Annotated in this window: 49 protein-coding genes, 1 tRNA gene, 1 other RNA gene and 2 pseudogenes (1 of these 53 running past the window's edge); 39 read left to right on the top strand and 14 right to left on the bottom strand. The window is 63.5% G+C overall.

Annotated features, from left to right (window positions below):
* The 3 genes from ACLL97_RS08260 to ACLL97_RS08270 form a co-directional block, all read left to right on the top strand.
* A partial coding sequence (locus ACLL97_RS08260) for a serine/threonine protein kinase (protein WP_411280001.1) occupies nucleotides 1-688 on the top strand: 688 nt, incomplete at its 5' end.
* Nucleotides 689-693: 5 nt separating this feature from the next.
* Entirely contained in the window at nucleotides 694-1,242 is a 549-nt protein-coding gene (pyrE, locus tag ACLL97_RS08265) for an orotate phosphoribosyltransferase (RefSeq protein WP_411280051.1), read from the top strand.
* Between the two features lie 45 nt (nucleotides 1,243-1,287).
* Nucleotides 1,288-3,048, top strand: coding sequence for a methyl-accepting chemotaxis protein (locus tag ACLL97_RS08270; RefSeq protein WP_411280002.1), 1,761 nt, complete (start codon nucleotides 1,288-1,290; stop codon nucleotides 3,046-3,048).
* Here ACLL97_RS08270 and ACLL97_RS08275 read toward each other — a convergent pair.
* Nucleotides 2,951-3,886 carry a helix-turn-helix domain-containing protein gene (locus tag ACLL97_RS08275; protein WP_411280003.1) on the bottom strand — a complete coding sequence of 312 codons (936 nt, stop codon included), beginning with the start codon at nucleotides 3,884-3,886 and terminating at the stop codon, nucleotides 2,951-2,953. The two genes, ACLL97_RS08270 and ACLL97_RS08275, sit on opposite strands and share 98 nt — an antisense overlap.
* A gap of 268 nt (nucleotides 3,887-4,154) precedes the next feature.
* Here ACLL97_RS08275 and rnpB point away from each other — a divergent pair.
* Nucleotides 4,155-4,607: RNase P RNA component class A (gene rnpB / locus ACLL97_RS08280), an RNA gene on the top strand.
* 64 nt (nucleotides 4,608-4,671) lie between these two features.
* Nucleotides 4,672-5,580: a hypothetical protein gene (locus ACLL97_RS08285; protein ID WP_411280004.1), complete on the top strand. Its 909-nt coding sequence runs from the start codon at nucleotides 4,672-4,674 to the stop codon at nucleotides 5,578-5,580.
* Between the two features lie 12 nt (nucleotides 5,581-5,592).
* Here the strand turns inward: ACLL97_RS08285 and dnaN are convergent, their stop codons facing one another.
* A complete protein-coding gene (gene dnaN / locus ACLL97_RS08290; RefSeq protein ID WP_411280005.1) occupies nucleotides 5,593-6,705 on the bottom strand; it encodes a DNA polymerase III subunit beta in 1,113 nt (370 codons plus the stop codon).
* Between the two features lie 229 nt (nucleotides 6,706-6,934).
* On the bottom strand, nucleotides 6,935-8,353 hold the full coding sequence (gene dnaA / locus ACLL97_RS08295; protein ID WP_411280006.1) for a chromosomal replication initiator protein DnaA: 1,419 nt from the start codon (nucleotides 8,351-8,353) through the stop codon (nucleotides 6,935-6,937).
* Nucleotides 8,354-8,695: 342 nt separating this feature from the next.
* Here dnaA and rpmH point away from each other — a divergent pair, with 342 nt between their 5' ends.
* From rpmH to mnmE, 5 genes and pseudogenes are all read left to right on the top strand, one after another.
* Nucleotides 8,696-8,860, top strand: a complete 165-nt coding sequence (gene rpmH, locus ACLL97_RS08300; protein WP_171226297.1) for a 50S ribosomal protein L34 — start codon at nucleotides 8,696-8,698, stop codon at nucleotides 8,858-8,860.
* 22 nt (nucleotides 8,861-8,882) lie between these two features.
* Nucleotides 8,883-9,200: pseudogene (rnpA, locus tag ACLL97_RS08305) on the top strand (ribonuclease P protein component); the annotation flags it as partial.
* A gap of 16 nt (nucleotides 9,201-9,216) precedes the next feature.
* A pseudogene (gene yidD, locus ACLL97_RS08310) lies at nucleotides 9,217-9,426 on the top strand (membrane protein insertion efficiency factor YidD); the annotation flags it as partial.
* 22 nt (nucleotides 9,427-9,448) lie between these two features.
* Nucleotides 9,449-11,164, top strand: coding sequence for a membrane protein insertase YidC (gene yidC / locus ACLL97_RS08315; RefSeq protein WP_411280007.1), 1,716 nt, complete (start codon nucleotides 9,449-9,451; stop codon nucleotides 11,162-11,164).
* A 4-nt stretch (nucleotides 11,165-11,168) separates the two neighbouring features.
* Nucleotides 11,169-12,542, top strand: a complete 1,374-nt coding sequence (gene mnmE / locus ACLL97_RS08320) for a tRNA uridine-5-carboxymethylaminomethyl(34) synthesis GTPase MnmE (RefSeq protein ID WP_411280008.1) — start codon at nucleotides 11,169-11,171, stop codon at nucleotides 12,540-12,542.
* Between the two features lie 124 nt (nucleotides 12,543-12,666).
* Here the strand turns inward: mnmE and ACLL97_RS08325 are convergent, their stop codons facing one another.
* Nucleotides 12,667-13,623, bottom strand: a complete 957-nt coding sequence (locus ACLL97_RS08325) for a hypothetical protein (protein WP_411280009.1) — start codon at nucleotides 13,621-13,623, stop codon at nucleotides 12,667-12,669.
* A gap of 183 nt (nucleotides 13,624-13,806) precedes the next feature.
* Here ACLL97_RS08325 and ACLL97_RS08330 point away from each other — a divergent pair, with 183 nt between their 5' ends.
* Complete coding sequence (locus ACLL97_RS08330) at nucleotides 13,807-14,460, top strand: DUF2225 domain-containing protein (RefSeq protein WP_411280010.1); 654 nt, start codon at nucleotides 13,807-13,809, stop codon at nucleotides 14,458-14,460.
* A 75-nt stretch (nucleotides 14,461-14,535) separates the two neighbouring features.
* Here the strand turns inward: ACLL97_RS08330 and upp are convergent, their stop codons facing one another.
* The gene (gene upp, locus ACLL97_RS08335) at nucleotides 14,536-15,186 is read right to left on the bottom strand and encodes a uracil phosphoribosyltransferase (RefSeq protein WP_411280011.1); all 651 of its coding nucleotides are present in this window, start codon (nucleotides 15,184-15,186) and stop codon (nucleotides 14,536-14,538) included.
* Between the two features lie 53 nt (nucleotides 15,187-15,239).
* On the opposite strand from upp, the gene ACLL97_RS08340 reads away from it, so the two are divergent.
* The 6 genes from ACLL97_RS08340 to ACLL97_RS08365 all read left to right on the top strand — a co-directional run bounded on the left by ACLL97_RS08340 (nucleotide 15,240) and on the right by ACLL97_RS08365 (nucleotide 24,157).
* Nucleotides 15,240-16,682 carry a phosphatidylglycerol lysyltransferase domain-containing protein gene (locus ACLL97_RS08340; protein WP_411280012.1) on the top strand — a complete coding sequence of 481 codons (1,443 nt, stop codon included), beginning with the start codon at nucleotides 15,240-15,242 and terminating at the stop codon, nucleotides 16,680-16,682.
* Nucleotides 16,683-16,744: 62 nt separating this feature from the next.
* Entirely contained in the window at nucleotides 16,745-17,338 is a 594-nt protein-coding gene (locus ACLL97_RS08345) for a TIGR00730 family Rossman fold protein (protein WP_411280013.1), read from the top strand.
* Nucleotides 17,339-17,494: 156 nt separating this feature from the next.
* Complete coding sequence (locus ACLL97_RS08350) at nucleotides 17,495-20,371, top strand: ATP-binding protein (RefSeq protein ID WP_411280014.1); 2,877 nt, start codon at nucleotides 17,495-17,497, stop codon at nucleotides 20,369-20,371.
* Nucleotides 20,368-21,090: a response regulator gene (locus ACLL97_RS08355; RefSeq protein ID WP_411280015.1), complete on the top strand. Its 723-nt coding sequence runs from the start codon at nucleotides 20,368-20,370 to the stop codon at nucleotides 21,088-21,090. Before ACLL97_RS08350 ends, ACLL97_RS08355 begins: the two co-directional genes overlap by 4 nt.
* 407 nt (nucleotides 21,091-21,497) lie before the next feature.
* Nucleotides 21,498-23,030, top strand: a complete 1,533-nt coding sequence (locus tag ACLL97_RS08360; RefSeq protein ID WP_411280016.1) for a sigma 54-interacting transcriptional regulator — start codon at nucleotides 21,498-21,500, stop codon at nucleotides 23,028-23,030.
* A 758-nt stretch (nucleotides 23,031-23,788) separates the two neighbouring features.
* Complete coding sequence (locus ACLL97_RS08365) at nucleotides 23,789-24,157, top strand: ArsR/SmtB family transcription factor (RefSeq protein WP_411280017.1); 369 nt, start codon at nucleotides 23,789-23,791, stop codon at nucleotides 24,155-24,157.
* 89 nt (nucleotides 24,158-24,246) lie between these two features.
* On the opposite strand, the gene ACLL97_RS08370 is transcribed toward ACLL97_RS08365, so the two are convergent.
* Nucleotides 24,247-24,765 (bottom strand): hypothetical protein, encoded by a 519-nt coding sequence (locus ACLL97_RS08370; RefSeq protein WP_411280018.1) that lies wholly within the window; start codon nucleotides 24,763-24,765, stop codon nucleotides 24,247-24,249.
* Between the two features lie 325 nt (nucleotides 24,766-25,090).
* Between ACLL97_RS08370 and ACLL97_RS08375 the strand changes: the two genes are divergently transcribed.
* The gene (locus ACLL97_RS08375) at nucleotides 25,091-26,551 is read left to right on the top strand and encodes an MBL fold metallo-hydrolase RNA specificity domain-containing protein (RefSeq protein ID WP_411280019.1); all 1,461 of its coding nucleotides are present in this window, start codon (nucleotides 25,091-25,093) and stop codon (nucleotides 26,549-26,551) included.
* 63 nt (nucleotides 26,552-26,614) lie between these two features.
* Nucleotides 26,615-27,310: a YdcF family protein gene (locus ACLL97_RS08380; RefSeq protein ID WP_411280020.1), complete on the top strand. Its 696-nt coding sequence runs from the start codon at nucleotides 26,615-26,617 to the stop codon at nucleotides 27,308-27,310.
* Between the two features lie 26 nt (nucleotides 27,311-27,336).
* Here the strand turns inward: ACLL97_RS08380 and ACLL97_RS08385 are convergent, their stop codons facing one another.
* Together ACLL97_RS08385 and ACLL97_RS08390 are read right to left on the bottom strand one after the other, a co-directional pair.
* Nucleotides 27,337-28,632 (bottom strand): leishmanolysin-related zinc metalloendopeptidase, encoded by a 1,296-nt coding sequence (locus ACLL97_RS08385; RefSeq protein ID WP_411280021.1) that lies wholly within the window; start codon nucleotides 28,630-28,632, stop codon nucleotides 27,337-27,339.
* 135 nt (nucleotides 28,633-28,767) lie between these two features.
* Complete coding sequence (locus ACLL97_RS08390) at nucleotides 28,768-30,624, bottom strand: leishmanolysin-related zinc metalloendopeptidase (RefSeq protein WP_411280022.1); 1,857 nt, start codon at nucleotides 30,622-30,624, stop codon at nucleotides 28,768-28,770.
* Nucleotides 30,625-30,719: 95 nt separating this feature from the next.
* Here ACLL97_RS08390 and ACLL97_RS08395 point away from each other — a divergent pair, with 95 nt between their 5' ends.
* From ACLL97_RS08395 to ACLL97_RS08445, 11 genes are all read left to right on the top strand, one after another.
* The gene (locus ACLL97_RS08395) at nucleotides 30,720-32,030 is read left to right on the top strand and encodes a M16 family metallopeptidase (RefSeq protein WP_411280023.1); all 1,311 of its coding nucleotides are present in this window, start codon (nucleotides 30,720-30,722) and stop codon (nucleotides 32,028-32,030) included.
* Nucleotides 32,027-33,481 (top strand): M16 family metallopeptidase, encoded by a 1,455-nt coding sequence (locus ACLL97_RS08400; protein ID WP_411280024.1) that lies wholly within the window; start codon nucleotides 32,027-32,029, stop codon nucleotides 33,479-33,481. Before ACLL97_RS08395 ends, ACLL97_RS08400 begins: the two co-directional genes overlap by 4 nt.
* Nucleotides 33,482-33,487: 6 nt before the next feature.
* Entirely contained in the window at nucleotides 33,488-34,114 is a 627-nt protein-coding gene (locus ACLL97_RS08405; RefSeq protein ID WP_411280025.1) for an SET domain-containing protein, read from the top strand.
* Nucleotides 34,114-34,671, top strand: coding sequence for an NUDIX hydrolase (locus ACLL97_RS08410; RefSeq protein WP_411280026.1), 558 nt, complete (start codon nucleotides 34,114-34,116; stop codon nucleotides 34,669-34,671). Before ACLL97_RS08405 ends, ACLL97_RS08410 begins: the two co-directional genes overlap by 1 nt.
* A gap of 264 nt (nucleotides 34,672-34,935) precedes the next feature.
* Nucleotides 34,936-35,580 (top strand): sigma-70 family RNA polymerase sigma factor, encoded by a 645-nt coding sequence (locus ACLL97_RS08415; protein WP_411280027.1) that lies wholly within the window; start codon nucleotides 34,936-34,938, stop codon nucleotides 35,578-35,580.
* Between the two features lie 218 nt (nucleotides 35,581-35,798).
* Entirely contained in the window at nucleotides 35,799-36,404 is a 606-nt protein-coding gene (locus ACLL97_RS08420) for an anti-sigma factor family protein (RefSeq protein ID WP_411280028.1), read from the top strand.
* Between the two features lie 55 nt (nucleotides 36,405-36,459).
* Nucleotides 36,460-37,566 (top strand): DNA polymerase III subunit delta, encoded by a 1,107-nt coding sequence (gene holA / locus ACLL97_RS08425; RefSeq protein WP_411280029.1) that lies wholly within the window; start codon nucleotides 36,460-36,462, stop codon nucleotides 37,564-37,566.
* Nucleotides 37,566-38,450, top strand: a complete 885-nt coding sequence (locus ACLL97_RS08430; protein ID WP_411280030.1) for an SPOR domain-containing protein — start codon at nucleotides 37,566-37,568, stop codon at nucleotides 38,448-38,450. Before holA ends, ACLL97_RS08430 begins: the two co-directional genes overlap by 1 nt.
* The gene (mutS, locus tag ACLL97_RS08435; RefSeq protein ID WP_411280031.1) at nucleotides 38,447-41,167 is read left to right on the top strand and encodes a DNA mismatch repair protein MutS; all 2,721 of its coding nucleotides are present in this window, start codon (nucleotides 38,447-38,449) and stop codon (nucleotides 41,165-41,167) included. Before ACLL97_RS08430 ends, mutS begins: the two co-directional genes overlap by 4 nt.
* A 77-nt stretch (nucleotides 41,168-41,244) precedes the next feature.
* Nucleotides 41,245-41,745 carry a G/U mismatch-specific DNA glycosylase gene (mug, locus tag ACLL97_RS08440; protein WP_411280052.1) on the top strand — a complete coding sequence of 167 codons (501 nt, stop codon included), beginning with the start codon at nucleotides 41,245-41,247 and terminating at the stop codon, nucleotides 41,743-41,745.
* Between the two features lie 75 nt (nucleotides 41,746-41,820).
* Nucleotides 41,821-42,684 (top strand): glutaminyl-peptide cyclotransferase, encoded by an 864-nt coding sequence (locus tag ACLL97_RS08445; protein WP_411280032.1) that lies wholly within the window; start codon nucleotides 41,821-41,823, stop codon nucleotides 42,682-42,684.
* 155 nt (nucleotides 42,685-42,839) lie between these two features.
* Here the strand turns inward: ACLL97_RS08445 and ACLL97_RS08450 are convergent, their stop codons facing one another.
* Complete coding sequence (locus tag ACLL97_RS08450; protein WP_411280033.1) at nucleotides 42,840-45,254, bottom strand: Ig domain-containing protein; 2,415 nt, start codon at nucleotides 45,252-45,254, stop codon at nucleotides 42,840-42,842.
* 91 nt (nucleotides 45,255-45,345) lie between these two features.
* Between ACLL97_RS08450 and ACLL97_RS08455 the strand changes: the two genes are divergently transcribed.
* On the top strand, nucleotides 45,346-45,753 hold the full coding sequence (locus ACLL97_RS08455; RefSeq protein WP_411280034.1) for an energy transducer TonB: 408 nt from the start codon (nucleotides 45,346-45,348) through the stop codon (nucleotides 45,751-45,753).
* Between the two features lie 38 nt (nucleotides 45,754-45,791).
* The gene (locus ACLL97_RS08460; protein WP_411280035.1) at nucleotides 45,792-47,222 is read left to right on the top strand and encodes a pyridoxal-phosphate dependent enzyme; all 1,431 of its coding nucleotides are present in this window, start codon (nucleotides 45,792-45,794) and stop codon (nucleotides 47,220-47,222) included.
* Nucleotides 47,223-47,244: 22 nt separating this feature from the next.
* Here the strand turns inward: ACLL97_RS08460 and ACLL97_RS08465 are convergent, their stop codons facing one another.
* The gene (locus ACLL97_RS08465) at nucleotides 47,245-47,658 is read right to left on the bottom strand and encodes a hypothetical protein (protein WP_411280036.1); all 414 of its coding nucleotides are present in this window, start codon (nucleotides 47,656-47,658) and stop codon (nucleotides 47,245-47,247) included.
* A 150-nt stretch (nucleotides 47,659-47,808) separates the two neighbouring features.
* On the opposite strand from ACLL97_RS08465, the gene ACLL97_RS08470 reads away from it, so the two are divergent.
* From ACLL97_RS08470 to ACLL97_RS08495, 6 genes are all read left to right on the top strand, one after another.
* Complete coding sequence (locus ACLL97_RS08470; RefSeq protein WP_411280037.1) at nucleotides 47,809-48,129, top strand: hypothetical protein; 321 nt, start codon at nucleotides 47,809-47,811, stop codon at nucleotides 48,127-48,129.
* A 46-nt stretch (nucleotides 48,130-48,175) separates the two neighbouring features.
* The gene (locus tag ACLL97_RS08475; protein WP_411280038.1) at nucleotides 48,176-49,204 is read left to right on the top strand and encodes a D-alanine--D-alanine ligase; all 1,029 of its coding nucleotides are present in this window, start codon (nucleotides 48,176-48,178) and stop codon (nucleotides 49,202-49,204) included.
* Nucleotides 49,205-49,249: 45 nt separating this feature from the next.
* Nucleotides 49,250-50,182, top strand: coding sequence for a rhomboid family intramembrane serine protease (locus ACLL97_RS08480; RefSeq protein ID WP_411280039.1), 933 nt, complete (start codon nucleotides 49,250-49,252; stop codon nucleotides 50,180-50,182).
* A 30-nt stretch (nucleotides 50,183-50,212) separates the two neighbouring features.
* Nucleotides 50,213-50,608 carry a preQ(1) synthase gene (queF, locus tag ACLL97_RS08485; RefSeq protein WP_411280040.1) on the top strand — a complete coding sequence of 132 codons (396 nt, stop codon included), beginning with the start codon at nucleotides 50,213-50,215 and terminating at the stop codon, nucleotides 50,606-50,608.
* Nucleotides 50,609-50,657: 49 nt separating this feature from the next.
* Nucleotides 50,658-51,314, top strand: coding sequence for a hypothetical protein (locus ACLL97_RS08490; protein WP_411280041.1), 657 nt, complete (start codon nucleotides 50,658-50,660; stop codon nucleotides 51,312-51,314).
* Nucleotides 51,315-51,516: 202 nt separating this feature from the next.
* Nucleotides 51,517-51,589: transfer RNA gene (locus ACLL97_RS08495), tRNA-Phe, on the top strand.
* 214 nt (nucleotides 51,590-51,803) lie between these two features.
* Here the strand turns inward: ACLL97_RS08495 and ACLL97_RS08500 are convergent.
* Together ACLL97_RS08500 and ACLL97_RS08505 are read right to left on the bottom strand one after the other, a co-directional pair.
* Entirely contained in the window at nucleotides 51,804-52,652 is an 849-nt protein-coding gene (locus ACLL97_RS08500; RefSeq protein WP_411280042.1) for a hypothetical protein, read from the bottom strand.
* 94 nt (nucleotides 52,653-52,746) lie between these two features.
* Nucleotides 52,747-53,748, bottom strand: a complete 1,002-nt coding sequence (locus ACLL97_RS08505) for a YncE family protein (RefSeq protein ID WP_411280043.1) — start codon at nucleotides 53,746-53,748, stop codon at nucleotides 52,747-52,749.
* A gap of 216 nt (nucleotides 53,749-53,964) precedes the next feature.
* Here ACLL97_RS08505 and ACLL97_RS08510 point away from each other — a divergent pair, with 216 nt between their 5' ends.
* The gene (locus tag ACLL97_RS08510) at nucleotides 53,965-54,615 is read left to right on the top strand and encodes a hypothetical protein (RefSeq protein ID WP_411280044.1); all 651 of its coding nucleotides are present in this window, start codon (nucleotides 53,965-53,967) and stop codon (nucleotides 54,613-54,615) included.
* Nucleotides 54,616-54,818: 203 nt separating this feature from the next.
* Here ACLL97_RS08510 and ACLL97_RS08515 read toward each other — a convergent pair whose 3' ends face one another.
* Nucleotides 54,819-56,045: a RagB/SusD family nutrient uptake outer membrane protein gene (locus ACLL97_RS08515; protein WP_411280045.1), complete on the bottom strand. Its 1,227-nt coding sequence runs from the start codon at nucleotides 56,043-56,045 to the stop codon at nucleotides 54,819-54,821.
* A protein-coding gene (locus ACLL97_RS08520) for a TonB-dependent receptor domain-containing protein (RefSeq protein WP_411280046.1) crosses the window boundary here: on the bottom strand, nucleotides 56,045-57,671 show its 3' portion. 1,346 nt of this gene lie beyond the right edge of the window; 1,627 of the gene's 2,973 nt are visible here — the last part of the coding sequence; its start codon lies off the right edge, out of view; its stop codon occupies nucleotides 56,045-56,047. Before ACLL97_RS08520 ends, ACLL97_RS08515 begins: the two co-directional genes overlap by 1 nt.

The raw sequence follows: 57,671 nt of genomic DNA on the forward strand, positions 1-57,671 counted from the left end.
TAAGTACGCGGAAACGTCGGGGCCGCTTTCGTCGAAAGACGTCGCTCAGATCCTCTCACAGATCTGCAGCGCCGTGCAGGCGGCGCACGACGTGGGGATCGTGCACCGTGACCTGAAGCCGGAAAACGTCATGTACGATCCGGCCACTCATCACGTAAAGCTGCTCGACTTCGGCATTGCCGCCGATACCGATGCCGCTCCCGACCAGCGGCTCACGCGCGCCGGTTTCTTCGTGGGCACCCTCATGTATGTGGCGCCGGAAGCACTGTCCGGCGAACTCGTCGGACCAGCCGCCGACCAGTACTCGCTCGCCACGATCGCCTATTTCCTGCTTACTGGTACCCTGCCCTACACCGGCAAGTCGCCTCGCGAGCTCTTTTCCCAGCTGCTCACCCAGCCGCCGGTCACGCTCAACAAAGCGAAGCCGAATCTAGCCTTCCCGGTTGCCGTCGAGAACGTCGTCATGAAGGCGCTCTCCAAGCAGCCCGGTGATCGGTATCCTGCCGTCAAGGACTTCTCGGAGGCCTTCGCGGCCGCCGCGCAGACCACCACGATGGCCAGCGCCAGTAGCGCGTCAAGTGCCAGCAGCGCGACCAGCAAGTCCGTCGGGACGATCCCGGCTGAGGCCGATAGTGAGGATAAGGGCGGTCTCTTCGGAAAAATGAAGGGGTTATTTCGTCGCGGCTGATCGCCCTGCTCGCCGAACGTTCGGCCAAGCAAGGCGATTTCGTGCTGGCCTCAGGGCGCCGATCCACGCTGTATGTTGACTGCCGATTGACCACCATGAGCCCCGAGGGGCAGCTGCTCATCGGGCGGACCGCGCTCGCCGCCCTCCGTGACAGTGGTTGGCCCGTTGATGCGGTTGGTGGCCTCACCTTGGGCGCCGATCCTATCTCCTACGCCATCGCGCACGCGTCGGCCCTCGAAGCGGAAGCCGGCACCGGTAGCATGGTTCGGTCATTTACGGTGCGCAAGGAAGCCAAGCAGCACGGCACCGGCAAGTTGATCGAAGGTCCGTTTCAAACCGGCGATAAGGTGGTGGTGGTGGAAGACGTGATCACGACCGGCGGCTCAGCCCTCAAAGCCGTCGAGGCCGTTCGCGCCGCCGGTGGCCAGATCCTCGGCGTTCTGGCGCTGGTCGACCGCGAGGAAGGTGGTCGTGAGGCCCTCGAGGCCGCGGGGCTCAAGGTGATCAGCCTGGTGACGGCCACCGACTTGCTGCCACTGATCCCGCCGGCCTAAGCCGGACCTGATACCGCGCTCGCGCTTGGCGCGTCTGATAGACGTATGCACACACCAAGCGCCGCCACCCAGCATCAGGCGCTCTTCGATGAAGAGCGCGCCAAAGACTTCGCCACCTTCCGGATCGCCGCCAAACGCCGGTTCTGGAGCACGATCTTCATCGCGGGTGTCCTCATCGCGGGCCTCCGACTCGGCCTCGCTGATGTGTCGCTGCCGGCGGTGCTCACCATGTTCTGCACCGCGATTACCGCCAATTGGGCGCTCGCCGCCATCGGTGCGTCCACTCGGTGGTATCGGCGATGGTTCAGGTATGTCTTCGCGGTGTTCGATACCGCGCTGATCAGTGGCATGATCTATCTGTTCGGATCGCCCGTGCTGGTGCTGACCTACATCTTGGCCATCGTTCCGTACTCGTTTGACCGCGGTCCGGCTCTCGGCTATCTCACGACACTATCCTCGGCCGCGGGATTTTTGCTCGCGAGTTACGCCTACGCACAGGCGCGCCCCGCCGACGCTGCCCCGTGGCCGCAGGTGCTCCTGGCCGCCGTGATGCTCGTAGTCGTGGCGCAGCAGGTCATTCAGATGCCGTCCAAGCTGATTACTCGCATCCGTCGTACACGCGAACGCATGGCGCAGGTGGAACGCGGCGAACTGCAGGCCCGCGCGGACGCCCGTCATGCCGACGAGCTCGGGTTTCTCGAGATGAGCTTCAATCGCATGCTCGATGAACTCACGCTGCTGATCGACACGGTGCAACGTGAGGCCGACGAACTGGCGGCGGTTGCCACCCAGGTGCATGGCGCGGCCAGTGTGATGCAGCGCCGCGCCGGCGACGTGGCGTCGGGTGCGTCGGCACTCAGCGATGAGTTGGTGCATCAACGCGAACGCGCCCGCGACGGCGTGCTGGCGAGTCAGGAGGCGCGGCGGACCGCCGATACCACGCAGCAAACGGCGGCGGAAACAGCCACCGCCGCGCACGAGGTTGACCGCGCGGCCGCGGCAAGCCGAGAGGCGATTGAACGTGCCGCGCAGGCGCTACTGCGTGTGGGCACGGAGGTGAATATCACAGCTGAACAGGTGCGACTGCTGGCCCCGGCGTCGGAGCAGGTTGGCGACTTCGTCGCCACCGTATCTCGCATCGCGCGGCAAACCAACTTGCTGGCGCTCAATGCCGCGATCGAAGCCTCGCGCGCCGGCGATGAGGGACTGGGCTTCGCGGTCGTGGCCGACGAGATCCGCACACTGGCGGTGGAGAGTGCGCAGGCGGCAAAGCGAATCGCCGCCACGGTACAACGGGTGCGCGACGACATCGGGGCCGCCGTGCTCTCGATGGACACCACGGCCGATGAAGTGGCCGGAGCCGGACAGATTGCGCGTGACGCCACCGAGGCGCTGTCGGCGTTGGTGAGCGGCATCGGACGCATAGCGAATCAGAACGACGACGTCGCGTCGCTGGCGCACGCGCAAGCGCTGCTGTCCGCCGGCGTTGCAGACGCGTTCAGCGCCCTGGACCTGTCGGCCGAACGCGCGTCGGTGGGCGCTCGCACAGCCGCCGATGCGTCCATCGCACAGCATGCCAGCATCGAGGAATTATCACGCAGCGCGGCGCAACTGTCGCGGACGGCGGCCCGCATGCGCGCCGTCGCGTTGCGTCACACCAGTGAGTTCGCCACCACGACACACACCGCGGAGTATGCCGCGCTGGCCGCTACGCCGACGCACCCATCAGGGCTGCTGAGACCAGGGGTACCGACGCCCGCGGGGACGGCAGCGCCAGCGTCGATCGGGAAATCCATTGCGGCGTGACCTCGACCGGTACGAAGGCGATGAGTTGCTGCTGAAAAGGCAAGATCAACCGCTGCCGCATGTGCTCGAGCATCGTCTCGCCACTGTACGCCTTCCGAAACTCGGCCGCTCCGCAGTGCAGTGAGTGCATGACATGCCGCGAGAAGCTCTGCGGTGACGAGTACTCGAGCAGAAAGGCGACCTGGGTAAGACTGTAGCCGGGGTTTTCGAGCAAACGCGCGGCGCGTACCAATCGCGCTGTGGCGAGATACTTCTTGGGTGCTGGAATGCCGGCGCGAAAGAAGCGACTCATGAACGTTGTCGGTACCACGCCCAACCGACGCGCCAGCTGACGCACCGTCGTGAGGGAGCGTGGCGCCAGAAACAGCTCGTCCAGGAAACGTAAACAATCTTCGTTGGCGCCGACCAGATCGGCGCGAACACGCCGAATCGCGATCGCCTCGATGGTGGTTGCCGCTTCGCGATTCACGAATTGCCGCAAGTCACGCCATCCGGCGGGATCGCGCGCATCGACCAGCGTCTGCACGCCCTGCTGACCCAACGCCAGCAGTGATTGCGTCGTGCGTGCCTCGTTGCCGGTCAGCAACGCGACCGCGGGTACGCGGGGAAACTCGCGCACCATGCGCGCCACCTGATTCGCGTGGTGCTGTTGGTAGCGTGAGACCGACACGAGTATCGCCGACACCGGCTTGGTGCGTAGATCGCGCATCATGTCCTCGAAGCTTTCGCGATGCACGGTGGTATAGCTCCCCTGCCCCAACGCATCCACGCGCTGTCGCTCGGCCGGCGTGAGAAACGTCACGATGGCGCGAGGCGGTACCGAGTCGTTGACGGACACAGCCGGGTGGATCGGGTAGACGGTAGCATGAGCCACCGAGGATGCCAACGACGAAGTCGACGGGGATGTCATACGCACCTCACTCACCGGAGTGTTCGTGGACGGGGCCTGGACTGCACGGGAAGTCGGCCGATCACGACGACAGGCTACGTGTACGTCGTCAGCGTTCCGTCACAGTGTGGCAGTGTCAGGTATTCATCGGCCGTGGAATAGAATCACCGTACGGGCGTCGCGGTGGGCCGGTTATATTTCAAGAACTCATGGATTGGTCGCCGGCCGGATGGTCGCGATGTGTGGGCGCAAGCTCACGCACCGAGGAAAGTCCGGGCTCCACAGGGTAGACTGCCAGGTAACGCCTGGGCGCACGCGGCGTGAGCTTCGTGCGACGGACAGTGCAACAGAAAGCAAACCGCCGTTCCGTCGGGCTCCCAATACGGGAAGCCGTCGGTACGGTAAGGGTGAAAGGGTGGGGTAAGAGCCCACCGCGCCTTCGGCAACGAAGGTGGCTCGGTAAACCCCAGTCGGAGCAAGGCCAAATAAGCGGCGAGAGATGACCCGTCTCGCAAGGACGTCGCAAGACGTCGAGTCGCGGGTAGGCTGCTGGAGCGTGTGGGTGACTGCACGCCGAGAGGAATGACCGTCCGGTGTCGGGGTGCGTTCGCGCTGGTGCGCGTTGGTATGTCGGCACTGACAGAACCCGGCTTATAGGCCGGCGACTTTCCGTGAGATCTCGGGATCCCAGTGGAGTGGCACGTGGTATCGATGGCATGACGCGTTTTCGTGCAATGACTCAGAGCGCCGCGTGGCGTCTGGTTGGCCCGTATCTGTTGCTGGCGTGCGCGCCGGCTGCGCCGACGCCATCACCGGCGCCTGCCCCCGCGGTCGCGTGGCCCGCTTCGTCGCCGCCAATTGCCGCGTTCCGTGTCCTGTTGCCGCGGGTGCAACCGCGAAGCAATTGGACGATCTCAGCCGTCACGTGGCTCAACGTCACCGGTGCTGCGATGCCCGCTGGGGTGTCGGACGAACAGCGCATCGACACGCGCGCGTTGGTGTCGATGTCCTTCGATCGAACCGCCGCCGGCGCCCTGCGCGGGTCCGGGCAGGTCGATTCGTTCACGGTGCGCAGCAGCATTGTAGAAAGCGCGAAGCCGCAGGCCGCGACGGCCGCCGCCGCGCAAGCCACACCGTCGCTGCTGCTGATCGATGCGCTCATCGACAGCACGAACTTGCGTGTGGTCACGCGACCGCCGCTGGCTAACGAATGCGATCGTCCAGAAGTGAGTGCAATGCAGCTGGCACGTGAGCTGTTGGTGCGAATCCCCGATGGCATCGAGGAAGGTGATCAGTGGCGCGACAGCACCGTGACGCTGGTGTGTCGCAATGGAGTGCCGCTCACCGTCTACACAACTACGCACTCGACGCTCGACAAACTGTCTCGCGAGACGCTCGTGGTGAAGCGCGAGAGCAGCACCAGGCTGGAAGGAAAAGGCGGCACGGCGTTCCGGGCGTTCGAATTGGTTGGATCCGGCTCAGGGTCGCAGCGAATTGAAATCGCAGCTGCCACTGGTATTCTGGAGCGATTGCAGGGGACCAGCACGCTCACCATGCAGGTGGTGGAACGCATTCCGCCCGGACCTCCGCGATCACAGCAAGTGCTGCAACGGGTGGAGCTCCGGGCGGAACGACGCCGGTGAGCGCAGTGCGGCTCAATCCATCAGGCGTAGCGGCATGACGAGGCAGAGATATTTGGCCGGATCATCCCAACCTTCGGGTTCGATGGTGGCAGCGCGTTCGGGTGCTTTGAACGTGAGACGCACCTGCTCGGTGGGCATGTAGCGTAGGATCTCCAACAGATACGTGGCGTTGAAACCGATATCGAGCTGGTCCCCGTTGTAATTCACCGGCAGCTCGTCGGACGCTTCGCCCAAGTCCGGCGTGGTGACGCTGAACTTCAGCATACCGGTATTGAAGGACATCTTGATGCGATGAGTCTGATCGGACGCGATCACGCTCATGCGCTTGAGCGCACTGGTGAGCGCGGCCTTGTCGCACAGACAGAAGCGATCGTTGTCCTTCGGAATGACCTGTTCGTAGTTCGGATACGGGCCTTCGACCAGTCGCGTAAACACCGAGGTGAACGGCGAGCGGAATCCGAGATGGTTTTCGCCGCGCGCGATCTCCAGTTCCTCTTCGGCCGGAAAGAGGCGCTTGATCTGCTCGAGCGCCTTGGGGGGCACGATCAGATCACCGGGCGGGGCGGTGCTCGATTCGACCGGAAGTTCCATTTTGGACAGGCGGTGACCATTGGTTGCCACCATCCGCATGCGATCTTCACGAAGCTCCCAGAGCACGCCATTGAGAATTGGTCGTGACTCTTCGGTGCTCACGGCGAACGCGACATGTGAAATGAGCTTTTGCAGCTCTCCCGACTTGACACGCCACGATTCGTTGAAGCGCACGGTGGGGAACGTTGGAAACTCATCACGCGGAAGCCCGAGCAGCTTGAACTTGGATCGTCCGCATTCGATGGTGACGCGTTGTTCGCCGCTGGCCGAAATCTTGACCGGAGATGGCGGCAGTTCGCGCGCGATCTCACTCAGCTTCTTGGCGGGAATCGTGATCGCCCCTGGCGTTTCGACATCGGCACTGACTTCAGTGCTGACAGCGATGTCGAGGTCGGTCGCGGAGAAACGAATTCCGCGCTCGGTGGTTTCGACGAGCAGGTTCGACAGGACCGGCAAGGTGGTCTTGGCCGGTACGGCGGCGGTTACCGCCGCGAGTCCTTCTTGGAGTTTCTCGCGCGAGATCGTGAAGCGCATGCCCGTTGTGTGGAAGGACTGCTGTTAAAAAGAGTCTTAGAGATAAAACTGGTAGTAGCAGCAGGGCGTGTGGGCTTGTCTATAAACGCCGCAAGCTACATGTGTCAAAGCACTTCCGCCATGCCGCCTGATGTGCATTCCATGTCGAGTAGTGTTTTTTCTCCGCATTACTGCACATCGGGGCCCGCGGAACGGGTGAAAGATGTGGAGCGATGTGGACGACTGGGGATCAAGTCCCGAGTTGTCCAGTGGATCGGAGAGTTTCCAACATGCCCCGAACCTTGAGCACACGGTCGGCAAAACCGGGTTCTCCGCCCATGTCTTCGGCCACCCGATCGAGCGAATGGATCACCGTGGAGTGATCGCGTCCTCCAAAGGCGTTGCCGATTTCGACCAGCTGGAGTGCCAGAAGCTCTCGACAGAGATACATCGCAACCTGGCGCGGGGTCGTGAGTTGCTTGGTGCGGGTCTTCGAGCGCAGGCCGTCCGGGGTGACGCCCCACTCGCGGGAGACCACCTGCTGGATGGTGGCCACGGTAATCGTGGTGGGCGGGATCTCGGGGAAATCCGAGGCCGTGGCGCCTTTGAGCTTGTCGCGAAGCGCCTCGCGCGCGAGGTCGATGGAGATCTCGCGGTGCTTGAGCGACGCGTAGGCGAGGAGCTTGATGATCGAGCCTTCCAGCTCACGGACCGACGACTTCACATGCTGGGCGATGAACTCGATGACCTCGTCGGGGATCGTGAGCTCGAGATGATCGAGGCTCGCCTTCTTGCGGAGGATCGCGATCCGGTGTTCGAGATCGGGCGCGTCGACATTGGCGACCATGCCCCACTCGAAGCGGGAGACGAGACGGGATTCGAGCCCCGGAATTTCCTTGGGGGGTCGGTCTGACGTGAGGACGATTTGTCGACCGGCTTCATAGATGGCGTTGAACGTGTGGAAGAATTCCTCTTGGGTGGACTCCTTCCCCTTCAAAAACTGGACGTCGTCGACCAGCAGTAGGTCGATCTCGCGAAAGCGGCGACGGAAGTCACCCATCTGTCCGGTCTGAATCGCGTTGACGAATTCATTGGTAAACTGCTCGGTCCCGACAAACGCAAGTCGCAGCGTAGGAGTCCGTTTCAGCAGCTCATGGGCGATACCCTGCATGAGGTGCGTCTTGCCCAGCCCGGTCTCCCCGTAAATGAAGAGCGGATTATAGACCTTGCCGGGAGCTTGCGCGGCGGCTTGGGCGGCGGCGGCAGCAACGTCGTTGGACTTACCAATGACAAACTGATCGAAGGTGTAACGCGGGTTAAGTGGCGCTGATAAGCGCTGTTGATGTGCTGTTAGTGGCGCTACAACAGGGGACGGCGGCGGCTGCACGAACATGTCCATCTGCACGCGGCCCAAGCGTTCTTCTGCCACCTTGAAGCGAACCTTCATGGGGTGGCCGAGGGCCACCGCGGCGAAGCTGGTCAGCAGGTCGGCGTGTTTGGACTCGTTCCAGTCGGCAGAAAACTGATCGGGGGCGCCGATCAGGAGGGTGTCGCCTTCAACGCCTAGGGCGTCGGTGGGCTCGAGCCACGTGCGATACGTCTGCTCCGGGAGGACCTGTCGTGCGCGTTGGCGCAGGCGATCCCAGGTTTCGGCAGGCGTAAGGGACATGACGGGAGGTGGGGGTTCGGGCGGCCCCGGCCTTTGGTGAGAATCGAGCGGGGGCGGCGAAGGTTACGCTCGCGTGTGGATAAGTCAATCGCGTCAGCGACGTGACACCAGCATCGCATTCGTGAGCGCAAGCAAGTTCTCACCTCGATTAGGAAGGGGAAGGCAAATCGTTGTCGCGGGCTTACTTGGCGGACTTGACCTCAAGCTAGCCCCACGAGTACTTTCTGAGGCTAGGTCAGGATTCTTCCACGTCGTCGCTGTCATGCAGCGGGCGTGGTGTGGGGTGCTGAGACATTCAAGTCGAACCGCCGCGATTCATACCGCGTTACATCGAGTATTCATATGGGCAAGCCTACATATCGTCCGCGCAACACCAAGCGAGTCCGCAAGCACGGTTTCCGTGCGCGTATGGAGACGAAGTGGGGCCGCGAGGTTCTCGCCCGTCGTCGCCGTAAGGGGCGCAAGGTGTTGACCGTGCAGATTCCGTCGAAGTACGCCGGCGCCTGAGTCCCGGTCGTTCCCGCGCGCGCAGCGACTGACGCGCGGGTCCGATCTCGAGCGGGTTCGACACGAAGGGAAGCGAGTGCGCACCGCCTCAATGGATGTGCGTGCTTTGGCTTCCCTTCACGCGTTTCCCCGCGTTGGCTTCGTGGTGCCCAAGTACAAGCATTCTGGTGTCGAACGGAATCGGCTCAAGCGCCGGCTCCGCGAACTCATCCGGGTCGAAGTACTCCCCGAACTCGCACCCATGGACCTCGTGTTGCGGGTATTGCCGGTGGCGTACGCCAGAAACTTCGAGACGTTGCGCGCCGAAGTGTTGCAGGCCGTGCGTCGCATCGCTCGGTGATCCCAACTTTCCTGCCGTGATCGCGAAGCTCTTCATTCTGGTGGTGCGCGGGTACCAGCTTACGTTGTCGCCCATCTTCGGGGGCGCCTGCCGTTATTATCCTTCGTGTTCTGCGTACGCGATCGAGGCGCTGGAGCGTCACGGTGCGATGCGTGGAGGATGGATGGCGCTGCGCCGTATCGGGCGCTGTCATCCGTTCCGGCCCGGCGGATTCGATCCGGTGCCCTGAGCGCTCCCTTATACAGACCATGGAACCACGCCGCATCGTCCTCGCCGTCGTCCTGATGGCGGCGGTCCTGATTCTGACGCCGATTTTTTTCCCGTCGCCCGTACCGGCGCCAGGAAGCAAGACGGCTGTCACAGACTCACTGCGCCGCGCCGATTCGGCGACGGTCGCCAGCACCAACCCCGCCGTCGCCGATCCGGCCACGGCTGCTCTGGCCGCCGGTTCCACGGCGTCGGGCATGCGCGGCCTGCCTGATTCCAGCACTGCCGCGCCGCCGCCCGTCGCTCAGCCGATCGATACCGCCGTCGTAACCACCACGTCGGCGGTCTTCCGCACGACGAACCGCGGCGCAGCGCTGATCGGCGTCGAGATGCAGCGGTACCCGGCGCTTTCCAATAAGGGTCGCACCAAAGGCGGCCCGGTCGAACTCGCGAAGACGGGCGATCGGTTGCTGAGCTTCCGTCTCGTGATGCCCGGTGATACCGTCGCGCTCAACGCGCAGACGTTCACCTCCACGCGCGCCGAGGAGAACGGACGCGCCGTGGTGCGGTACGACGCCATCGTCGGCGCCCGTGCCATCACGATCGCGTACTCGTTTCTCCCCGATAGCTACCGTGTGAACGTCGCAGCCGTGGTGAAGGGAGCGCCCGACAACAGCTTTTTGCTGATCGACATGCCGGCCGGCTTCCGCTCCTCGGAAGCGGACACCGCTGAAGATCAGTCGCACCTCGCGTACGCCTATAAGCCTGACCAGCAGAACGCCAAGGGTGTCTCCTTCAGCTCGCTCGATCCTGGCGAGCGTCGCATCGAAGCCGGTCCGATCGCCTGGACGGTCGCCAAAAACAAGTATTTCCTGCTTGGGGTGCTGGCGTCGAACGGCGTGCCCGGTTTCGCCGAGGTGAACTTCACCGGCGGCGTGCGGGTGGCGAAGGCCGCCACGCGAAGCGAGGCGACGATCGTCGCCTCGCTCAAGAGCGGTAGTGTGGCGTTCGACGTGTACGCCGGTCCGCAGGAGTTCAAGCGGCTTGTCGCGATGGGTCGTTCCTTCGAAACATCCAACCCATACGGCGGCTGGTTGCAGGGTGTTGTGCAGCCGTTCGCCACCATGGTCATTCGTCTGCTGCTCTGGATGAAAGCCACGCTCGGGCTCTCCTATGGCTGGATCCTGGTGCTGTTCGGCATTGCCGTGCGCATCATCCTGTGGCCGTTGAATCAGAAGGCGATGCGGAGCTCGATGCAGATGCAGCGCATTCAGCCGCACCTGCAGGAGATCCAAACGAAGTACAAGGGCGACCCGACCAAGCTGCAAGCGGAAATGATGCGCGTGTACAAGGAGCACGGCATGTCGCCGTTCAGCTCCTTGTCGGGCTGTCTGCCGATGCTGATCCCGCTGCCGGTATTCTTCGCGCTCTTCTTCGTGTTTCAAAACACGATCGAGTTTCGTGGCGTGTCGTTCCTGTGGTTTCCCGACATTTCGCTCAAGGATCCGTTTTTCGTGATCCCGATTCTCGTGGCGATCACGGCGATGGGCCTGTCGTGGATCGGTATGCGCGGCATGAAGGCGAACGAGCAGCAGAAGATGATGATGTACCTGATGCCGGCGATGATGATGGTGATTTTCTTCAACATGGCCTCGGGTCTGAACCTCTATTACTTCGTGCAGAACCTCGCGTCGTTGCCGCAGCAGTGGCTGATCTCGCAGGAGCGCACCAAGGCGCAACCGATCGTGCGGGGATAACGACGTGGTGACGGCCCGCCAGCTGCCTGGTGGCGACGACACGATCGTCGCCCTTGCCACGGCCGCTGGACGCGGAGCGATTGCTGTGATTCGGCTGTCAGGGGCGCGAGCAATCAACATCGCTCGCGCCCTTGGCGCACCAGATCTGCTACCGCGCCGTGCCACTCGTGTGGCGTTGGCGCACCCGAATGGGGAACCGCTCGACGACACGCTGATCACCTGGTTTGCGGCGCCGCGTTCGTACACGGGCGAAGATGTCGTGGAGATCTCCACGCACGGCGGCCACGTGGTGCCGGCGCTCGTGCTGGCCGCCTGCGTGGCGGCCGGTGCCCGACCGGCTACGCCTGGCGAGTTCACACGCCGAGCCGTCCTGAACGGCCGCATGGATCTGATACAGGCCGAAGCGGTCGCCGATCTGATCGACGCGCGCACCACCGTCATGCAGCGACACGCGCTCGCGCAACTCGACGGCGGATTGTCGCGTCGTCTGTTGGCGTTGCGCGAGGACGTCATCCATCTCGAAGCGCTGATCGCGTATGATATCGATTTTCCCGAGGAAGACGACGGACCGATCGCTCCAGCCCGCATAAGAAATGCGGCGGCGTCGCTTCGCGACGCGCTCGGCGCGCTGATGAACACCGCCCCTCAGGCAGCGGTGCTACGCGATGGCGTATTGGTGGTGATTGCCGGCCCACCCAACGCCGGAAAGTCGTCGCTGTTCAACGCGCTGTTGGGTGAGTCGCGCGCGCTCGTGACCCCGATTGCCGGCACGACCCGCGATGCGATTGAGGCCGTCCTTGATAGAGCGCCGCTACCGCTGCGCTTCGTCGACACGGCGGGTCTCCGTGACACCGACGACGAGATCGAACGCCTCGGCATAGAAGTGAGCACCCGCTACCTGGCGCAGGCTCAGGTGGTACTGGCGTGCGGTAGTCGTACCGACGAAATCGCGGCAACCTGCGACGCGATCGCCCAGCGCACGGCTGGGACGGTGATTGCGGTGCGCACGAAAGCGGATCTTGACGTCCCGGAAGCCGACGGAAACGCGATGCGCGTGAGCGCCGAGTCCGGCGAAGGATTACGGGCGCTATTGGAAGCGATCGATCACGCGGCGGCCACCAATGCGGCCACGAGTGCCGCTTCGTTACATAACGCCGATGCCGTGATGATTACCCGTGAACGGCATCGCGCCGGACTGGCGGCAGCGCACGATGAGCTCACCGAATTTGTGCTCGTATGGGAACGCGCCGCACTGCCGGCTCCGGTGGCCGCGATTCACCTGTATGCGGCCCGCGAGTCGCTGTCGGATCTGATCGGGATCGTGGATACCGAGGAAGTTCTCGACCGGGTGTTCCGCGAGTTCTGTATTGGGAAGTAGGGCGCGGAACGGCAACATCCGAATCAACGGTAACAGCAGCAGCCGGAACGCGGAGATCAGTGATCTCCGTGTTCTGGCTGCTGCTGTTGCTATTGCTGATTCGGACCGTGCCAACAGCGCCAACTCAGCCGACGATCGTGAGCCTCGGTCGCTCCATCACCGGGTCGTTCACGGAGGCCAGTTCCTGCACGCTGGCGCGTGTGGCCCAGGCGTATCCACGAGTGGCGATGGCGGCTTCGACCATGCGTGCGCCCAGGAAGTAGCCGGCGCGTTCTGGGAGCACGGTGCGCTCCACGGTGCGGGCCTCGTCGCTCATGCCGCCGGAGAGATAGCGGAGGCGCAGGCCGAGGGCCGCGCGATCGCCGTCGGTAACGAGGGAGCGATGGAGCACCGGCTCGACCTCACGAGCGCGCGCGTACTGCTTTCTGGCAAAACCGAAATACTCCCACGCGGCGTGTCCGGGGCTGACGGCGCGCGAGACATGAACGGCCAGTCCCTCGTTGACGAGCAGCTCGCGCAGCGAGGCTTGGCGTCCCGTTTCCCAGTACGAGTAGTAGCCGCCGGCATCTTCCACGAATCCGCGCATGTCGCTGCGGCTGGAGGGCGAGGTATAGCGTACCACGTGCGTAAGTTCGTGCGCGAGCCAGAGGGGAATCAGCTCGGGATCGAGACCGAGGCCTTGGGTGTCCGGGTTCGCGACACCGGTGAAGTGCTCCAGGCACACGAACGCCACGCCGCGGCCATTGACGACCAGTTCACCGGCATTGGCGGCGCCCACACCGACCATGAGCACGACATCGTACGTGACATCGATGTCGAGCAGGGTGCGGACCTTCTCCTCCGCCTGACGCGCCAGTGCGACCACATCGGTGCGCGCGAGGAGCGTGAGCAGGTCATCGCGATTGGCGTTGACCGTGGAGTGGACGACGTCATCGAAATGCGGCCCAGAGGGCTCAAGGACATAGTTGTCCCAGTAGGCCGTCAGCAGCGCCTTGTGGCGCTCAAAATAGGCGAGATACGCCGACACCCGATCGTCGGCTTCGAGTACGGCGAGAAAATCCGGTACCAGATTGATCAACATCAACGACCCGGGAACGGGAGACCGACGCGATCGAGAGCTACGAGCACTAATCGCCGAACAAGTCGCGAGAAGATAGCCGCGATTTCAAGACGGTACAAGCTCGCCGCGGCGAAAAAGGGGCACCGGTGTTCAACTCTGAGGCGGGAGGTGCCGAGACTGATCGACGTCCCCTGACGCCGTGCCATGACCACGCTGCATCTCATCGAACTGACCTGCCCCGTCTGCGAAACGTTGTTTCGCTCGCAGACCGTCGTTGCCACCAACGCGTTTGGTGGTAAGCGCACCGATTTCCACGAGCGCGCGGCCGGCATGCAGCCGTTGCCGTACTTCGTCCATCTCTGTACCCACTGTGGCTACGCCGGTGTGCAGCGGGATTTTAGCGAAGACGCCCATCCAGACGACCTGTTGCGCGGGCTGGTGTGGAGCGAGCTGGCGCCAGCGCTGGCATCGCAAGTGCCGTCAGGCTCTCTCAAGTACGAGCACGCCGCCAAAGTGGCGGAGTGGCAGGAGAGCGATCCTCGGTATCTCGCTGATCTCTACTTGCGAGCGGCGTGGTGCTGCGTGGACGAGAGCGACACGGAAGCCGAGCGCTACTTCCGGCGGAAAGCCGCGTGGCGTTTCGCGGATGCTCTCACGGCGTTCGACGGGGTGCCGATGGAGGAGCGGGCTGTAATCACGTATCTGATCGGAGAACTGTGGCGGCGTATCGGCGACGATGCGCAGGCGCAGCAGTGGTTCGAGCGGGTGGCGGACGAAGTCACGGAGCCGATAGGGCAGTCCTGGGTGCTCGAAGCGGCGGATCAGCAGAAGACGAAACCGCGGGAGTGGTTCTCATGATAACGGCGACGTAGGGAGTGAGGGGTATGGGGTAGGGGTCCGCCGTACTCCCGACTCCGTGTCCCGAGGTCGCACTCAGCGTGTGCCGAACAACCGGTCGCCAGCGTCGCCGAGTCCGGGCAGGATGTAGCCGTGCTCGTTGAGTTGTCGGTCGAGTGCGGCGGTCAGGATCGGCACATCCGGATGTTCGCGCGCGAGTCGTTCCACCCCTTCCGGTGCCGCGACGAGACAAAGGAAGCGGATGCGTGTGGCACCGGCGCGCTTCAATGACGTCACGGCGGCGGCGGCGCGGCCGCCCGTGGCCAGCATCGGGTCGAGGAGGAGGAAATCACGCTCGCTCACATCGCCCGGCACCTTGAAGTAGTAGTCCACCGGCTCGAGTGTATCGTGATCGCGATAGAGTCCGATGTGGCCTACCCTCGCTGATGGCATGAGGCGCAGGATGCCTTCCACCATCCCGAGACCAGCGCGCAGAATGGGAACGAGAGTGAGCTTCTTGCCACGCACCGACCACCCGTGTGTCGTCTCGAGCGGTGTGTCTACCGGCACCGGCTCCAACGCCAGATCGCGCGTGGCCTCGTAGGCCATCAGCATGGCGATCTCGTCCACTAACTCTTTGAACTGTTTGGTTGGTGTCGCGCGGTCGCGCAGGAGTGTGATCTTGTGCCGGACCAACGGGTGGTCCACGATGCTGAGCGTGGGAAACGTGCGCGGCGAGGTGGGCATGTGTTCGAAGGTAGCCGTGGCCGGCAGTCTCCCGGTAGTATCCGACTGTCTCTGTGCCCGTTTCCTCGGCTTCCGTCACTGTGCGCGATGATGCGCGTGCGCTCGCGCTGATCCAGCGCCATGGGCGCACGGCGACCGCATTTCGCGCGCTCGGTGCGGGGCTGGAGCATTGGTTTCTGGATGACGAACGGGGCGATCGCGGACTGGTGGCATATCGTCGGACGCCCGGCGCGATGGTCTCGGCCGGCGAGCCGGTGACCGCGCCGCACGACGCGATCGCGGTGGCCGAAGCGTTTGTGGCGTTCGCGGCAGCGCAGCGGTGCCGCGTAAGCTTCTTTGCGACCGAGGGCATTCTCGCATCGTCGCCGCGATTCCGCCGCATGCTGTTGGGCGAGCAGCCGGTGTGGGACCCACAGTCGTGGGCCGAGCAGTTGTCTCATCACCGATCGCTGCGCGAACAGTTGCGCCGCGCACGGGCGAAGGGCGTCACAGTGCAGTCGCTCGATGCCGACGCGATGCGCGAGCCGGATCGTCGCGCGCTGCTGGAGGCGCTGATCGACCGATGGTTCGCTTCGCGGACGATGCCGCGCATGGGATTTCTGGTGGAAGTCGAACCGTTCGCGTGGTTGGCACTGCGGCGCTCGATGGTCGCGATGCGCGGCGGAGTTCCAGTAGCGCTGTTGTCTATGGTGCCGGTGCCGACGCGTGATGGGTGGTTGTTTGAGCATCTGCTGCGCGATCCGGACGCACCGAACGGCACCGCAGAGTTATTGGTTGACCACGCACTGCGGGCGCTGGCCGCCGATGACGTGCGTTGGGTCACACTCGGGTTGGCGCCCCTCGCTGGACCGGTAAGCGGATGGTTGCGCACCACGCGGCGCTGGTCACGTCCGTTGTTCAACTTCGACGGGCTGGCGTCGTTCAAACGAAAGCTGCGCCCGCAGCAGTGGGAACCGATTTATCTCGCGTATCCCCGCGAGCAATCGAGCGTGCGTGCCATGCTGGACGGATTGCGTGCCTTCGCCGGTGGATCATTGTGGCGATTCGGCCTACGCACTCTGCTACGGGGACCGGCGGTGCTGCTACATGCGCTCGAGTGGATGCTGATTCCATGGGCCGTGTTGCTGGCCTTGGCGCCGACCTCTCCGTGGTTTCCGTCGGGCGTGGTGCAGGGCGTGTGGGTGTTCTTCGACGTGCTGCTGCTGTTTGCCCTGCGCGCGCTGCGCGCGAGCGGAAGCACATCGGGCGCGGCGGCGCGACGTGCCGCATGGCGCCTGAGTCGGGCGCTGGCGATTGCCGTGTCGTTGGACGCGGTGCTCACGATCGTACAGGCCATCTGGTGGAACCGCTCCGCCGTACAGGCCATCTGGTGGAACCGCTCCGCTACCGATCGTGCACTTGGCTGGGCGGTTGTCCTGATCGCCTGCCTCGGGCCCGCCGTGGCGGCCGTGATGCTGTGGGGTGCGACCCGTCGCATGAATACGCTTCGGCATTAGCTTTTTGCATGGCCACTGCATCCAGCGACCCCGACCTTGCGTCCACATCCGCTTCCGCTCGAGTGTCTGCACCGATGCAGCGAATGGCGGTCTACTGCGCCTCCAATGAAGGAGCCCGTCCGGAGTATCTCGCGTGCGCTCGGACACTCGGCACATTGATGGCCCAGCGTGGACTCACGGTGGTGTATGGCGGGGGTCGGGTCGGGTTGATGGGTGCCCTCGCCGACGCGGCGTTGGCCGCCGGCGGCGAAGTCATCGGCGTGATGCCGCACGGTCTGGTGCAGCGCGAAGTCGCGCATCATGGATTGACGTCCCTGCGGGTAGTGGGATCAATGCACGAGCGCAAGGCGATGATCGTGGAGCTCTCCGACGCCTTTATCACACTCCCCGGGGGCCTGGGGACGCTCGAGGAGTTTTTTGAGACCTGGACCTGGGCGCAGCTCGGTGTTCACCAAAAGCCGATCGGGCTTTTCGATGTGGAGGGATACTGGAGTCCACTGGTGGCGCTGCTGGACCATGTGGACGCCGAGGGCTTTCTTCGCGGAAATCCGCGCGAGTGGTTGGTGGTCAGCGATGAGGCCTCGTCGATGCTCACTCGGCTGCAGACGTTCCACGCACCGACGGTGCGTCGTTGGCTCCGACTCGGCGAAACGTGAACTGCACTGCGCGCTGACCATGCAGCCGATCGGCTGCACCTAGCAACGGGGGCCGAGCCCATCGAGAATCCGTCTGGTATGCAAGCTGAAGGTTGGGAATCGACTCCGCGCACGTCAGATCCACGCGTTACGTGTGGGCTTGCCGTTGCTGCGATCGTGTTGACTGTGCCGAGCCTGTTGGGCTGGCTTTTCGGCATTCCGTGGCTTGTGCAACCGTTTGAGACCTTTGCGCCGGCCCGATTGGGCGGCACCGTGATGATCGTAACGGGCGCCGGCGGCATGCTCGCGAAACTGGCTGGACGTCGTCCCCTGTCGCGTCGTCTGGCCGTGCTGTGTGGATTGGCTGCTTCGCTCGCCCTCATATTGGCTTGGCAGAATGCGCCGCTGCCGCTGGAGGCATTCGCCCGCGCCCGGGTTGGTGACTCGTCGCCCCTTCGCGACATTCCGATATCGGCGGCGCTGTTGTATCTGTTGTACAGCACGGCGCTGTACCTGCTGGCCTCGGAGTCACCGTCGGAGCGCCGTCGCGCCATAACCGGCACGTTGTCGGCGCTGCTGGTGGCTAGTAGCGGGGTATTACTGTTGGCGCAGCTCGCCGGGATGCTGGGCTCCGACGGCGCGGCGGCGGCCGCTCGCGCGCCATTACATAGTTTGCTGGCGTCGTTGCTGTTGGGTACGGCGCTGCTACAGCGCACCACGGCGCATGAGGCTCGCACCAAAGCGCCCCCGCGTTGGGCCCCGGTCCTGGCCGGCGCCAGTACGATGCTGCTGGTGCTTGTGCTCTGGCAGGCGTTGGTCGCGCGCGAACTGTCGCAGACCCGCGCCCGGGCCGCAATTGCCGCCGATGCGCTGGATCGCGCGGTGCAGCGGCAGCTTCTTGCGGTCGATCGTGCGCTCGGTCGTACGGCGGCGTTTCTCTCGGGCGCGGGTCTCATCGATGACGCGGCGTGGACCACTGTGTTCCCGCGGCTGGTCAATGAGACGCCCGGGCTGGCCGGAATGGTCTGGCTTGATTCCGCCGGCACCGTGTTGCGCGCCATTCCCTCGGCGCCGCTTTCGCCGATCGTGCAGCGTCAGCTCCTCGACTTCGTGTCGCGCCGGTATCATGCCGACCGTGCGTCGGTCAAGCCGACCGCATCGCTCACGTCGATCGTGCCTTATGTCCTCGCGCTACACGACGCGCCGTGGGGGATGGCGCTGATGTACCCGATCGATTCGCCGCCGTCTGTGGCCGCGTACGGTCGCACGGTCGTGGTGGGCTTTGTAGACGAGGCGGCGTTGATCGGCGAGTTCACAAGCGACGTGCGTGGCGGATTTTCGGTCGCCGTCTCGCGGGGGGACTCAATCATCTCCGGTCGCGTGGCGTCGACGTCGCCCGAGTATACCGCGCCGCTGAAACTCGGTGCGCGTGCGCTCACGATGTCGGTATCACAGGCCCCCGGTACGTCGCGTTCTACACTGCCCGAACTGGTGTTGCTCCTTGGCCTCTCGGTGGCTGTGCTGCTGTCGGTCACCATGTGGCAGCAGCGCGAGATGTTGGCGCAGGCCAGCAGTGAAGGGATACAGCGCATGCAGCGGGCCATCGAGCGGGCCACTGATGGTGTGTGGGAACTCGATGTCCTTCGAGGGGCGATGCATCGCAGTCCGGCGCTGCTGCGCTACCTCGGAATCGAACCGTGGGTGCTCGAGGGTGGATTCGCCGCGTGGTCCGCGCTCATTCATCCCGATGACCGTGCGGCGTACGCACGCGCCCTCGACGCGCACGTGCGCGGTCACGCCGAGGCGTTCGAGTGCGAGTATCGGCTGCGCGCGGGCGACGGCTCATGGCATGCGTTGGTCGATCGCGGCCGGGTCGTGGAACGCACGGCCGACGGCAGTCCTGCACGCCTGCTGGGCATTTCCGCCGACGTCACGGAGCGCGCGCTGGCCGACGCGTCGCGCGACGAAAGCGATCGCCGATTTCGGGCGATGTTCGACACGGCGAATCAAGTGCAGCTGCTGCTTGACTACGACGGCAGTATTTTGGAAGCGAACCGCGCGGCCGGTGAGCTGGCGGGGACCACGGCGGACGCGCTGCCGGGTGTTCGCTTCTGGCTGTCACCGTGGTGGGCCGATGACGCGCTCACCGGCGAGCGGGTACAGGATCGCTTCGTGAAGGCGCGTGCCGGCGATACGAATCGATTCGAAGTCGAGATCGGGCGCCCCGGTGATCGGGTAGTGACGATCGACTTTTCGCTCAAACCGATTCGGGATCACGAGGAGAAGGTGGTGCAGGTGCTGGTGGAGGGGCGCGATCTGACGGTGCGTAAACGAGCCGAGGAATCCCTGCGTGAGATCGGTGCCTTGACCACGATGGGACAGCTCGCGGCGAGCGTGGCGCACGAGATCAACAATCCGCTTGCCGGTATCCAGAACGCATTTCTCCTGATTCGCGGGGCGATTCCTACGGATCATCCGCACTATCGGTTCGTGGGCGCGATCGAGCGGGAAATTGCGCGTATCGCGGCGGTCACGCGGCAGCTGTACGAGACGTACCGTCCCGACCAGTCGATGATTGCACAATCGTCGGTGATCCTGGCGGTGACCGATGCCGTGAGTTTTCTCGAACAGGTGAATCGCGTTCGTCAGGTCAACATCGTGACCGATCTGTCGCGCGCCCCTTCGCTTGTGCCCGTGCCCGATGCGCTTCTTCGACAAACGATGTACAATCTTGTACAAAACGCGTTCGACGCGTCACCGGCCAGTGGTACGATCACGGTGACCGCCATGGTGGAGCAGGACGAGTGCGTCTTACGTGTGACCGATGAGGGGCCTGGTGTTCCTGATGCGCTCCGACAGCGCATCTTCGACCCGTTCTTCAGTACGAAAGATCGCACTGTCAAAACGGGTGGTATGGGTATCGGTCTTTCGCTGGTCAGGCAGTCCGTTCACGCCGTGGGCGGCTCCATTGTCGTACATGATCGGCCACAAGGCGGGACTGAATTCGAAGTCCGTCTGCCGATGACCCCTTTGGATACCGGAGTGCTGCGATGAGTCGCGGACGAATTCTGATTGCGGATGACGAACCCACATTTCTCAACTCGACCGCCGAGTTGCTGCGTCGGGAAGGATTCACGGTCGATACGGTCGATGACGCTGCCTCGGCGCTGGCCGCGATCTCGGCAGCGACGTACGACCTGCTGATTACGGACCTTGAGATGCCTGGGAATGCGGATCTGGATCTGGTGCAGCAGGTGGCGCACCTGAGCGGCGGTCTGCCGATCATCATAATTACGGGATTCCCGTCGGTTCGGTCGGCTGTTGCCTCTATTGAACTCCCGGTGGCCGCCTATCTGGTGAAGCCGATTCACTTTCCGGAGTTGCTGAAGCGCGTCGCGAGTGCGGTTGCGCGCTTTCGCTCGTATCAGGCGATGCAAAGCGCGGAGGCGCGGCTTCGCGAGTACCGGTCGCAGGTGGAGGCACAGCCGGTGGCGCCGGCCACCGAAGGACAGGGCGTCGATACGTTCTTAGCGCTCACGCTGCGCAATGTGATGGGATCACTGACTGATCTCGAACAGCTGGGACGAGCGCTGGCGGGACAGCAAACGCTGCAACCGCACCCCTGCCAGCTCATGAACTGTCCGCGTGGCGCTCAGCTCCAGTCGGCCGTGGAAGAAACGATCGCCGTCCTCGAGGAGACCAAGGGCGCGTTTAAGTCGAAGACACTCGGCGACTTACGTCATAGACTGGAACTTCTGGTCAAACTGGTGTAACAGCGCGGGGCAGCCAGGATGTGGAGATTTGTGTGAGTTCTGCACATCAAAGTGCGACCTGTGACACACTTTGTGACAGTTCAGCCTTGCGTGACTGGATGGACCGAACGATTATCTAGTCGCGGTTCACGATGAGATGGCGGGGTTCGCAACCGCACAGAATGGCCGCCAAGCATCACTTGCAGGAAGACATATCGGATCGCTCGATCGATCCAACCTTGACGACGGGATGCCGATCCCGGAGTTGAAGGCGCGAAGTCTCGCTCTCGTTGAGAGCAGATCTCGCGCCTTTTTGTTTTCCCGGTCTGTGATGTGCCGCACGTACGCGAAGCGTATCACCGATATGCACGTTACGCCCACCACGGACAGAATGCCTTCGGGTCACTGTCCAAAACGAGACTCCGCTTATGAGCAACGTCGCTCTGTACAACGTCGATCCCTCCACGCAGGTCCGCAGCGCACTGGCTTCACCGCGCTCTCCGGCCGCACGCGCGAGTCATCTTCGAATTGCAGCTCGAGGGAGTTCAGGCCAAACGTCCACGAAGATGCGCATTTTGGTGGTCAGTGAGCGTATGTCGTTTGTGGACGCGCTGCGTGCCATTGTGGAAGCAGACGGCCGCGATCTCTTGCACGCCGCCCAGGCAGCGGGTGTGTGCGAGAACATCACCCGGGCTGAGATCAACGTTGTGATCGCCGACCAGCAGCTTCCGGGCGACGACGCGTTTCGTCTGCTTGATGAACTGCATGAGGTACACCCGATGCTGCTGACCGCGATGGCGACAGCGCCTGGCGCTACGAACGCCGCGATCAAGGCGTTCGAGCGTGGCGCGGCAGACTACATCAACACGCCGGTTCAGCGTGATGAGGTGATCGCCTATCTGCGTCGTGCCGACACCATGACGACCCTGCGCGTGGAGACGACGCCGGAGCCGGACGCCGAGGTCAACGAATTCCGCGGTATGTACGGCACGACGCCGGTGATGCGGGACGTGTTTCGGATGATCTCTCGTGTGGGTCGTACCGACGTGACGGTGCTGGTGGGCGGTGAGAGCGGTACCGGCAAGGAATTAGTCGCGCGTGCGCTGCATGATGAAAGCGCCCGGCGTCACAAGCCGTTTATCGCGCTCAACTGTTCGGCGTTGCCATCGGAGCTGGTGGAGAGTGAGTTGTTCGGCCATACGCGTGGCGCGTTCACGGGAGCCGTGAAGGATCGTGGCGGGCTGTTTGAAGCGGCGCACGGCGGTACGCTCTTTCTCGACGAGATCGGAGACCTCGGCCCATTGGCGCAGGCGAAAGTGCTGCGCGCGCTCGAGAGCGGTGAAGTGATGCGGGTCGGTGGTACAAAGACCACGCGCGTGGATGTGCGCGTGATTGCGGCCACGAACCGCCCGCTCGACGAGATGGTCGCCGATGGACGTTTCCGTGAAGATCTCCTATACCGTTTGAAGGTGATCTCGCTGGCGCTTCCACCGCTGCGCGATCGCAAGTCCGATGTGCCCTTGCTCTCGAGTCACTTCCTTCACGTGTTCGCCGAGCGTCATGGCTTGCCGGCGCGAAGGATCAGCGACGACGCGAGCGAGATTCTGCTGAACTACGACTGGCCAGGCAACGTCCGCGAACTGCGCAATGTGATCGAAGGTGCGTTGGTCATGGCGGACGGCGTGGAGATCTGCCCATGCGATCTTCCTCGGAGTCTTACAACGCAGCGTCCTATGCGCGTGATGTCGATCATGGAGCAGTCGGCCGACCTGCCGTTCGTGGAAGCGCGTGAGCGAGCCCTGCGGGAGTTCGACCGCGCGTTCCTCGGTGCGGCACTGGCGCGCAACGGCGGCAATATTGCGCGCACTGCGCGCGCGCTGGGACTTCATCGCCAGTCGCTGCAGAAGTTGCTGGCTCGTCGCGACCTGCGGCATCCGACTGAGATGCAGCGGGACCTGTAACCGGGAGCGCGATGCCAGCGGCGTGCCGGCTACCGGGGTCGGCTAACGTTGAGTCCGGTAGTGTATGTCATCGCGCGGTGGCGCATCGCGCACGCTGAATGGTGCACCTTCTCATGTGAAGCGAGCGGTACCATGCACTGCATGACCACGGCGTGTGTGGTGTCAGATGTGATCGTTGTTCACGATCGCTCTGTGACACACGTCTCGCGTTTCGCGATGCGATGTTGACCCGGCGGCGTCTCATCAATGACGTACAGTGCGTCGAACCGCGTGAATTCTTTCGGTTGTTGTGCGGCAACTCACGTGTGCCGCGATGTGACACGTGTTAACGTACTTGGATCAGTGTCGGAACGCACGTTTGTGCACGCGGCGCGGCGCAAAACATGCAAGATCATTTCGATATCGATCGCAGCAACCGATTTGCTCGACGAAGAGCGATCACCCATCTCGACCGGAGAGGGCATGCACCACCTCATGAGTCGTTTCACCACGGTACTGCTCCACTACGTGAAGGATCTGCTCCACCGAGCACACATTGGGTCGATCACCGAATGGCCGACGCATCGCGAGTGGTAAGTGCGTGATGTCGTCCGAAGCCACAGGTGAGTGACGGCGTACTGAATTGAGCCTATTGCGAAGATTGCCCGCGGTCTGTCCCTGTCCAACTCGGGATTACACGGATAAGATTGGGTGTCGCGCCTGTAGCGCGGCCGTCGTCGTCCAATCGACGAGAAATGATAAGACTATGCGAGGTCGAGATGGGTCGATTTACTTTGACAGATGGTGTCCTTCCAGTGGTCGCGGAGCGTTTTAAGGCTCTGTCAGAGCCCGCTCGTTTGGAATTGCTCAGGTCGCTGCAGTATGGTGAGCAGACGGTGAACCAGTTGGTAACGGGAACCGGGCTCGGGCAGGCGAACGTGTCCAAGCACCTTCAGGTTCTCCACGCGCACGGGTTCGTGAAGCGCCGCAAAAATGGGCTTTTCGTGCACTACATGCTGGCTGACCGCCAAGTCATGAAGCTGTGTGAGCTCATGTCCCTCCGGAGCACAGAGCATGCTGCGGGAATCAGCCAAGGAAATGGTCGTGTATCGATCGGCCGACTCGAGGACGTTGATGAGGTGAGGTGAGGGTGTTTGAGAGGGTGAGCTTGCCCCGTTTCGGTAGATCGCTCTTCGCTATTTAAGAGGAGGCCTTTCCGAACCGCCCGCTTGCCGCCTCACGATCCCTTGGGCTTAGCCTTGGGCGACTTTACACTCACGCCAGACTCGTTGATGGCCCGCTCGGCTGGCGCGACGACGTCGATGACAACGGATGCGTACAGCGCTCCAGAAATTTCTGCACCACCGTTCGGCACCTTCACGAGGAGCTGCGCCGTTCGCAAGCTACTGGCAAAGCGCGCTGTGCCTCGCACCCCCGAATCTGTCGCCTGCGAGCGAGCGACCCGCGCATCATTTGCTTTCATCACATACTCGAGTCGCACGTCGGCCGGCTGGCGTTCACCGACGGTACTTGGCGCCTTGCCCGAAAACTCCACCCGGTACTCGCCGCCCTCGGCAAACGCGATGCTGAATTTGCCTTTTGTATCGCTGGTGTCCAGAACGAGCATCTGTCCGCCGGGGTTCTTTCCGCCCTTGACGATGATTCCCCCGATTGGCCCCCCCGGCGTTGGCGCAGCAGCGACGGAAACAACGGTCACGGCGAGAAGGGAGAGCACCGTACGGGTACGACGGATCATGAGGTTGCCTGGTGGAGGTACTAATGACGCGGCGCGTCGAGGCGTTGGTGATGAGCAAGCAACGTGACAGACGCGCGGCGGGCGCATACACGAAATACGATCGAGTTGGGCTTCTATAACGGGCTCATCGGACATGGCCAGCGGCAGCCGACGGTGTCGCGATTCTGAGCCAATGCCGAAAGTACGCTTGCTCGAGTCTCATTCGGCGCCTCAGAATGGCCTGCTCCGAAGCCCTTTGTCACGAATGTCTTTGCTAAAGCCGAGAATAATCGCGCTCAATCGCGCGTAGTGGCTAGCTAAATGTCTTCTCAGAAGGAAGTTAGAGGTGACGACGTCTTCCCGACGTCGGACGATCACATTTCTTGTCTCGAAAACATCGGCTGAAACCATGCAGATCGAGTTCTCCGGCGCCGCTCAGGAAGTCACCGGCTCCTGCCATATTCTCCGCGTCGGTCCTCGCACGGTGTTGCTCGACTGCGGGCTGTTTCAGGGGAAGCGCAGCGATTCCCGGGCGAAGAACTTAAAGCTCCCGCTCCCGGTCGACGAAATCGATGCCATCGTGCTCTCACACGCCCATATCGATCACGCCGGCCGCCTGCCCTTCCTGACCGCCCAGGGCTACAAGAACAGCATCTGGGCCACCTCGGCCACGCGCGATCTCTGCGCCCTCATGCTGGCCGACTCGGCGCATATCCAGGAAAAAGATGCTGACTTTCTTGAGCGGCACGGCCGGCCACATGCCGAGCCGCTGTATCGTGTGGAGGATGCCACGCGCACGCTCGAGCAAATGATCGGCATGCCGTACCATAAGTGGTTCGAGGTCACCGACGGTGTGCGCGCCATGTACACGGAAGCCGGACACATTCTGGGCAGCGCGTCGGTTGTGCTGGAGTTGCGTGAGGGCAATGAATTCCGTCGCGTGGTCTTCTCCGGAGATGTCGGACGGCACGATCTCCCGATTATCCGCAATCCCGAGCCACCCACTGGTGGCGCGCACGTGATTCTGTGTGAGAGCACGTACGGCAATCGCGATCATGAGTCGGTGGAGGGCGCACGCGAGGAACTGGGGCGCGTGGTGCGGGAAACAGCCGCCCGTGGTGGCCGCGTGCTGATTCCTGCGTTTGCGGTGGGGCGCACGCAGGAGCTGGTGTACGACCTGCATCAATTGCATCGCGCCGGCAAGATCCCGACGGTGCCGATCTTCATCGACTCGCCGCTGGCGACCCACGCGACGTCGGTGTTCGCGATGCACCCGGAAGTCTTCGACCACAGCGAAGATCTGGTACGTCACACGAGCGACCTCTTCGACTTCCCGCTGGTGAAGTTTACGCGCGATGTGAACGAATCAAAGGCGTTGAACAGCATGCATGGCCCGATGATCATCATCGCGGCCTCGGGGATGGTGGAGTCTGGGCGGATTCTGCACCACCTGCGCAACGGGGCCAGCGATGCGCGCAACACGATTCTGATCGTGGGCTTCATGGGTGAGCACACTCTCGGCCGTCGCATTTTGGAGCGGCGACCGGTGATCAAGATTTTCGGAGAGGAAGTCGAACTCGCCGCACAGGTAGAAGTGCTGAACGGCTACAGCGCTCACGCCGACCGTACGGAACTACACACCTGGCTGAAAGCGGTGCGTGACGGCGGCGTCGCCGAAGGCCGGAATCAGCCGCACGTGTACCTGGTGCACGGTGAACAGCCGGCGCAAACGGCGTTCGCCGAGCAGCTGCGGGCCGATCACTTCACGGTGGATGTCCCGGCGCCCGGCACCGTCGTGACGTTGTAGTCGCATTCCCGGCCCGGGGCTGTTGTGCCGTCGCGACGGGCCCGCATGCAGTAGTTTGGCAAGATGGAACGCGTAGCCCGTCGTCGGTATCGACCCCCCCTCATTCCCCGACTCATCGGCGCGGTGCTGGTGGGGTGGGTGGTGTGTGTGGCCGTCATCTTCGGCTGGTCGAGGCGGGCGGCCGACGGACATGCCGATGCCATCGTGGTCCTCGGCGCCGCGCAGTATGGTGGACGTCCGTCTCCGGTGCTGCGCGCCCGCCTCGACCACGCGCTGGCACTGTGGAAGAGCGATCGAGCCGATCGGGTGGTACTAACCGGCGGTCGTCGCCCGGGCGATCTCATCAGCGAAGCGGCGGCGGGGCGACGGTATCTGGTGCGCCGCGGCGTACCCACCCAGGCCATTCTTTTGGAGGCAGCAGGGCGCACGTCGCTGGCATCCATAGAAGGCGCGGCCGAGCTGCTTAAGGCGTGGCGTGACTCGCTCCCGGCCAACGCGCGAGACACCTTGCCGAATCGCCCCAGCGTGCTGCTGGTGAGCGATCCGTTTCACATGCTCCGACTCGACGTGCTTGCCCGGTTGCACGGTCTGCGTCCGCTGTCGTCGCCCACGCGCACGAGTCCGATCTCGGCCAATCGCGCGGTGGCGATAGAATACATGCTGCGCGAGTCGATCGCGCTGCCCACAGACTTGGCGCTCACGTTCTGGTTGGTGCTTACCGGCGGCTCTGTGAACGCCCCGCTGACGCCGCCACGGTAGCGGCACGGCGCCGAGGCGCCGCATTGCTATTTCAGGGCTGGTCGGACCAGACGTCGCGACCCGCTTCGTTCGACTTCATACAGCGGCGCCGTGGCGATGTCGTCGCCGAATGACCTCGCGGTGCCTTCGCTCGCGCCGAGACTCATGGAGCGTATTGCCGTGAGAAATGAGTAGCTGTCAGCGCCGGTCATGGTGGTGACATAGCCCATGTCACTCAGCGACGCGATGGTGATACGGCTCAGTGGCATGCCACCTGGCTGCGAGTAGCCCTGCATCAGTTCGTTTGCAAAAATCGAACGGCGCCAATGCGCGTCGCGCGTTCCCGTAGATCCAGCGTTCTCTACCGGGACCCCGAGTCCAGCGTAACCAAAGCCACTCGTGCTGGCCAACTGCGCGCGCGCCTGCACGCCGTTGAAGTAAGGATCGTCAGTGCCGGCGCCGAGGAGAAACTGGCGCTGGTAATTCCAGAGCGTCCCAATGCCGAGGATGTGCCCCAGCTCGTGCAGCACGACGTTGTCGAGCGTGCCTTGCGACAACAACAGTGCGAGATCGTCCTGATCGAGCTCGAAGAAACCCATGATCGGCAACTTGTTGCCCGAGTTGACATAGCAGGGGCTGGCCTGACCAAGAATCTTTCCCGCTCCGTCGATCGACGCGATACGCACGTACACCAGCAGATCATTGATGCTTTCGTTCACCGCCGGAATCCAACTCTGGCACTCGCCAGCCGGCACGTTCAGGGGAACGGTGCCGACGTCGCCGGTAATGACACGACGCCACCGCGCCACGGCGCTGGCGAATGCTTCACGCTGACGCGCCGTGCCGCCGTCACCAATGAATCGCACGGTAATATCGAACTGCGACGGGCGCAGCGCGGCACGAAACGCGACTGATATGCCGGGCAAGGACGTGGACGAAGCCACCAACGCCTGCGTGGATCCAAGACCCAGCGTCCATACGCCTGCCGACGCGTACCCCGTGCTGTCGGTGACCACCGTGCTGCGCGCCACGGCACCAGAATTTCCCTCCGGCGTGAACGTGACGCTCACGTTGGGTACGGGTCGCCCGGCATTGTTCAGCAGTCGCACGCTAGGCGCAATCGGCAATGCGATATTCGGATCGCCGACCTGATTATCACCATCGGCCGCGACGAGCGATGCCGGTACTCGCGCCGACGTGCTGACTGCATCGAACGGTGCCGTAACGCTATCACCCGAACAGGCCGAGAACGTGAGAAGCGCGCTCAGTGCGAACGCTACTCGCGTCGCGGTGCGGGACGAGATACTCAGTGATCGGCGAACCGAACGGCCGGTGTAGTTCATACGCAGTCCTGGCGAATGGTTGCGGGCATCCGGCAACTTCGCCGTACCTTGTTGCTACTCGCCCACACCAAGGCCGTTCCTGACACACACACGGGCGTTGTGTTGACGATCACAACGTCGGCACGATCAACCTCGCTAGCGCTTTTGGCGTGGCAGGCGCACAATGCTGCCATCGGCGCGTCGTTGCTTGATCTCGACATCGGGCACAAGGTCGCGGTACGGTGTACCCGAGCTTGGGTCGAATCCGAAGCCGCTTCGGAGTGCAGCCGTGAGCGAAAAGGCATCGGCGGCGGCGAGGTTCACGGTGTAGCCGAGATCCTGCAGTGAACCCACGGTGATGCGGCTGAGCGGTTGCACCTGATTTACCGCGAAGCCCTGCATCAACTCGCGGCCCATGACTGACGTGCGCCAATGCGAGTTCACGGTGCCGGTGCCGCCGGTGTTTTCCACCGGCACCGGATTCCCGGAAAAGGTCACCGTGTTGATGGCCGCGAACTGCGCGCGCGCAGCAGTACCTACGTAGTACGGGTCGTTTGTGATCGTCGTGTTCAGCAGCGCGCGCTGAAAATTCCAGACCGTACCGATGCCAAGCACGTGCCCGATCTCGTGGAGCACGACCTTCTCGAACTGTCCGCGCGCCACGAGCAGCTCGACGTCGTACGTGTCGAACTCCATGAAGCCGAGAAACGGAATCGCGTTGGCGTTCACATAGCAGGGACTGGCCTGTCCGAGGATGTTGCCCACACCCGGTGAGCCCGGCCCGTCGATGGAGTCGATGCGCGCAAAGATCACGGTGTTTTGTACCGTGCCGGTGAGCGCCGGCGACCAATCGCTGCACGAATTTGCGGCGGGGCCGGCGGGGATGTTCAGGTTGGTGACGGTGCCGATGCTTCCCACAATGACCTGCCGCCATTTGGCGACAGCGTTGGCGAAGGCGGTGCGCACCGGCAGAGAGGCGTCACCGACGAAGCGGACGTCCACGTTGAACGCTGACAGCGTCACCGTGGTGGTGAACGTGGCCGACTTGCCGGGGATGACCGAGCTGGTGGCGACGAGCGTCTGCGTGCTCGCGGTGCCGAGACGCCAGCTGCCCACGAAGGCCGTGCCGGTGGCCGGATCGGAGAGAACGGTGCTGCCGGTGACCGTGCCAGAGCTGGGGCCTGGGGTGAAAACCACGGGCACAGTACCAACGGGATTTCCAAAGGCGTCCACCACGCGTACGCCCGGAGGCGTGGCGATGTTGATGCTGGCGACGCCCGGTTGATTGTCTCCGACAACCTTGACGAGATCGACGGCCGGTCCAGCGAGTGCGTTGACGCTGAAGATCGCGGGCTGTGCTCCGGTGGCCGTGGCCGTCACGATCTGCTGCCCGATGGCCGTGCCGACGGTCCAGGCACCGACCGCGGCGATCCCGAGTTCGTTGCTCGATTGCTGCGCACCGAGAATTACCCCGTTGCCCTGCACGATCGTGAAAACCACGACAGTGCCGGCAATCGGGTTGCCGTACTGATCTTCGGCGCGCACCGCGGGCAGCGACGGCACGGGCGTATTCACCGGGGCCTGTTGGTCACCGAGGCTGACCGGCGTGAGCCGCGAAAGCGGACCGGCGGTCGCGGTGGCGGTAAAGGACACGGTAGGGATGCCGTCGGCGGTGGCCTGCAGTGTCTGCTGGCCGGCGGTCGTGCCAAGCGTCCATCCGCCTGAGGTGGCGTCGCCGCTGCTGGTGGTGCGGACGGAATCGTTTACGACCTTGCCGCCACCGCTCGTAACGCGCCAGCGCACCATGACATTCTTGACCCCTTTGCCTTTGGCGTCGGTGATACGCACGGCGGGCACGGCCGCCACCGCCGCCGCCACCGCCGCCGCCACCGTGGTGCTGGCGGTCGCCGCGGCGGCACTCGGCACCTGAAGGTCACTGCCGCAGCCGGTGAGCACACCAAGTGCTCCGACCGTTCCAAGAAGGAGAACCGTACGGCGACTGGAAAACGTCATAAGAGAAATTGCGGTGAGAAATGTTGTGCTGACAACAAGGCGGGTTCTGGGGCGTGGGGTTCCGAGTTGCCTGACCAGCCCCCCAATATTGACCCATGCGCATTCCAGTCGAGAGTTATCACCTCCCGAACGGCCTCCATGTGGTGCTCTCTGAGGATCACACGGCGCCGATCGTCGCGGTCAATTTGTGGTATCACGTGGGTTCGGCCAATGAACGGCTCGATCGCACAGGTTTCGCTCATCTGTTCGAGCATATGCTCTTTCAGGGGTCGGCAAACGTCGAAGCCAACGAGCATTTCGAACTCGTTCAGCGGGCTGGCGGGACGCTGAACGGGTCCACGTGGCTCGATCGGACCAACTACTACGAAACGGTGCCGTCGCATCAGATCGCCCTCGCGCTCTGGCTCGAAGCGGACCGCATGGGGCGGATGCTGCCGGGTCTCACGCAGCAGAAGCTCGACACGCAGCGTGACGTCGTGAAGAACGAACGTCGCTGGTCGGTCGATAATCAGCCCTACGGCACCTGGTGGGAGCGCCTGCCGGCGCTCTGCTTCCCGGAGGAGCATCCGTTCCATCACTCGTTGATCGGGTCCATGGAGCATCTGACCGACGCGTCGCTCGACGACGTTGCCGACTTCTTCCGTACCTACTACACCCCGGACAACGCGGTGCTCACGGTGGCTGGTGATTTTAATCGCACCGAGACGATGCGGCTGATCGAGGAGTACTACGGACCGATCCCCCGTGGCGCGCCCCGCCCGCCGTTGCGCGACATGACCGTGCCGCCCACGTACGGAAACACCCGTCGTACCGTCGTACCCGATGCAGTCGCCTTGCCACGCTTGTTCGTGGCCTGCCGCACCCCAGTGTTTGGCAGCGATGGCTACTACGCGGCGTCGCTCGCTGCTGCCGTGCTGGGCTTGCGCACCGGGTGCCGCCTGGAGCAGTCGCTGGTGCGGAAGCAGCGCATTGCCTCACAAGCGAGCGCCTTCACGTACGATCTGGCGAAAGGCAGCGACCTGTTGGTGGTTGACGCCACCGCCCACCCGGACGTCACGCCGGAACAGCTTGAAGCCGCCGTGCTGGCCGAGCTCGACCATATGCACGAGCTGGGTGTTACCGACGTCGAAGTGCAGCGCGCTCGAGCGCTCATCGAGACGAGCTTTGTGACCAGCATGCAGTCAGCCGCCGAACGCGCCGACCAGCTATCGCGCTTTGCGACATACTTCGGTGATGCGACGTTGATCAACGAACAGGTGGCTCGTTACGGGGCGACGACCACGGCGGCGGTGTCCGCGCTCGCGCGCGAGCGGCTTGGTCCCGACAATCGCGCGCTGCTGGTGTTCGTGCCGGCCGAAGAACCGTCGAATGCGGAGCATGCCGAGATGGCGGAGGCTGGCGCATGACGGATACGCTTTCGAGCACGACTCCCGCTGTGACGATGCCGAGCGCGATGCCGAGCGCTTCGCCGAGACCCGGCGCTGGAACGCCTAGCGACTATCGGTTTCCGCACTTTTCCACGCGTATCCTGGCCAACGGTCTGCGTCTGAGTGTGGCGAATGTGCCGGCGTATCCGGTGGTCACCACGCTGGCGGTGATCGAGGCGGGCGCCACGCGCGATCCGCGTGACTTCGAGGGTCTCGCGCAACTCACCACGCGGGCGCTGGCCGAAGGCACGCGTAATATGAACGCGCTCGAGCTCACGTCGCGCCTGGAGATGCTCGGCACCACGCTCGACACCGGCGCCGACTGGGATTCGGCGATCGTGCAGATCACCGCGCTATCGTCGCGCATCGATGATGCTGTCGCGGTGTTGTCGGAAGTGCTGCGCTACCCGGCGTTTCCCGAGTCGGAGTTGGAGCGCATGCGCGGCGAACGGCTCGCTGATCTGGCGCAGCTGCGCGCTGAGCCCCGCGGGCTGTCCGACGTATTTTTCTCGCGGTTGTTGTACAAGCCGGAGTCGCGGTTCGCCCGGCTTGCCGGTGGCGACGAACAGAGCATCATGCGTCTGACGCGTGAGCACGTACAGGCCTATCACGCCGAGTTCTATCGTCCTGACGCCACGGCGTTGATGATGGTTGGTGATATCGATGTGGAGCACGCGGTGAAGCTTGCCAGTGCGCACTTCGGCGATTGGACCGGCAAGGCGCCACCCGTGACGGAGCCGATGGACACGCAGCGCTTTCTCGAGCCTCGCGTGCATCTGGTCCATAAGCCGGATGCGCCGCAGTCGGAGGTGCGCGTCGGGCACGTCGCGATTCCGCGGCTACACGAGGACTACTTCCCCGTGGTGGTGATGAACGCCATTCTCGGCGGACTTTTCTCGTCGCGGCTCAATCTGAATCTGCGTGAAGTGCACGCGTACACGTACGGCGCCCACTCGGCCTTCGATTGGCGTCGTGCCGCCAGCCCGTTCGAAATCTCAACCGCCGTGGAAACGGCGGTCACCGCCGATGCACTACGTGAGATCGCGCTCGAGTTTGCGCGCATTCGTGAAGCGCCGGTGAGTGATGCGGAACTGTCACTGGCCACGAGCTATCTGGTGGGCGTCTTCCCGATTCGATTCGAGACCACCGCCGAGGTCGCGGGAGGATTGGCGAACGTGGAGATCTTCCGCCTGCCGACCAACTACTTCGATACGTATCGTGAGCGGGTGAAGGCGGTCACCGCGCAGGATGTACTGCGGGTGGCGCAAACGCATCTCGATCCGCGTCGCTTACAGGTCGTCGTTGTGGGCGATGCCACCGCGATCCGTCCGACCGTCGAAGCGCTGTCGCTTGGACCGGTCACCGTGTACGACCCGACAGCTGATGATGTCGCTACCGCGCCTGTGTCCTCCTCCTCCTCAGCCTCCTGAAACGACGTGTCGCCAGCGAAGAAAGCCGTAAAGAAGTCTGTTACACCGCGGGTGAAGCCGCCTACGTCGCCGTATTACGAAGTGCGTCGCTCGAAGATCCAGGGACGCGGTGCGTTTGCGATCCTACCCATTCGCAAGGGCAAGAAGATCGATGAGTACTGGGGACAGCCGATCACGCACGAGGAGGCTGACAGGAGGTACGACGATAGCAAAGGCCGTCATCATACGTTCCTGTTTGTGCTTGACGACGATACGGTGCTCGACGCGCGTTATGGCGGCAACGACGCGCGCTTCATCAATCACTCGTGCGATCCCAACTGCGAGACGGTGATCGAAGACGGACACATCTGGATCAAGGCGATCAAGGCGATCAAGCCGGAAACGGAGTTGGCATACGACTACCGCTTCGAGTGGCAGGATGAGTACGAGCCAGAGGATGTGCGCTACTACGCGTGCCGGTGCGGCACTACGAAGTGCCGCGGGACGATACTGCGTATCCCGGTGTATCTGCGTCCGACGATCAAGAAGTGGTTGGCCGGCGATGATGTGCCGTTGCCGAAGAAGCCCAAGAAAGGCGCGAAGAAGGCCGCGAAGAAGGCCGCGGCGAAGTCCATCAAGAACTCCGCCCGCTGATGGCGATCGCGCGGCAGGGGCCTGGCAAGATCATCGGGACACGCGGCTACACCGGGCAGGTGATCTCGATCGACATCGACACCGTTCGGTTTCCCGACGGGTCGACCGGTCAGTTGGAAATGGTGCGGCACCCGGGGGCGAGCGCGGTGGTGCCGTTACTTGGCGACCTCGACGACGATCCTGAGGTGCTGCTGATCCGGCAGTACCGTTATGCAGCCGACGGATACCTATACGAGATCCCGGCCGGCCGTCTGGATGCCGGAGAAGAACCGCTCGCCTGCGCCCATCGCGAGCTGAAGGAGGAAACCGGATACACCGCTTCGCGGGTCGAACATCTGTTCACGATGTTCACGACACCCGGCTTCACCGACGAGAAGATCCATCTTTTCTTGGCGACCGGTCTCGAGGCGGGCGAGTGGAAGCGGGAAGCGGACGAGTTCATGGAGCTGGCGCCAACCAGGTTGTCGCGGGCGCTGTCCATGATCGAGCAGGGCGAGATTCAGGATGCCAAGACGGCGCTCGCACTGCTGTACACCGCTGGCTTCCGTCTAAACTGACAGCTTCTGTCCTCTTTTGGTGTCCCTTTTTATAGACATTGTTGGGAAGAAAGGTCGCCTGCTTGTGTGGTGACGTCAGGCACAGCATCGCAAGTCATTTTGAAATAAGGACTTATGGAGGAATGTTCCGGAAAGTTCCTGTCGGCACGCGCTGTGCACTACCTCAGAGGTGTGCGATGACATGATCTGCCGGATCGTCCGGCCATCTGGTCGAAGCACCGTGAGTCTTCGGGCTCGCGTCACCGCAGGCGGAGGACTCGATCCATGGCCGAACTGGCTCGCACGAAACTGACTTCACAGAACGCCCCCGTGGTGCCGGTGCGAGAGCATTTGCGCAGCATCGAGGACGGAGATGTGGTGTCGGCGTTCCTCGGAGGCGAGGAACGCGCCTTCGAAGAGCTCGTCGACCGGTACCAGGGTCGGCTGCTGAACTTCGTCTATCGCACGATCGGTGACCGCGACCGCGCCGAGGACCTGGTGCAGGAAGTGTTCATTCGCGTGTACCGTCACATCGGCCGTTTCGACCGTTCGAAGAAGTTCTCGACGTGGATTTACACGATTGCGTCGAATTTGGCGAAGAACGAGCTGCGCAATCGCTCTCGCAATCCGCTGGTGCTGTTCCAAACGATCAAGGCCAAGTTCGAAGACGAGGACCGGCCCCTCCAGTTCGAAGATGTGCACACGCGCCCCGACGACCTGTTCCGGAAGCGTCATTTGAAGGAGATGGTGGAGCAGTCGGTGGGTCAGCTGCCGGCGCATCACCGTGAGGTGTTCGTGCTGCGCGAACTGGAAGGCAAGTCGTACGAGGAAATCGCCGAGATTACCGGTGTGAACCTTGGCACCGTAAAGTCACGATTGAATCGTGCGCGCACGGCGTTTGCCGATATTATCGCGCCGTTGGTCCGCTAGTCGGCTATCGAACGACTCGTCACCGTTTACGTTCTGGCCGCCCCAATCTGCAGGCCATCGGTGAAGCAATCGTAGATCAACCCCCCGCCCGGGATTGCCTTGGTGGGGGGTTGTGCGTTTGGATAGAGGCGGCCGGACGGGAGCGCCACGCGGAACCGCTCACCCGGCCACGGGTATCCTGCCGTGCCCCCGTCAAACCGACGGCTGTCATGTCCGCGATGTCTTCTACACGGATCCATATCGTACCGATGGACTGCAAAAGCTTCCGAAAGCAGCATCTAGCCTATCTCGATGACACGCTGCCCGGCGACGAAATGGCCGCCGCGCAGCGGCATGTGATGATGTGCGACGGGTGCGCGGCGCACGATACGCTGGTGCGTCGATCGCTGATGGTGGCCCGCAGTATGCCCACGCTCGAACCGAGCGCCGACTTTCAGGCGCGACTGCGCGCTCGTTTGGCGGAATGCCGGGATGAGTGCCGTGACGAGCGAAGCGCAATGGCCGCCCGCACCGCCTTGCTGAACGCGCCACGGTCGGCGACGTCGCGCAATACTCGGGTAGTGATGGCGGTGGCGGCCAGCGCGATGCTGGGCGCCTTCGTGTGGCAGGGTTGGACCGGCGCCTCCGCGCCCGAGCTGTCGATGCAGCCCGTCATCGCGTCACAGCCGGCGATGCCGACGCCGATTTCGTACATCACGCCCGAGTTGATGCAGGCCATGGCCACCGGTAACCCGGTCTGGCCGGCGACGATGATCATCGAAGACGCCCCGACACGCTTCGTCAGCCACGACTTCACCCTGGCGACCTTTTCCGAATTGCGCTGAAGTTTGACTGGCGATGCCTGAGGCGATGCCGTCGGCGGTCCCTTATCTTGATGGGATGGCCAAGGAATCGTCGCCCCTCCGCGTCGTGCAAGCCGCGATACAGTCGCGGAGTTTCGCGCCCGTGTACTACTTCCACGGCGATGACGATTACTTGAAGGATGGCGCGGTCCGCGAGCTGCTCGAGGCCTCGATTGACCCGAGCACACGCGACTTCAATTGCGAAATCCGTCGCGCCGGCGAGCTCGATGCCGAATCGGTGAGCAGTTTGCTCTCGACGCCGCCGATGCTCGCCGAGAAGCGAGCGGTGGTGCTACGCGATGTCACCGCGCTCAAGAAAGCGGCACGACAGCAGCTCGACAAATATCTGAAGCGTCCGGCCAGCGATACCCTGCTGCTGTTGGTGAGTCCTGCCGGCACGAAAGTCGATATGGCGATCGCGGCATTGTCCGAGTCGCTCGAGTTCGCACCGCTCACGCCTGAGCGCGTGCGCCGCTGGATAGCGCATCACGCCACGACCGTGCTGACCGTCAACATTGCCGACGATGCCGCGCAACTGTTGCAGCAGGCGGTGGGCAACGATCTGCATCACTTGGCATCGGAGCTCGACAAGTGTGCGAGCTACGCGCTCGGCGCGCGCGTCGAGGCGCCGACCGCACTCGCCACTGGCGGCGATGTTCGCGCCACCATCGATGTGGACACCGTCTCGGCCGTGGTCGGTATCCGTCGTGGTGAAACGGTGACCGATCTGCTCGATGCTGTCGCCCGACAGGATGCGGCTGGGGCCGTGACGCTGGTGGCGCACGTGCTCGGACAGCCGAAAGTCACGGCGGTGCAAGTCGTGATGATGCTGAGTACACAGGCATTTGCGATCGCCTACGGTCGCGCGCGGCGCGATGCGGGAATTCCCACGAACCGACTCCCGCAGGAATTCTTCGCGTTCCTCAAGGAGACGGGCGGCTATCCCGGTCGACCGTGGGGAGAAGCCGCGTCAGCGTGGACGAAAGTGACGGAGCAGTGGAGTGCAGTATCGTGTGAACACGCGCTTGTGCTGTTGTTGGAAGCCGACATGGCTCTCAAGGAAACGACGGTCTCGAACTCGGAGCAGATCCTGCTGTCACTCGTGCTCGGTCTCTGTGCCACGCGTCGCCGGAAGGCGGCCTGATGCGACGTGCTCGTCTCGGGGTGATGACCATGTTGGCGATGAGTTGCGCATCGCTGTTGTCGATCACGTCGACGGTGTCCGCGCAGGTCACGCCGGCCGTGGAGCGTACGACGGCGCGCGCGCGCGCGATGGTTGATGGAGGCGATGGGACCATGGCGCGGACGCTGCTCGACTCGTTGGTGGGTGCGGTACCGGAAGGCACGATCGATCTTGGCGAAGCGTTGTATTGGCGCGCGGTGCTGGCTGAACGCGTCGGTGAAGCGGAGCGAGACTGGAAGCGACTCGTGATCGATGTGCCGCTCTCTCCTCGCGCGCCCGACGCGCTGGTGCGGTTGGGGGAACTCGACATGTTGCGCGGACACCCGGCCGATGCGCGCGTGTATTTCACACGATTGCTTCGCGACTTCCCGAGCAGCACGTATCGCGCGAAGGGCCTCCTGTGGATGACGCGCAGTTACTTCGAGGAGCGCAACGTGGCGGGCGGTTGCAGCGCACTCGATTCACTGCGCGGCGTCGAGATGCCGGACGGTGAACTGCGATTGCAGTGGGACGAACTGCAACGCCGGTGCATCGGGGCGCCGGCCATCGCTCCGTCCAACCCGGTGGGGAACGCCGTGTCGTCGTCGTCGAGCACGAACAGCGCGAAGCCCGCGGCCGGTTCGGGACGCTACTCGGTGCAGCTGGCCGCGTACGACACGCGCGCGGAGGCGACCGATGCCGTAAAGCGCTTTGCGTCGCGTGCCATCGACGCGCGCGTCGACGGTGATCAAAAGCCGTTCCGGGTGCGCGTGGGCTACTACACGACGCGCGTCGCCGCGACCAACGCGCTGAACACCCTGAAGTCACGCGGGTTTGACGGCTTCGTGGCGGAGCGCGCGCCGTGAGTGGTGCGGCGACCCCGTTGATGCAGCAGTACCGGGAGATCAAATCGCGGCATCAGGATGCGATTCTGTTTTTCCGCATGGGTGATTTCTACGAGATGTTTTACGACGACGCCGAGACGGCGTCGCGGGCGATTGGTCTCACGCTCACGTCGCGTAACAACGGCGGGGCGGCGGAGGTACCGCTGGCCGGCATCCCGGTGAAGGCGGCCGCCGAGTATTTGCGCCGGCTGGTTGGGCAGGGATTCCGCGTCGCAATCTGCGAGCAGGTGGAAGACCCGAAGTTCGCCAAGGGACTCGTGAAGCGCGAAGTGGTGGAGACCATCACCCCGGGTGCGGTCTTTGCCGACGATCTGCTCGACGGTGCGCGCGCGAATTACGTGTGTGCGATCGCCATCGGTCGCGATACGTCGCGCGACGGTTCGCGCGAACAGATCGGCATCGCGGCGGCGGATCTCTCAACGGGTGAGTGGCGCCTGTTTCTGGTCACGCCAATGGATGCGCCGGCGGTGCTGGCGCGGTTGGCCCCGCGAGAACTGCTGGTGGTGCGTGGTACGTCGCATCCCGAGCTGGTGGCCGCGATGCACGCGGTGGACAACGTGCTCGTGACCGAGCGCGAAGGCTGGGAGTTCGATGCGCAGCTGGCGGGCGATGAACTCGCGCGACAGTTCGATGTGCGCTCGCTGGAAGGCTTCGGCCTGGGCAGCGACGATGCCGGCGCGATCGGCGCGGCCGGCGCGTTACTGCGCTATTTGCGGGAATTGCAGCCGGGCGGCTTGCCGCACCTCGCCCGCCCGGTGATAGAGCGTCCAGGTGGTGTGATGCCGCTCGATGAGATGACGCGTCGTAATCTCGAGTTGGTGGAATCGCTGCGCGGCGGTGAGCTGGCCGGGACGCTGTTGTCGGTGCTCGATCGTACCACCACACCGATGGGCCAGCGCCTGTTGCGCCACTGGCTGCTGGCACCGTTGCTCGAGCGTCGTGCCATCGAGTTGCGTCTCGATGCCGTGACGGTACTGGTGCGCGATCCAGTGGGACGCGCCGGCGTGCGCGATGCGCTTGATGGGGTGCGCGACGTGGAGCGACTGGCCAGCAAGGCCGCCGCCGGTCGGGCGACGCCGCGCGAGCTGCGCGCCCTCGGTGATTCGCTGGCCCGACTGCCGCAAGTGGCGCATGCCGTTCGTGCCGTGCTGGGGCACGCCACGCAGGGAAATTCGAATGGCGGCCTGCTTACGACGATGCTCGACGACTGGGATGACGGTCGCGACTGCGCCGAACGACTCACGACCATGCTCGTGGCGCGTCCGCCGCTGTTGATCGGTGAAGAGGATACGATTGCGCCCGGCGTGGATATGGTTCTCGACGAACTGCGCGCGCTGCGCGATGGCGGGAAGGACGCGATCGCGACCATCCAGTCGGACGAACGGGCCCGCACCGGCATCAGCTCGCTCAAGGTCGGATACAACCGCGTGTTCGGCTATTTCCTCGAGATCTCGAACGCGAACAAGCATCTCGTGCCCGACGACTATCAGCGTCGTCAGACGCTGACCGGGGCCGAACGGTACGTGACACCGGCGCTCAAGGAGTACGAGGAGAAAGTGCTGAGCGCCGCCGACCGCATCGAGACGCGCGAGCGCGAACTGTTCGACGCGTTGCGTCGTGATGCCGGCGCGGCGATTCGTCGGTGGCAGCAGGTGGCGCGGCGGGTGGCCACGATCGACGTCCTGTCGGCGTTCGCGGAGGTGGCCGAGCGCGAACAGTACGCGCGTCCTGAGCTGAACGATGGCTTCGATATGGAGATCGTGGCGGGGCGCCATCCGGTCGTCGAGCGGATGATGGCGCGGGAGAAGTTCATCCCGAACGATCTCGTGCTCACCGACGATGGCCAGATGATTGTGCTCACCGGCCCGAACATGGCGGGCAAAAGCACAATCCTTCGCCAGATCGGTCTCATTCAGCTCATGGCGCAGGTCGGTGCGTACGTGCCGGCTCGTCGGGCGAAGTTGCCAATCGTGGATCGCTTGTTCACCCGGGTGGGTGCGAGCGACAATCTGGTTCGCGGCCAGTCCACGTTCATGGTGGAGATGAGCGAGACGAGTGCGATTCTGCATACCGCGACCAAGCGCTCGTTGGTGTTGCTCGATGAAATCGGCAGAGGTACGAGTACCTACGACGGTGTGTCGATCGCCTGGAGCGTGAGCGAGCATCTGCACGACGCGATCGGGTGCAAGACGGTCTTTGCAACGCACTATCATGAGCTCACGCAGTTGGCGAGCGAGCTGAGTGGCGTGCGCAACTTCACGGTGGCGGTGCGTGAAGTGGGTGATCAGGTGCTGTTTCTGCACAAACTCATTCCTGGCGGTGCCGATCGTTCGTACGGCATCGAGGTGGGACGCTTAGCGGGGCTGCCGGCCGCGGTGATCGCGCGCGCCAAGGAAGTGCTGGCGTTGCTCGAGGGCGAAGGAGAGCAGATGGCGGCACGTCTCACGGCCGAGGGTCTATCGGCACCAAGGAGTGTATCGCGGAAGGGCCCACGGATGAAGCATTCGGGGGCGCCTACACCGCAGCTCGGGTTCTTCGGCGAGTCGGTCGCACCGATGTCGCCTGATCGGGCGTTGACCCGTCTGGCCGACGCGGTCGGAGCACTGGAGCCGGATCAGATGACACCGTTGCAGGCGCTGACGGCGCTCGCCTCACTCAAGCAGTCGCTCAATGACTAACGGTGAGTAGCGTGCCGCCTCCGAACGAGCCGGCCAAGAAGCCCACCAAGGCCGAGCTGGCCGCCGCGGTCGATCGCATGGTGCCGGACCTCGTCGCGCCGGGGCTCCGCGTGTTGTTCTGCGGGATCAACCCTGGACTCTACACGGCGGCGATCGGCCATCACTTCGGCCGGCCGGGCAATCGCTTTTGGCCGGCGTTGCACGGCGCGGGGTTTACGCCGCGGTTGTTCGCACCGTGGGAGGAGCGTGCGCTGCTGCCGCTGGGTATTGGCATCACGAACATGGTGGAGCGCACGACAGCCACGGCGGCTGAACTCAGCCCTGAGGAGTATGTGGCGGGCGGCCGGCGGTTGCGTAGCTTGGTGGACGCACAGCGACCTCGGGTGGTGACGTTTCTGGGTATCGGCGCGTACCGCACGGCGTTCGGCCGCCCCAAGGCAGCGCTCGGCTTACAAGCGGATCGCCTCGCTGATTCGGCGTTGTGGGTACTGCCGAGTCCGAGCGGCTTGAACGCCAATCACCAGTTGGTCGATCTCGTGGCGCTGTTGCGCGACCTGCGCGCGTGGGTGGATGGTTGAGCGGTGCAGTTGCTGTCTGTTGTTGCGGTCTCCGCCGTGATCCCGCGTTGTCTTCATCCTGTTGCAATCCGATCGATGGCCATTCTCTCCAGCATTCGACGTTCGCGCACGGCCTCGGCCGTCATTCTGTTTGGCACGGTGGCCTTTGTATCGACCGCCGGCGCGTTCGGCGCGTGTGGCGGGGATCGCGGCGAAGCTAGTGCGGCCAGCGGTGACACCACCGGCACGGTGTCCGCGCGCACGCCGACGTACAGCTACGAGGTGGTGCAGAGCTATCCGCACGATCCGAGGGCATTCACGCAGGGGCTCGTGTGGCACGATGATCGGCTGTTTGAGAGTACCGGTCAGGTCGGCCAGTCGACTATTCGCGAAGTCGAGCTCAATTCCGGTCGCGTGATCCGGCAGCAGGAGCTCGAAGCGCCTCATTTTGGTGAAGGCATTGTGCTGCTGGGCGACCAGCTGTTCCAGATCACGTGGACGACCGGCAAGGCGTTCGTGTACGACTGGAAAACGTTCAAGCGCACAGGCCAATTCACGTACGAGGGCGAGGGATGGGGACTCACCACCGACGGCACGGCCATCATCATGAGCAACGGCACGTCGTCGCTCGTGTGGCGTGATCCGGCCACGTTCACCATCCAGAAAACGATCACGGTGTCCGATCACGGCACACCCGTGTCTCAGCTCAATGAGCTCGAGTGGGTGAAAGGCGAAATCTGGGCGAACCTCTGGCAGAGCGAGCAGATCGCCCGCATCGATCCCACTACGGGCAACGTGACGGGATGGATCGACTTGGCGGGCATTCTGCCGCCGATCGATCGCACTGGAAACGAAGATGTCATGAACGGCATCGCATACGACGCCACCCGCGACCGTCTCCTGGTCACGGGCAAGCTGTGGTCGAAGCTCTACGAGATCAAACTCAAGCAGCGTTCGTAGCGGGTTTGGTGTGAATTTCGGTGAGATTTCCGGAACAGCCAGAACACGGATACCACGGATACCACACGGATAAGATCAGTGGTTGGCTGTCCGCGAGCTCCGCGTACGTTAGCGCACCGCGGTTCGCGCGAAGGGCGCGCCACACCACGTTCCAGTCAGCGCAGCCGCACCAGCGCGTACCTGAGCGTACTGGGCGGTAGCGTGCCGTTCGACGACACGGTGACAATGGCGTTGCGTCCGGCGGGGATGCCGAAGCGCACGTATGAGCTTGTACCGCCGGCTAGCAGCACGCGCTGCGGCGCGCTGGAAAGCAGCGAACGGGTCGCGATCGGATATACCCCCAACGCCGCGCCGCCCGAGAAACGCAGACCGGGGAAGATGCTGCGAAAATTCCACGATGGCATGATGTAGCTTGAAGACAGCGCGGCCGTCGTGGCGGCTGAGAAGTCGTCGGCGATGAGCGAGACTGACCAGTCCCGCAGGTAGTCGGCGAACTGACCGCCTGAGAGAACGTTCTGCAGGTTGGCGACGCCCGTCGTGTTCGAATTCACGAGCGAACGCAGGAAGGGGGCTTCGCCGGCCGCGCCCTGACGGCCGGCCGCATAGCGCAGGAAATTCCAGATCGCGCCGCGCGTGGCCAACGAATCGTTCGGCGCGTACGGCGAGTTCACTTCCGGTGCGATGAGGTAGCTGTAGAAGCGCGAAAAATTCTGTGATGCGTAGTTTCGGAACTGATCAGAACGCGTGGCGTTCCCGGCGACGTCGGTCAGGCCGAGATTCTGCCGTGACGTGAAATTGGCGATGCGGAAGTACAGCAGCTCTTCGGCGAGATGCGACAAGCCTTCGTCCAGCCACGTCTCCTCGTTGGGACGCGCACCGGTGTTCACGTACAGTCGGCGCGAGGCGTTGATGAGATGCTGAAACTCGTGCGCGATAGTGGTGAGGTTGAGCAGCGTCACTTCATCCTTCGTGCGCTTGTTCGTATTCACCGTGCCGTTCGGATCGGGCGCCAACAGGTAGAACATCTCTGCTTCGTTCGACGCGGCGCAGGCGGCGAGTCCGTTCCTGGCCGTCTTGGGATACAGGTCCCGCGCAAAGAAGAAGCCCCCGATCGTATACCCGGCGCCCGACGGTGTGAGTGCATTCACGGCGCGGGTATAGAACAGAATGATCTTGCCGTAGCCGCTGATATTCGAGGGCGAACCGAATGCCGTGGTGTCCATCGGAAACACCAGCGTGTCGAATGTCGCCGCGACCGCTGCGTATTCGATATCGGTGTATCCGCCGGTGGGATTGTCTGTGTCGCTCAGTATGATCGACTTCGTTCCGACGGCCGCGACGCGTCCCGACTTCGTATCAGCGCCGGAGCACGCCAGGTTGGCGTTCACGTTCAGACGCAGTACGTCGCCCACCTTGACGTCGGCGACCGTCACGGTATAGGCCGCGCCGGACGCGGGGATGCGTAACGCGGTCGTACGCGCCGCCATCCAGTCACGTGCGTCGCGCACCAGCGGCGTGAGCTCACGGCGCTCGATCTCGCGTCGCGCGAGTTCCACGGCGCGCACCCGTGACAGGGCACTGGTCGCGGCATCGATGGCGTCGATAGGCGTCGATACGGCGCTTGCGGTTTCGAACGGATTCGCGGCGTCACCTGTGATGGCCGCAATGGTGGGACCCGTGCTGCCGATCGCGACGAGGTCAACCGGCGACGACGTACCAAACGACGTGGCCGTCGAGACCAGGGTGAGCGCGTACTCCCCACTGAGCAGCGACGGCGACGTGATACAGGCGGTGATGCTGGAGCTGCCGGTGGGTGGTATGTAGACCTCACCCAGCGCCAGCTCGCGGGCCGTGACCGGTCCGCACACGGTCGATCCGGCGGACGCGATCGTCACCGGCACCGTGTCGGCCCGACCGGAGGCGTCGGCGACCACGCGCGCGGTGCCCACCGCCAACGCGGTCACGAGCCCCGACGTGCTGACCGAGGCCAACGCCGGATCGAGCGTGCTGTAATTGATCGCCTGACCAACGATGGTGTTGCCGTACTGATCACGCAGCGATCCCCGCACGCGCACGGTGTCGCCCACGTTGAGATAGGCCGCTTCCAATGACGCCACGAGCAGCGCAGCCGGACCGGTGATCACGGTGGCGGTGAATACGACTGGCGTGACTCCATTCACCTGTGCCGATACACGCGCGGTGCCGGCGGTTGTGCCGAGCGTCCACACGGTGGTGGCGACCCCGCGCGCGTCGGCGGAAGAACGCGTGGGCGACACGGCGCCCGATCCCGGACCGACGTCCCAATCCACCCGAGCCCCCGAAATCGTCTTGCCGTCCTTGTCGGTTACCACGACCGCGAGCGGCACGCTCAGGGCGGCGCCCACCACGCCGGTCTGCGCGTTGCCCGCCTGCGTCCTGATCGCCGTCGCCACTGGTCCGGGGCCGGTAGCCTTTTCGCCGGAGCACGCGCTCAGTAGCAGCAGCGCACCGCTGGCGAGCATGAGCAGCGGCGTGATACGCGCGGTGCGAGCTGAAGCGGGACGATCGGGGAGAGCGCGAAGCGAAAGCATGTCGACGGCGGATGAATGGAGGGACGGATGATTCCGCCGAGTGCATCGAGCGGGTGTACATTCCAGCATGCGATCGGGTGGGATTCGACCAGTGCTGCTCCCTGTCCTGTTCACCCTCGGACTGCTCGGCTGTTCCGAGCGAGGGCGTTCAGCACGACCGGGAAGTGCGGACTGGTTTCGCACGATGCCGGATGAGCGTCCACAGATGTTGAATGTCGACGTGCCGTTCCGGTATCCGTTGTCACTGTATCAGCAGAAAATACAGGGCAACGTGCTGCTTCGGCTGTTTGTTACGTCGGACGGTCGCGTCGTACCCGATAGTATCCGGATTCTCGAGGCCTCAGGACACTCTGAGTTGGATGCGGCGGCGTTGGCTGGTGCGTCCCGACTCCAGTTCCGCGCTGCCCGCCTGCGTGGTACCCCGATTCCGGTGTCGTTGATCTTCCCCGTGCATTTCCGACATCCCGAGGGGTCAAAGCTCCCCGGGGACTCCCTGTGACGAATCCGGCCATGTCCACCACCCTGGCGACCCCCTGCATGTCCGACGCGGCTCCGACCGGCACGGCCATGCAAGAAGAACACATCCGGCATCGCCGCCCCTACGGTAGCGTCCTGGAAACGATCGGCTGGACGCCGATGATCCGATTGGCCCGCGTGGCGCGCGGCATCCGAACGCCTCTCTACGGTAAGGCTGACTTCTTTAATCCGGGCGGCAGCGTCAAGGACCGGGTCGGCATGCCGATGATCGAGTCGCACGAACGGGCCGGGACACTCAAGCCGGGCGGAACTATCGTGGAGGCGACGAGCGGCAACACCGGTGTCGGTCTCGCGATCGCGGCGGCGCTCAAGGGATATCGCTGCATCTTTACAATGCCCGATAAGATGTCGCAGGAGAAGGTCCGCCTGCTGAAAGCGTTCGGGGCCGAAGTGATCATCACCCCGACGGCGGTGCCGCACGATCATCCGCAGAACTACGTGATGATGGCGAAGCGAATCGTCAGTGAAACACCGGGCGCCGTGCTGGCCGGTCAGTTTGAAAATCCGGCCAATCCGGCGGCGCATATGGCGACCACGGGACCCGAGATCTGGGAGCAGACCGACGGTCGCATTACGCACTTCGTGGCCGGCGCGGGTACAGGCGGCACGATCACCGGCGTCGGGCGTTACCTCAAGAGCAAGAACCCGAACATCAAGATCATCGCGGCCGACCCCATGGGATCGGTGCTCGCCGAACTGTGGCGCAGCAAGGGCGAGGGACATCCCACCGGCGCGCCGTACAAGGTGGAAGGCGTGGGTCAGGACTGCATACCGCTCACGCTCGACATGAGTGTGATCGACGAATTCATCTCGGTGAGCGACAAGGATGCCTTCGGCATGGCGCGTCGTCTCACGCGTGAAGAAGGCATCTTTGTGGGTGGTTCCGCCGGCATGATCGCACACGCAGCGATGAACGTGGCGCGTCGTCTCGATGATCCGGACGCATGCGTCGTGACGTTCCTGTGCGACACCGGTGAGCGCTATCTCAGCAAGGTGTTCAACGACGAGTGGATGCGCGAGAACCAGCTGCTCGACGTGTCGCCCACGACGATCGAGGCGGTGCTCGGCAACAAGGACGCGAGCGCGCCGGCGATCGTGAGCGTGGCCCCCGGCGCGTCGGTGCGTCAGGCGATCCGTTTGATGGCGCTGCACAACGTGTCGCAGGTGCCGGTGATGGATGGTGCCGTGTGCATCGGCAGCGTCGCGGAATCGCAACTCACGTCGAAGTCACTGGCCGATCCGAAGGTGCTCGATCAGTCGGTGAGTGATGTGATGGATCAGCCGTTTCCCGTCGTCGAAAGCGATCAGCCGGTGGAGAGTGTGGCGAAGCTGTTGTCGAAGAGCAACCGCGCCGTGTTGATGAAGAAGGACGGCGTCGTGCAGGGCATCGTGACGCGCTTCGATGTGCTCGAACACTTGATGCATCGGTAGCCCACGGGCAACCGACGCCGCGTTACAGCGTGACGCGCGTCGTCTGGATAGGACCTTGTGGGGTGAGTGTCCCGTCGGCGGCGCGCGCGTAGGTGAACCAGAGTACGTTGGCTTCGGTCGACGCGCTCGTGTAGCCCGCGACGCTCGTGTACGGCACGCGTACCTCGGCGCCCTGCACCAGTTTCGCGCATTGCGTTCCGCATGGCGGATACAGCGCGATCGTCATCTGGTCCTGGTCGACGATCATATAGCCCACCACGAACTCCGTGGTATTGCGCAGCGTGAGCGTGGGGCGTACCGCGTTCACCACGAGCGTACCCGCGGCGATGCCCTGATTCGGCGTCGGCGCATTGTTGCTGCCGTCCACGATCGTCGACTCCTGCGCGCAGGCTGAGAGTGCGAGCACACCGATCGCGTAAAGTGCAGTCGTTCGCATGGCAGATCTCCAATGAGTTGTTGTGCGCCGAGTGTCACATCCTCGGCGCTGCGTTACCTCGTCCCAGCTGTCACGTCTCCACTACACGATACGGAACGCGATGGCTCGATGATGAGCTGCCCGACCAGTGTCGGTCCTGTCACGCCCTTCATGATCAACGTACTCGACCGGTTCACGGACGCTCTTGGTGCACCGTTGCGCGATTACAGTCGCGGCCGGTTGGCCGCCCTGTTTGCCGATCCGCGTCCTTCGACGTGGGAAGATGCCCACGGCGTGGTCATCAATGCTCAAGGACTCACGCTCTGGCAAGCGTGGATCGCCGTGGACATGACGGCGCCGCGGACTGGACGGCATGTGACGCTCGACCCCTTCGATCACGTGCTCGTGCTGCGGGAATGGGATCGGATTCCCGATGAAGCCACGCTGGCCAGCGCGATTGCGTTTGCGCTGAGTACTGACAACGCCAACTAACCGCGTAGACTGACGACTCGGACGAACTCGGATGTAGCTTTGACGTATGCGAATCACTGTGTTGCTGGGCGGCGTCTCGGCCGAACGTGAGGTCTCCCTGTCGTCGGGGTTGCGCATCGCGGTCGCGCTGCGCGAGAAGGGCCACGAGGTCATCTGTCTCGACCCCGCTGAAGGTGTGCTGACTCGCGAGACCGAGCGCGCGCTGCTGGCCACCGGCGTGGGCAGTGCGCCGCCGTCGCTTGACGCGCTGGCGGGACTGTCTTCCCAATCCTTGTCGCCCGCGCTCGGCACCATGACCGAGATCACCGACGCCGAGTGCGTGTTTCTGGCGCTGCATGGCGGTCAGGGCGAGGACGGCACGGTGCAGGCCCTGCTTGACCTGGTGGGCGTGCCGTACACCGGCAGTGGTCACCTGGCGAGCGCCTTGGCCATGGACAAGCACCTCTCGAAAGTCGTGCTCCGCGCCGCCGGTGTGGCCACTGCCGATTGGATGATGGCGCCGGCAGACGGGCTGATGAACGCCGAGGATGTGGGGCGTCAACTGGACTGGCCAGTGGTGGTGAAGCCGTCCAAGCAGGGGAGCACGGTCGGCCTGTCGATTGTTCGCGAGCCGGGCGAACTGGCCGCGGCCGTGGCCGAGGCGTTCAGGTACGACGACGAGGTCATGGTTGAGCGATTCGTACCGGGGCAGGAGCTCACGGTGGGCATCCTCGGCGACGTGGTATTGCCGACAATCGAGATTGTGCCGGTGAAGGAGCTATACGACTACGAATGCAAGTACACGCCAGGAATGGCGAAGGAGTTCGTAGCCGAACTGTCGCCGGAGATCGCCAAAACGCTGGCCGATCAGGCGCGGAAGGCATTCGTGGCGCTGAAATTGGGTGGATACGCCCGAATCGACTTTCGGTTGGACCCCCATGGGCAGCCGTGGTGTCTTGAGGCCAACACGTTGCCTGGGATGACGCCGACCAGTCTCATCCCACAGGCGGCGGCCGCCGCTGGTGTCTTGTTTCCCGATCTCTGTGAGCGCATCGTCCACTTAGCGCTCACGAACCGGGATCGGCTACGGAGCTGAACTCGTTGTTTCCGTAGCTCTTCTCGCGTCTTTTCGCGTCCTGCCATGGCCTACGTCACGTACGACGATTTCGATCAGCCACGTAACCCGTCTGCCGTGTACTGGCTGATCGGGCTCTGTGTCGGCGTGTACTTCGTGCAGGCGACATTGGTCGGCGACGCGAACATGGCCAACTGGTTCGGGTACTCGGCCGGTGACCTCGCGTCGCGTTCGTTATGGACGATCGGGACGTACATGTTCGTGCACGGCGGCATCATGCATCTGCTGCTGAACATGTGGACGCTGTGGTTGTTCGGACCACGCGTAGAGCGGGCGTGGGGTAGCAGCACCTTCGTGTGGTATTACCTCTGGTGCGGCATTGGCGGCTGGGCGTTTCACTACATGTTCCAGCGCAACGGCGGCACACTGGTGGGTGCATCGGCGGCGATTCTCGGCATCGCCGTGGCGTATGCGTCGCGCTGGCCCGACGATGAAGTGCTGTTCTTCGGTGTGGTACCGATGAAGGTGAAATGGCTGGTGGTGTTCATGGCGCTGATCAACATCACGATGGCTGTTGTTGATTCGGGGAGTCTCGGCGGCACCGCGTACGCGGCGCACATCGGCGGCATGCTGGCGGGGTGGGTGTATCTCCGCGCGCCGGGCGCCGGCAGTCTTGGTCGTTTCCGCAGTCGCATCGCGTCGGCGCCGGATTACGGCGACGACACCCCGCGCGCCGTGCCCAAGTCGTCGCGACCGCGCGAACGGGAAGTCGACGACATCGTGGCGCAGAGCAAGGCGGCCGTGTCGCGCGTGCGTCCCGACCCGCATCCGGCGCCGCGACCTACGCCGCGACCCGGTCAGACGGCCGTGGCGCCGCAACCGAGCACCGCACTGGATGCAGTGCTGGACAAGATTGCGGCTGACGGCATGTCGAGTTTGACGCCGGCCGAGCGGCTGCTGCTGGACGAATGGTCGAAGCGACTGCGGGACGTCACCTGACTGGTCGAAGTTCTCGCATTACATTCGGGGATGCCCAAGCCTGAACTGCTCGAGACGTTTTCGAATCCCTATGGGGATCGCAAGTACGAAATTTTCATGGAGACGACGGAGTTTACGTCGCTCTGTCCGCTGGGCGGTATCGAGACCGATGCCGCGGAATTGAAGTTGCTTGAAGGCGGTGCGCCCGACTTCGCGACGATCCGCATCACGTATCAGCCGGCTGCAGTGTGTCTCGAGCTGAAGAGCCTGAAGATGTACTTCTGGAGCTTCCGCAACGACGGCATTTTTTACGAGCGCGCGGTGAATCGCATTCTCGATGATCTCGTGGCGGCGTGCAATCCGCACTCGATGACGGTGGTCGGTGATTTCAACGTGCGTGGTGGACTGAAGAGCATCATTACTGCGACGGCCACCAAACCCGTCTGATTTCGCCTCCTGATTCACTGCTCGCACCTCGTCCTTTCCGGAGCTCGCCATGACCCGTCGCTGGCGTTTCGTGTGTGCTGTTGGTCTCGCGCTGCCGCCGGTGACGGCGATGGCGCAGGACCACAAGACGGGTGGTAACGAGGGGAAGCGGCCGATCGGGTGGCAACTGCAGACTGATGCGGGTGGCCACAAGATGGCCGGCGATGTCGAGACGGTGGCATTCGCGCAGATGACGCCGGGCTTCCATGTCACGACGGGACCGGCGGCGATTCTGTGGCATCCCGACAGTGCGGCGTCGGGGGCGTACACGGTGGAGAGCACGATTTTCCTGTTCCCGACCAACGGTCGCGATCAGGAGGGGTACGGCGTGTTCGTGGGCGGTACGGCGCTAACCGACGCGTCGCCGTCGTACACGTATTTTCTGCTGCGCAATGACGGCAAGTTTCTGGTGAAGCAGCGCCAGGGCGAGAAGACGGTCACGCTGGCCACCTGGACACCGCTGCCAGCGATCGTCAAGCAGGCGGGTGCCGACGCGGCCAAGAACGTGTTGCGGGTCGAGGTCGCGAGTATCGACGTGGCGTTCACGGTAAATGGCGTAGAGGCGGTTCGCCTGCCGCGGGCGACGGTGCGTCCCGACGGCGTGTTCGGTGTGCGGATCAACCATGCGGTGAACGCGCATGTGTCGAGCGTGGGGCGGGCAAAGTAGGGAGTAAGGCGTACGGTGTACGGCGCAAGAAGTACGGTGTACACGAATTGCCGGTTGGTCGCGATGGGTGCGGAACGGAGCGCGACGTTGGTCGAGATGGTAGAGGGTGAACGACGGGCGCGCGTGGCGTGCGGGCTGAGGCCAGATCAACGCTTGCGGAATGACCCCTGGGTTGGTTAGCCTGCGGGTCTGTAAGTGGTACGGCTAGGTAGCTCAGTTGGTAGAGCAGCGGACTGAAAATCCGCGTGTCGGGGGTTCGATTCCCTCCCTAGCCACTTGGACATTCAACGACATACGCGAACGGCGCCCCGACTTGGTTGGGGCGCCGTTTTGCGTAGAGGGTCTGAACATCGCCCTGTCGAGGGTTTGGAACAGACGGGCGGATCTGCTTGGCGCGGTCGTGTCGTCGATGGGTACTGGGCGCCAGTGCGTTCGGGGGCAGTCCCGTGGTCGGCAGGGCGCCCGTCGAGGAGAAACAGGCCGCCGAGGCTATGGCTCTTTCGGCGCCGGCTGTCCAACGAAATGCGTGGCCGCGCAATCCTCACAGATGCCATGCGTGACGTTCACACGATGCGTGGTGAGGTAGGTCTCGATCCGCTGCCAGTAGCCGTCATCGTTGCGGACATTGTTACACCACGAACACAGCGGCAGCATCGACGACAGCTGGTGCACGTCGTCGATCGCGACGCGCAGTTCGCGATTGCTCTGTTCCAGAAATGCCGCCAGCACGCTGACGAACAGGGCCACCATGAACAGGCTGACCTCGAGGTCGCCCATCATCTGAATGAGCGGTCCGATGCCGTCACCGGGGCTCGTGGCGGCACGCATTGCCAGCGCGACACGCAGCGCTTGGAATACGCCGTGGCACACGAGAACGAAGGCCGGGATCTGCATGACTGAACGCTGCCCGCGAATAGGGCGCGAAAGAATCCATGCCGCGCGAAACGCGAGCGCTGTCCAGACTATCGAGTTGCCGACCGATCGCCAGTCGGCGAGTTCCGGCATACCCATGACGCCGAGCAGAAAGAGCCCATGCAGGACAAGAATTCCGAGCGCTGCACGGGTCGAGGTGGGGCGTTCCGTCGTACGTTTCGCCGCGAAGAGGAGCACCAACTGGCCCGCCGTCACCATGAGCGTGGGGAGCATGCGAACCACTGCGTCGGGATAACTCGCTCGCAGTACAAACATCAGATCGGCAGCCGTTAGCGTCCACGCAGCCACGATCCAATACCGGAGTGACCCGCTCTGCGCTTCGAGTCGCCAGTATCGACTCATGACACCGGCCAGAATGGCACCGATAATCAGGTTGACAGCGTACACAATGCTGAGGTCGTTCATGCGGCGGGACCGATGGTGCCTCAGGGGACGGAAGCATTGTGGCGGAGAGACGTGGAGTATACCCCAATGCGTCACCAGATAACGCTATCGCATGTCACGGAGTCGATCCGCCGATCACTCGCGTGGTGAATGCGACGCCGTCTGGTGTGTCACCGACGGCGATCTGCCGAACGACGATGCGGGCGGCGACGTCGATCACGGCGACGGTTGCGCCGGTACTGAAGGAGAGGAATGCGTACTTGCCGTCGGGCGAGAAGATGATACCCTGCGGCCCCATTCCGGGCAGCGACATTCGTCCGAGCTCGCGGCGCGTGCGTCGATCCACGAACCGCAGTTCTTCCTTCTTGAGATCGGGGAGCAGCACCAGCGTGTTGTCCGGCGACACGAGCACGCGATACGGCCAGCCGAAGCCTTCGGCGGCCGTCGATACGGTGCCGGTGCCGACGTCGACGACGCTGAGCACACCGGTGGCGTTGCTACCCACCCATACCTCTCGTCCATCGGACGTGACGGTAATCGCCTCGGGCTGTGCGGGCACGGCAATGTTGCGAAGCGCCGTACCATTCACGAGATCGAACTCGGTCACGCTGTTACTGCCGATGTTGCCGGTCCAGGCGCGAGTTCCGTTGGCCGTCACCGCGACCATGTGCGACCCGTTCTGCTGCGTGGCGATCGCTTTCACGATGTCACCGGTCGCGATGCGCACGATGAGCAGCTGCTTATCGGTTTCCGAGGTGACAGCCACCAGCGAGTCGCCGGGAAGCAGCAGGAGTCCGTGCGGACGTCGGTAGTCGCCGAGCCCGATGGTGCGCGCCACGCGCAACCCTGGCAGGTCGATCACCGTGAGTGTGCTACCGCCGATTTGCGCGCCGTAGTCCGACACCACGGCCACGCGCCCGTCGCGCGACATCACGACTTCGTGTGGACCCGGCGGCGTGGGCAGCGTGGCGAGCACTCGTGCACTCGCGACATCGACGATGGTCACGGTGGCGGGCGTCTTGTTGGTGACCACCAGCGTGCCGCTGAGGGCGGATTGTCCGTGGAGCGGAGCGGCGGCGAACACCACGGGAACCAGAAAACGTACGAAGCGGCGCATGGTTCAGAAGTTGCGAGACGATGAAGGAGACACGGCACGTCAGCGTACCCCATAAATACCGAACGGGCCGCTCATCGGCGCCCGTCTCGATGAGGCATCTACGTTACGGACCCATCCGTTGTGGCCGCGATCTTGCAGTATCATATTATGTCTCGCACTTCGCCTCGTGTTGGGGTGCGGTGTGTCGCTGCTACTACCTCTTGGAGCTATCCGACTATGAAGAATTTCCGTCTGCTGGCGGCCGTTGCCGCACTTTCCGCTTCCGTGTCCAGCGTTGCCACCGCACAGACCTGCCTCGGTCAACTTGACCTCACCGTAACCAAGGCGAGCCTCGGCGCGGTGGCGAAGTTCGCCGATAACGTGAATACGTACGGTGGCCGTATCGGCGTGAACAGCAATACCGCCTTCGGCGGACTGTCCGTCGGCTCCGTGTCCTTCGATGGTGTCAATGACGTGACCGCGACGACGTTCGGCGGCGACGTCGGCATCGAGCGTCATCCGTTCACCTCGAAGCGCGTGCACGTGTGCCCGGTGCTGTCACTCGACTACCAGAACGGCCCGAACATTGGTGCGAACAAGAATTCCGCGCTCTCCGCCGGTGTTGGCGCGGCGCTCGGCGCATCGTTCCCGCTGACGCCGACGGTATCGTTCGTGCCGTTCGCGCGCGCTGGCCTGCTGTCGGTGCGTTCCAAGTCCGACCTGCTTGACGACTCCAATACGGAGACCGGTGGATTGCTCGGGCTCGGTGCGAGCTTCCGCTTCAACGATATCTTCGCGTTGACGCCGAGCCTTTCGATTCCTGTCGGATTCGACAACTCGGACACGATGTTCTCGCTCGGCGCGACGATCGGCTTTCGCCGTCGCTAGGTCCTGACGCCGTACAACAAACGGGCTCGCCATGAAAGTGGCTGGCCCGTTTGACATCCAGGATCAGATTTTACGATCTTGCCGGAGTTCTGTTTTCGAGGTGACGCCGGTGTTGCAAAGGCGGACGGGAGAGCGGCATCAGCCACTCTCCCGTCCGCTTTTCGCAAACCACGACCGGAGTCGGAGCCCCGAGCATTCACTCCTTACGGCGCGCCGCTCACGTTGGGGTTGGCGCCGCGTTCTTCGAGGCTGATCGGAACGCAGGTGCTGCGACCCTGCAGCGTGGTGTTCCGTCCTTCAGCCAGCCAGCGACGCAGGTCGAACAGTCGACGCCCTTCGAGCCAGAGCACGGCGCCGCGCTCGCGCATCAGATGCACGTACGCGTCGCCGATCGTGTTCGCGGTAAGCGGCGTCAGTGACACCGCCGCACGACCCTGGTTGATGAACAGCATCGCATTCGTCAGGTCGCTGGCCCGGAGAGCGGCTTCGGCACGAATGAGCAGCATTTCCGTGCCCTTGGCGAGCGCGACGGGATCACCGAGGGTGAGATACTTTCGCTGACGGAAGAAATTCGTGGCACCGTCCTGACCCTTGGTAATCGTCGTACCGGTTTTCACCGTATCGTACAGCGCGCGCGGATCGCGATCGGCAACCCACACGGTATTCCACACCGTCACTTCACGACGCGTAATGGTCTGGTTGGCCAGATCCATATTTTCGCGAGTGGTGTTGATGGAGAAAATCGCGTTGTGGCGGAACGCGACTGGTACCAATGCCGCATCAGCGGCGGCGTCTGTCCACTTGCCCTGGTTGGCGTACACCTGCGCGCGGCCAGCCAGCGCCGCGTTGGCGAGCGCCGTGTTGTTCAACGCGCGGGCAATCGTGAGGGCCCGCGTGAAGAGACTTTCCGCGCGTACAAAGTGCGTACTGCTCGGCAGTGCCGGACCGCCATCGAACACGGCGTTGCACACATTTTCGCCAAGGAACCGATTGGCGAAGCCGGCATACAGGTATGCGCGTGGCGTATTGGCGTTCGTTTCAAAGCCGGTGCCAAGCACCGTCTTCATGCGCTCGAGTCCTGCTTCGGCAACGTAGCGGGCGGTGTGCATGCGTGCCCAGTCACCGTTCACGTCTTCCGGTGCGACGTCACCGGCCGCGAACTTGCGCTCGGCGGCGAAGTTACCGGAGTGCCGCAGTTCGAGTGCCGCCAGCGAACCACGGGTGAGGTAGTTGCCGATCGCCAGGGAGAGATCGCCGCCCATGCCGTTCACCAGCGCGGGCACGGCACTGGCGCTATTGAGGTTTTCGTCGAGCAGCGGACCGGGGTTGGTGACCTTCAGGTCACAACCGCCAAGTACTGCGACGAGCGCGATGGCGGCCGGTGGGAGCGCGCGGCGTGTGATCGTGGAGAATGCAGTCATAATGGGCATCAGAAGCTCGTCCTCACGCTGAACAAGAACGTGCGATAGGTGGACGTGTTGTAGTAGTCACGGCGCGAGAAGGTATTGGTACGCTGGTCGGCCGTTTCCGGATCGGAGCCGGTGTACTTCGTGTTCACAAACAGATTTCGGCCGGCGAGCGAGACGGTCATGTTGCGTGCTCCGGGGGTGAAGCGCTTCGGCACGTCGTACGACGCTGACACGCTGCGTAGCTTGAAGAAGTCCGCACTTTCCACCCAGTAGCTGTAGTCACGCTGAGCGGACACGATCGAGCAACGCATGCGATCCTTCGCGTTGACGCCGGCGAGAGCCGACGCATCGCCAGCCACCGCGGCCCGCAACGCCCGTTGCGCCGCGAAGCATGGCTGCCAGATACCGAGACCGGCGTTCTGGAAGCCAGTGCCGTTGAGCAGGTGTCCGCCGCGCTGGAATTCTCCAACGGCATCAATCGTGAGATTCTTGAACAGCGTGAGCGTGATCGACGGATTGATGATCTGATCCGGGAACGTCTGACCGAGGAATCGGGCGGTATCCACGATGGCCGCTCCGAACTCGGTCGGATTGCGGACCTTGAGGCCCACGTACGACGGCAGTGGCAGGCCCTCCTGCACGTAGCTGCGCGACAGGGCGTCGATGGTAATGACGCGACCGCCGAGATCGACGGCTTCTCCCTTCACGCGCGTGTACTGCAGGCGTGTTTCCAGACGTGACCAACTCGTCGGTTCAAACGACGCGGTGAGTTGCGCTTCGAAGCCCTTGTTCGAGATCGTACCGACATTCTCTGGCTGGTTGGTCGAGAAGCCTTGCGACGGCGGATACGAGACGTTGATGATGGCGTCGTTGGTTCGCGCGCTGAAGTACGTGAACACGGCACCAAGACGGCCGCCCCAGAAGCCGGCGTCGAAGCCGACTTCACTCTCTCGCGTGCGCTCGGGTCCGAGATTCGGATTGCCGAGCTGACCCGGCGTAAAGCCGGAGAGTCCGCCTTCCGCCGCGATCGGATTCCAGGTGCGGGAGGCATCGAACGCGCCCGGCGCCTTACCGGCCTCGCCGACCGCGGCGCGCAACTTGAACGTCTCGATGAGATTCGACGGCCAGAACGATTCGTCGGAGAGCACGTACGACATGCTGAGTTTCGGGTACGTCTGGAGGCCGAAGCCGGTACCGAAGGCCGAGTTCCCGTCGACGCGGGCGCCGGCGGTCACGAACAGCCGATCGCGCCAGCCGATCATCTGCTGGGCGAAGAAACCCGCATTGATCACGCGCTGCTGATTCACATCGGTGATCTGACGCAGCGAGGCGGAGATCAGCGTCGGAATGCCAGGTCCCGCGAAGTTGTCGCCCTGCAGATCGGTAGAGTTGAGACGACTGTCGAACAGCTGTCCACCGATCGACGACGTCCCGGTGAAGTTCTTGCTGAATGTCTGCTTCCAGCTACTCGCGAGATCGACCGTCATGAGCTGGCGATTCCACAGCGTCTGAAAATACTGGCCGGTGGGCGTACGCAGATACCCGAACGGATTGATCGTGCGCAAATCGTTGTTGTTGTAATCGATGCCGATCGACAAGCGGTTGCTGATCGTGGACGTCGGATTCCAGGTGGCAGTACCACCGGTG

The organism is Gemmatimonas sp. (assembly GCF_046594945.1).
GTDB lineage: Bacteria > Gemmatimonadota > Gemmatimonadetes > Gemmatimonadales > Gemmatimonadaceae > Gemmatimonas.

Coding starts and splice junctions, on each gene's coding strand:
- ACLL97_RS08390 (WP_411280022.1), bottom strand. CDS start 30,624: ATGACGTTTTCCAGTCGCCGTACGGTTCTCCTTCTTGGAACGGTCGGA.
- ACLL97_RS08490 (WP_411280041.1), top strand. CDS start 50,658: ATGACCCGTCGCTGGCGTTTCGTGTGTGCTGTTGGTCTCGCGCTGCCG.
- dnaA (WP_411280006.1), bottom strand. CDS start 8,353: ATGTCCCTTACGCCTGCCGAAACCTGGGATCGCCTGCGCCAACGCGCA.
- ACLL97_RS08270 (WP_411280002.1), top strand. CDS start 1,288: ATGCACACACCAAGCGCCGCCACCCAGCATCAGGCGCTCTTCGATGAA.
- ACLL97_RS08505 (WP_411280043.1), bottom strand. CDS start 53,748: ATGCGCCGCTTCGTACGTTTTCTGGTTCCCGTGGTGTTCGCCGCCGCT.
- ACLL97_RS08500 (WP_411280042.1), bottom strand. CDS start 52,652: ATGAACGACCTCAGCATTGTGTACGCTGTCAACCTGATTATCGGTGCC.
- ACLL97_RS08445 (WP_411280032.1), top strand. CDS start 41,821: ATGGCCATTCTCTCCAGCATTCGACGTTCGCGCACGGCCTCGGCCGTC.
- ACLL97_RS08430 (WP_411280030.1), top strand. CDS start 37,566: ATGCGACGTGCTCGTCTCGGGGTGATGACCATGTTGGCGATGAGTTGC.
- ACLL97_RS08470 (WP_411280037.1), top strand. CDS start 47,809: ATGATCAACGTACTCGACCGGTTCACGGACGCTCTTGGTGCACCGTTG.
- ACLL97_RS08410 (WP_411280026.1), top strand. CDS start 34,114: ATGGCGATCGCGCGGCAGGGGCCTGGCAAGATCATCGGGACACGCGGC.
- ACLL97_RS08415 (WP_411280027.1), top strand. CDS start 34,936: ATGGCCGAACTGGCTCGCACGAAACTGACTTCACAGAACGCCCCCGTG.
- holA (WP_411280029.1), top strand. CDS start 36,460: ATGGCCAAGGAATCGTCGCCCCTCCGCGTCGTGCAAGCCGCGATACAG.
- ACLL97_RS08330 (WP_411280010.1), top strand. CDS start 13,807: ATGACCACGCTGCATCTCATCGAACTGACCTGCCCCGTCTGCGAAACG.
- ACLL97_RS08370 (WP_411280018.1), bottom strand. CDS start 24,765: ATGATCCGTCGTACCCGTACGGTGCTCTCCCTTCTCGCCGTGACCGTT.
- rpmH (WP_171226297.1), top strand. CDS start 8,696: ATGGGCAAGCCTACATATCGTCCGCGCAACACCAAGCGAGTCCGCAAG.
- dnaN (WP_411280005.1), bottom strand. CDS start 6,705: ATGCGCTTCACGATCTCGCGCGAGAAACTCCAAGAAGGACTCGCGGCG.
- ACLL97_RS08515 (WP_411280045.1), bottom strand. CDS start 56,045: ATGCCCATTATGACTGCATTCTCCACGATCACACGCCGCGCGCTCCCA.
- ACLL97_RS08395 (WP_411280023.1), top strand. CDS start 30,720: ATGCGCATTCCAGTCGAGAGTTATCACCTCCCGAACGGCCTCCATGTG.
- ACLL97_RS08325 (WP_411280009.1), bottom strand. CDS start 13,623: ATGTTGATCAATCTGGTACCGGATTTTCTCGCCGTACTCGAAGCCGAC.
- ACLL97_RS08355 (WP_411280015.1), top strand. CDS start 20,368: ATGAGTCGCGGACGAATTCTGATTGCGGATGACGAACCCACATTTCTC.
- ACLL97_RS08460 (WP_411280035.1), top strand. CDS start 45,792: ATGTCCGACGCGGCTCCGACCGGCACGGCCATGCAAGAAGAACACATC.
- yidC (WP_411280007.1), top strand. CDS start 9,449: ATGGAACCACGCCGCATCGTCCTCGCCGTCGTCCTGATGGCGGCGGTC.
- ACLL97_RS08360 (WP_411280016.1), top strand. CDS start 21,498: ATGAGCAACGTCGCTCTGTACAACGTCGATCCCTCCACGCAGGTCCGC.
- mug (WP_411280052.1), top strand. CDS start 41,245: ATGGTGCCGGACCTCGTCGCGCCGGGGCTCCGCGTGTTGTTCTGCGGG.
- ACLL97_RS08400 (WP_411280024.1), top strand. CDS start 32,027: ATGACGGATACGCTTTCGAGCACGACTCCCGCTGTGACGATGCCGAGC.
- queF (WP_411280040.1), top strand. CDS start 50,213: ATGCCCAAGCCTGAACTGCTCGAGACGTTTTCGAATCCCTATGGGGAT.
- ACLL97_RS08475 (WP_411280038.1), top strand. CDS start 48,176: ATGCGAATCACTGTGTTGCTGGGCGGCGTCTCGGCCGAACGTGAGGTC.
- ACLL97_RS08420 (WP_411280028.1), top strand. CDS start 35,799: ATGTCTTCTACACGGATCCATATCGTACCGATGGACTGCAAAAGCTTC.
- ACLL97_RS08285 (WP_411280004.1), top strand. CDS start 4,672: ATGACTCAGAGCGCCGCGTGGCGTCTGGTTGGCCCGTATCTGTTGCTG.
- ACLL97_RS08465 (WP_411280036.1), bottom strand. CDS start 47,658: ATGCGAACGACTGCACTTTACGCGATCGGTGTGCTCGCACTCTCAGCC.
- upp (WP_411280011.1), bottom strand. CDS start 15,186: ATGCCCACCTCGCCGCGCACGTTTCCCACGCTCAGCATCGTGGACCAC.
- ACLL97_RS08365 (WP_411280017.1), top strand. CDS start 23,789: ATGGGTCGATTTACTTTGACAGATGGTGTCCTTCCAGTGGTCGCGGAG.
- ACLL97_RS08480 (WP_411280039.1), top strand. CDS start 49,250: ATGGCCTACGTCACGTACGACGATTTCGATCAGCCACGTAACCCGTCT.
- ACLL97_RS08450 (WP_411280033.1), bottom strand. CDS start 45,254: ATGCTTTCGCTTCGCGCTCTCCCCGATCGTCCCGCTTCAGCTCGCACC.
- ACLL97_RS08510 (WP_411280044.1), top strand. CDS start 53,965: ATGAAGAATTTCCGTCTGCTGGCGGCCGTTGCCGCACTTTCCGCTTCC.
- ACLL97_RS08385 (WP_411280021.1), bottom strand. CDS start 28,632: ATGAACTACACCGGCCGTTCGGTTCGCCGATCACTGAGTATCTCGTCC.
- ACLL97_RS08380 (WP_411280020.1), top strand. CDS start 26,615: ATGGAACGCGTAGCCCGTCGTCGGTATCGACCCCCCCTCATTCCCCGA.